The sequence below is a fragment of the Mycobacterium sp. 94-17 genome, from assembly GCF_035617725.1.
Taxonomy (GTDB): domain Bacteria; phylum Actinomycetota; class Actinomycetes; order Mycobacteriales; family Mycobacteriaceae; genus Mycobacterium.
In genome coordinates this window covers 56,072-113,742 of record NZ_JAPIYN010000016.1, presented here as the reverse complement: position 1 = coordinate 113,742, position 57,671 = coordinate 56,072, and the positions used below count along the sequence as shown (strand labels likewise).

40 protein-coding genes and 1 pseudogene (2 of these 41 running past the window's edge) are annotated in these 57,671 nt (G+C 70.5%); 13 read left to right on the top strand and 28 right to left on the bottom strand.

The genetic code is table 11. From position 1 onward, the window contains the following. The 5 genes from OQ789_RS18605 to OQ789_RS18585 form a co-directional block, all read right to left on the bottom strand. Nucleotides 1–360, bottom strand: partial view of an HAD-IIA family hydrolase gene (locus tag OQ789_RS18605; protein ID WP_324687543.1) — the 5' portion only. It extends 693 nt beyond the left edge of the window; the window shows 360 of its 1,053 coding nt (coding positions 1–360); it begins with the start codon at nt 358–360; its stop codon lies beyond the left edge, outside the window. Beyond that, nucleotides 360–1,160: a tetratricopeptide repeat protein gene (locus OQ789_RS18600; protein ID WP_324687542.1), complete on the bottom strand. Its 801-nt coding sequence runs from the start codon at nt 1,158–1,160 to the stop codon at nt 360–362. Before OQ789_RS18600 ends, OQ789_RS18605 begins: the two co-directional genes overlap by 1 nt. A gap of 22 nt (nt 1,161–1,182) precedes the next feature. Beyond that, entirely contained in the window at nt 1,183–1,506 is a 324-nt protein-coding gene (locus OQ789_RS18595) for a DUF732 domain-containing protein (RefSeq protein ID WP_324687577.1), read from the bottom strand. 137 nt (nt 1,507–1,643) lie between these two features. After that, entirely contained in the window at nt 1,644–2,915 is a 1,272-nt protein-coding gene (gene tyrS, locus OQ789_RS18590) for a tyrosine--tRNA ligase (protein WP_324687540.1), read from the bottom strand. Between the two features lie 33 nt (nt 2,916–2,948). After that, nucleotides 2,949–3,572: a DNA-3-methyladenine glycosylase gene (locus tag OQ789_RS18585; protein ID WP_324687575.1), complete on the bottom strand. Its 624-nt coding sequence runs from the start codon at nt 3,570–3,572 to the stop codon at nt 2,949–2,951. A gap of 127 nt (nt 3,573–3,699) precedes the next feature. Here OQ789_RS18585 and OQ789_RS18580 point away from each other — a divergent pair, with 127 nt between their 5' ends. The 4 genes from OQ789_RS18580 to OQ789_RS18565 all read left to right on the top strand — a co-directional run bounded on the left by OQ789_RS18580 (nt 3,700) and on the right by OQ789_RS18565 (nt 7,395). Continuing rightward, on the top strand, nt 3,700–4,977 hold the full coding sequence (locus OQ789_RS18580; RefSeq protein WP_324687539.1) for an ammonium transporter: 1,278 nt from the start codon (nt 3,700–3,702) through the stop codon (nt 4,975–4,977). A 222-nt stretch (nt 4,978–5,199) separates the two neighbouring features. Next, nucleotides 5,200–5,964: an ABC transporter ATP-binding protein gene (locus tag OQ789_RS18575; protein WP_324687538.1), complete on the top strand. Its 765-nt coding sequence runs from the start codon at nt 5,200–5,202 to the stop codon at nt 5,962–5,964. Next, on the top strand, nt 5,898–6,716 hold the full coding sequence (locus tag OQ789_RS18570; protein WP_324687537.1) for an ABC transporter permease: 819 nt from the start codon (nt 5,898–5,900) through the stop codon (nt 6,714–6,716). The genes OQ789_RS18575 and OQ789_RS18570 overlap by 67 nt, the downstream gene beginning before the upstream one ends. A 55-nt stretch (nt 6,717–6,771) precedes the next feature. Continuing rightward, complete coding sequence (locus tag OQ789_RS18565; protein ID WP_324687536.1) at nt 6,772–7,395, top strand: TetR family transcriptional regulator; 624 nt, start codon at nt 6,772–6,774, stop codon at nt 7,393–7,395. Here the strand turns inward: OQ789_RS18565 and OQ789_RS18560 are convergent. Together OQ789_RS18560 and OQ789_RS18555 are read right to left on the bottom strand one after the other, a co-directional pair. Then, nucleotides 7,361–7,576, bottom strand: a complete 216-nt coding sequence (locus tag OQ789_RS18560) for a Trm112 family protein (protein ID WP_324687535.1) — start codon at nt 7,574–7,576, stop codon at nt 7,361–7,363. The genes OQ789_RS18565 and OQ789_RS18560 overlap by 35 nt on opposite strands. Then, nucleotides 7,573–10,557: an acyl-CoA synthetase gene (locus tag OQ789_RS18555; protein WP_324687534.1), complete on the bottom strand. Its 2,985-nt coding sequence runs from the start codon at nt 10,555–10,557 to the stop codon at nt 7,573–7,575. Before OQ789_RS18555 ends, OQ789_RS18560 begins: the two co-directional genes overlap by 4 nt. Before the next feature lie 567 nt (nt 10,558–11,124). Here OQ789_RS18555 and OQ789_RS18550 point away from each other — a divergent pair. The 4 genes from OQ789_RS18550 to OQ789_RS18535 all read left to right on the top strand — a co-directional run bounded on the left by OQ789_RS18550 (nt 11,125) and on the right by OQ789_RS18535 (nt 15,568). Further along, a complete protein-coding gene (locus OQ789_RS18550; protein WP_324687533.1) occupies nt 11,125–11,433 on the top strand; it encodes a hypothetical protein in 309 nt (102 codons plus the stop codon). 125 nt (nt 11,434–11,558) lie between these two features. Next, nucleotides 11,559–12,401 carry an SDR family oxidoreductase gene (locus OQ789_RS18545; protein WP_324687532.1) on the top strand — a complete coding sequence of 281 codons (843 nt, stop codon included), beginning with the start codon at nt 11,559–11,561 and terminating at the stop codon, nt 12,399–12,401. A gap of 96 nt (nt 12,402–12,497) precedes the next feature. Further along, nucleotides 12,498–14,279, top strand: coding sequence for an ABC-F family ATP-binding cassette domain-containing protein (locus OQ789_RS18540; protein ID WP_324687531.1), 1,782 nt, complete (start codon nt 12,498–12,500; stop codon nt 14,277–14,279). A 5-nt stretch (nt 14,280–14,284) separates the two neighbouring features. Further along, entirely contained in the window at nt 14,285–15,568 is a 1,284-nt protein-coding gene (locus tag OQ789_RS18535) for a cytochrome P450 (RefSeq protein WP_324687573.1), read from the top strand. Here OQ789_RS18535 and OQ789_RS18530 read toward each other — a convergent pair. From OQ789_RS18530 to OQ789_RS18450, 17 genes and pseudogenes are all read right to left on the bottom strand, one after another. Beyond that, entirely contained in the window at nt 15,551–16,612 is a 1,062-nt protein-coding gene (locus OQ789_RS18530) for a type III polyketide synthase (protein WP_324687529.1), read from the bottom strand. The two genes, OQ789_RS18535 and OQ789_RS18530, sit on opposite strands and share 18 nt — an antisense overlap. A 154-nt stretch (nt 16,613–16,766) precedes the next feature. Then, nucleotides 16,767–19,844: a type I polyketide synthase gene (locus OQ789_RS18525; protein ID WP_324687528.1), complete on the bottom strand. Its 3,078-nt coding sequence runs from the start codon at nt 19,842–19,844 to the stop codon at nt 16,767–16,769. A gap of 2 nt (nt 19,845–19,846) precedes the next feature. Continuing rightward, nucleotides 19,847–26,224, bottom strand: coding sequence for an SDR family NAD(P)-dependent oxidoreductase (locus tag OQ789_RS18520; RefSeq protein WP_324687527.1), 6,378 nt, complete (start codon nt 26,222–26,224; stop codon nt 19,847–19,849). 19 nt (nt 26,225–26,243) lie between these two features. After that, entirely contained in the window at nt 26,244–32,642 is a 6,399-nt protein-coding gene (locus OQ789_RS18515) for a type I polyketide synthase (protein ID WP_324687526.1), read from the bottom strand. Between the two features lie 114 nt (nt 32,643–32,756). Next, nucleotides 32,757–33,818, bottom strand: coding sequence for a type III polyketide synthase (locus OQ789_RS18510; RefSeq protein ID WP_324687524.1), 1,062 nt, complete (start codon nt 33,816–33,818; stop codon nt 32,757–32,759). 111 nt (nt 33,819–33,929) lie between these two features. Further along, on the bottom strand, nt 33,930–35,348 hold the full coding sequence (gene argH / locus OQ789_RS18505; RefSeq protein ID WP_324687523.1) for an argininosuccinate lyase: 1,419 nt from the start codon (nt 35,346–35,348) through the stop codon (nt 33,930–33,932). An 87-nt stretch (nt 35,349–35,435) separates the two neighbouring features. Beyond that, entirely contained in the window at nt 35,436–36,632 is a 1,197-nt protein-coding gene (locus OQ789_RS18500; protein ID WP_324687522.1) for an argininosuccinate synthase, read from the bottom strand. 27 nt (nt 36,633–36,659) lie between these two features. After that, a complete protein-coding gene (locus OQ789_RS18495; protein WP_324687520.1) occupies nt 36,660–37,154 on the bottom strand; it encodes an arginine repressor in 495 nt (164 codons plus the stop codon). Nucleotides 37,155–37,202: 48 nt separating this feature from the next. Continuing rightward, a complete protein-coding gene (gene argF / locus OQ789_RS18490) occupies nt 37,203–38,126 on the bottom strand; it encodes an ornithine carbamoyltransferase (RefSeq protein ID WP_324687519.1) in 924 nt (307 codons plus the stop codon). A 30-nt stretch (nt 38,127–38,156) separates the two neighbouring features. Then, the gene (locus tag OQ789_RS18485; RefSeq protein WP_324687518.1) at nt 38,157–39,362 is read right to left on the bottom strand and encodes an acetylornithine transaminase; all 1,206 of its coding nucleotides are present in this window, start codon (nt 39,360–39,362) and stop codon (nt 38,157–38,159) included. Nucleotides 39,363–39,491: 129 nt separating this feature from the next. Then, a complete protein-coding gene (gene argB / locus OQ789_RS18480) occupies nt 39,492–40,382 on the bottom strand; it encodes an acetylglutamate kinase (RefSeq protein WP_324687517.1) in 891 nt (296 codons plus the stop codon). Continuing rightward, complete coding sequence (gene argJ / locus OQ789_RS18475) at nt 40,379–41,593, bottom strand: bifunctional glutamate N-acetyltransferase/amino-acid acetyltransferase ArgJ (protein WP_324687516.1); 1,215 nt, start codon at nt 41,591–41,593, stop codon at nt 40,379–40,381. Before argJ ends, argB begins: the two co-directional genes overlap by 4 nt. Beyond that, nucleotides 41,590–42,649, bottom strand: a pseudogene (gene argC / locus OQ789_RS18470) (N-acetyl-gamma-glutamyl-phosphate reductase). The gene argJ and the pseudogene argC overlap by 4 nt, the downstream one beginning before the upstream one ends. Nucleotides 42,650–42,679: 30 nt before the next feature. Further along, a complete protein-coding gene (gene pheT, locus OQ789_RS18465) occupies nt 42,680–45,184 on the bottom strand; it encodes a phenylalanine--tRNA ligase subunit beta (RefSeq protein WP_324687514.1) in 2,505 nt (834 codons plus the stop codon). Continuing rightward, nucleotides 45,184–46,227, bottom strand: a complete 1,044-nt coding sequence (gene pheS / locus OQ789_RS18460; protein ID WP_324687513.1) for a phenylalanine--tRNA ligase subunit alpha — start codon at nt 46,225–46,227, stop codon at nt 45,184–45,186. Before pheS ends, pheT begins: the two co-directional genes overlap by 1 nt. A gap of 123 nt (nt 46,228–46,350) precedes the next feature. Then, nucleotides 46,351–47,160 carry a rhomboid-like protein gene (locus OQ789_RS18455; RefSeq protein WP_324687512.1) on the bottom strand — a complete coding sequence of 270 codons (810 nt, stop codon included), beginning with the start codon at nt 47,158–47,160 and terminating at the stop codon, nt 46,351–46,353. A 9-nt stretch (nt 47,161–47,169) separates the two neighbouring features. Further along, complete coding sequence (locus OQ789_RS18450; protein WP_324687511.1) at nt 47,170–48,087, bottom strand: adenylate/guanylate cyclase domain-containing protein; 918 nt, start codon at nt 48,085–48,087, stop codon at nt 47,170–47,172. A 210-nt stretch (nt 48,088–48,297) separates the two neighbouring features. Here OQ789_RS18450 and OQ789_RS18445 point away from each other — a divergent pair, with 210 nt between their 5' ends. Beyond that, entirely contained in the window at nt 48,298–49,377 is a 1,080-nt protein-coding gene (locus OQ789_RS18445) for an oxygenase MpaB family protein (protein ID WP_324687510.1), read from the top strand. Between the two features lie 15 nt (nt 49,378–49,392). On the opposite strand, the gene OQ789_RS18440 is transcribed toward OQ789_RS18445, so the two are convergent. The 4 genes from OQ789_RS18440 to infC form a co-directional block, all read right to left on the bottom strand. Continuing rightward, a complete protein-coding gene (locus OQ789_RS18440) occupies nt 49,393–50,187 on the bottom strand; it encodes an RNA methyltransferase (RefSeq protein WP_324687509.1) in 795 nt (264 codons plus the stop codon). Between the two features lie 24 nt (nt 50,188–50,211). Next, on the bottom strand, nt 50,212–50,607 hold the full coding sequence (rplT, locus tag OQ789_RS18435) for a 50S ribosomal protein L20 (protein ID WP_007776071.1): 396 nt from the start codon (nt 50,605–50,607) through the stop codon (nt 50,212–50,214). Nucleotides 50,608–50,688: 81 nt separating this feature from the next. Continuing rightward, nucleotides 50,689–50,883 carry a 50S ribosomal protein L35 gene (gene rpmI, locus OQ789_RS18430; protein WP_066882282.1) on the bottom strand — a complete coding sequence of 65 codons (195 nt, stop codon included), beginning with the start codon at nt 50,881–50,883 and terminating at the stop codon, nt 50,689–50,691. A 69-nt stretch (nt 50,884–50,952) separates the two neighbouring features. Continuing rightward, nucleotides 50,953–51,561, bottom strand: a complete 609-nt coding sequence (infC, locus tag OQ789_RS18425; RefSeq protein ID WP_324687572.1) for a translation initiation factor IF-3 — start codon at nt 51,559–51,561, stop codon at nt 50,953–50,955. 507 nt (nt 51,562–52,068) lie between these two features. On the opposite strand from infC, the gene lysX reads away from it, so the two are divergent. The 4 genes from lysX to OQ789_RS18405 form a co-directional block, all read left to right on the top strand. Further along, nucleotides 52,069–55,371 carry a bifunctional lysylphosphatidylglycerol synthetase/lysine--tRNA ligase LysX gene (lysX, locus tag OQ789_RS18420; protein WP_324687506.1) on the top strand — a complete coding sequence of 1,101 codons (3,303 nt, stop codon included), beginning with the start codon at nt 52,069–52,071 and terminating at the stop codon, nt 55,369–55,371. 76 nt (nt 55,372–55,447) lie between these two features. Then, entirely contained in the window at nt 55,448–56,932 is a 1,485-nt protein-coding gene (locus OQ789_RS18415) for an alpha/beta hydrolase (protein WP_324687505.1), read from the top strand. A 5-nt stretch (nt 56,933–56,937) separates the two neighbouring features. Continuing rightward, nucleotides 56,938–57,357 (top strand): DUF6653 family protein, encoded by a 420-nt coding sequence (locus tag OQ789_RS18410; protein ID WP_324687503.1) that lies wholly within the window; start codon nt 56,938–56,940, stop codon nt 57,355–57,357. 135 nt (nt 57,358–57,492) lie between these two features. Further along, nucleotides 57,493–57,671 carry the 5' portion of a hypothetical protein gene (locus OQ789_RS18405; RefSeq protein ID WP_324687502.1) on the top strand. Its footprint extends 70 nt past the window's final position, so only the first 179 of its 249 coding nucleotides appear in the window; it begins with the start codon at nt 57,493–57,495; the stop codon falls past the right edge of the window.

Below are 57,671 nucleotides of genomic sequence, written 5' to 3'. Positions count from 1 at the left end.
GAAGCTGCGCACCGGGCGCAGTCCGGCGGCGCTGACCTCGTCGGCCAGGGCGTCGGTGCCCACGATCAGCACCGCCGACCCCGGCGCCAACTCATCGGCCAGCAGCCGGGCCGCGCTCTGCGCGCTGGTGGCGACGTCGCCGGCGGTGGCGGTGAAGCCCAGATCGGTGAGGTGTGCGGCAACCTCGTCGGCGCTGCGCGAGGCGTTGTTGGTGACGAAGACCGTCCGCCCCCGCACCTCACCCAGCGCCTGCACCGCGCCCTCGGTGGGTCGACGGCCGCGAAACGCCGTGCCATCCAGATCGATCAGCAGGCAGTCATATTGCTGCGCAAGGGTTTTCGCGTCATCCGAAGCCGTCATCAGCCGAGTTCACTGACCCGGTCTTCGGCGTCGGTGACACCGTCGACGTCGGCGGCCGCGGAGTGCAGGAACCACTGCAGCGCCTCGTCACCGCGGCCGAGCGCCAACAGCGTGTCCGCGTAGGCGTAGAACAATCGTGCCGCGGTGGTGCCGGTGCGGCCGGGATCCAGTTGGGGCGTGGACAACACGGTGAGCGCCTGTTCGAGCTGGCCTAGATCCGCGCGGGCACCGGCCGCGACGATGCGCAACTCGTCGGCGTCGTCACCGGACAGCTCGGCGGCCTCCGGCCCGCGCGCGAGTTCGATCGCCCGCTCCGGACGGCCAAGTCCCCGTTCGCAATCGGCGATCAGGGCCAGCAGCGACGACTTGCTGCCCATCCTGCGCGCCGCGCGCAACTCCGCGAGTGCCTGCGACCAGTCACCGCAGTGGTACGCGGCGATGCCGACCGCCTCGCGAATGGTGGCGATCCGGCTGGACCGGGCCCGCGCCGCCCGGGCATGGCCCAGGGCGGCCTCGGGGTCTTCGTCGAGCAGTTCGCCCGCGGCCACCAGGTGGCGCGCCACCGCGTCGGCGGTGGCGCGGTCCAGCGTGCTCAGTTCCCGGCGCACCTCGGGAGCCAGCTGCTTGGCCTCCACCCCGGCCGGTATCGGCGGCCCGTCCCGCGGCGCCCGACCGGCCTGGGCATCGCGGCGCGGCGCGCTCTGCGGCTGGGCCGGCCGGGCCCGGCCGGGACCCGACCAGCCGCCGGCTGCCGGGCGCCCCCGTCGCTCGCCGCGCTGTCGTTGCCTGTCGTCGACCACGCAGCCGAGAATACGGGCAGCCCTAGCTTTGCAGCCGGTTGCCCAGCAGCGGCGCGACCACCGCCGGACAGAACGTGGCGATCGCGACGATGGTGAACCTGCCCGCCATCTCGTACGACATCCCGTTGCCCTCGGCCATCCTGGAGGCCACCTCGTCGAACGACCCGCCCGGCTCGAACAGCATCGGGCACACGGACTGGCCCATCGCCATGGTGGTCGTCGGCTGGGTGTAGGTGATCCCGGCGTTGGTCAGCGCCGCCAGGAAGGCGTTGCCGAGCATGTCGGCGCGGATCGGCGCCGACAGGGCCGCGGCCAGCGCCACCACGCCGGCGATCACCCCCAGCATCCGCAGGACGGTCAACCGCACGCGCGTCGCGAGAATCACCGTGACAACAGTGGTCGGGCAGGGTCACGTCAACGACACGGGGCGGTAAAGATCTGTGTACGCGCGCGTTTCGCGGCGGCCGGCCCGCCCCGGACCGGCTAAAGCCTTTCGACGCCGGCGACGGTGCGTTTGCCGCGGCGCAGCACCAGCCATCTGCCGTGCAGGAAGTCCGACGGTTGCGGCGCCCAGTCCTCGCCCTCGATGCGGACGTTGTTGACCGAGACCCCGCCCTCGCCGAGGGTGCGCCGGGCGGCCTTCCTGCTCTCGGACAGGCCGCTGGCGACCAGCAGGTCGACGATCCCGTCGGGGCCGCCGGGTTTGAGCTCGGCGACCGTGGTCTCGCGCAGCGCCGCCGCCAGCGTCGCCTCGTCGAGGCGATCCAGTTCGCCCTGCCCGAACAGCGCCCGGCTGGCGTGTTCGACGGCCTTGGTGGCCGCATCGCCGTGCACCAGCACGGTCAGTTCGCGCGCCAGCCGCCGCTGGCCAGCGCGCTGCTGGGGGCGCTCGGCCGTGGCCCGTTCCAGCTCGCCGAGCTCGTCGGCGGTCAAGAAGGTGAACCAGCGCAGGTACCGGATCACGTCGGCGTCCGCGGTGTTGAAGAAGTACTGGTACCAGGCGTAGGGCGTGGTCAGATCGGGGTCCAGCCACAGGCTGCCGCCGCCGGTGGACTTGCCGAACTTGGTGCCGTCGGCGGCGGTCACCAGCGGCACAGTCAGCGCGTGCACCGAGGCGCCCAGCTGCTGGCGCACCAGCCGCACGCCGGCGATGATGTTTCCCCACTGATCGGATCCGCCGATCTGCAGGGTGCAGCCGAACCGCCGGTGCAGCTCGACGTAGTCGTTGGCCTGCAACAGCATGTAGCTGAACTCGGTGTAGGAGATGCCGTCGCTTTCCAGCCGCCGCCGCACGGTGTCGCGGTCCAGCATGACGTTGACCGAGAAGTGCTTGCCCACGTCGCGCAGGAACTCGATCGCCGACATGGGGCGGGTCCAGTCCAGGTTGTTGACGACGACGGCGCCGGTCGGTGAGTCGTCGAAGTCGACGAAGCGTCGCAGCTGCCCGCCGATCCGCTCGGTCCACTGCGCGACGGTGTCCGCCTCGTTGAGGGTGCGCTCGCCGACGTCACGCGGGTCGCCGATCATTCCGGTGGCCCCGCCGGCGAGCACGATCGGGCGGTGGCCGGCGCGCTGGAACCGGCGCAACGCCAGCAGGGGCACCAGATGCCCGGCGTGCAGGCTGGGCGCGGTGGGGTCGAAGCCGGCGTACACCGTCATCGGCGCGCGCCGGGCCTCGGCGGTCAGCGCATCGAGGTCGGTGGACTGCGCGATCAGCCCGCGCCAGCCCAACTCGTCGATGATCATGTCGCCCATGATCCAGGATCCTCCCACCCGAGATCGGTTCGGTCAGTCGCTGGCGCCCGGCGCCGCCGCGCGGGGACTGCGGCGGTACGCCGAAACCTCCGGGCGGCCGGGCAGCCACAACCGCCACGGCCGGTCGGCGGCCTGGCTGACGCCGACCCGCGGTCCGGACGCCGCGGTGAGCGCTCCGTGCAGTTCGAGGGTCACCGGGCCGTCGCGCGCGAAGAGGTCGATGCCGTTGTCGTCCATGGTGATTCCCATAGCGGCGCACAGGTTGCCCGGACCGCGCGCCAGGGCGGCGGTGTGCACTAACTCGCCGCGGCGGGCGCGCGCGACATCGGCGCCGTCCTCGACGGCGACCGCGCGCAGCAGGACGGCGGCGGCGGTGCCGTCGGGTCCGCAGGAGACGTTGGCGCAGACGTGGATGCCGTGGCTGCGGTAGGTGTAGAGCCGCCCGGGGGGGCCGAACATCACTTCGTTGCGCTCACGCAGGCCCTTGTACGAGTGCGCCGCGGCGTCGGGCCAGGGACCGTCCGGCACTCCCCCGTAGGCCTCGACCTCGACGACTATCCCGCGCACACCCCGGGCGGTGAGTGTGGCGCCCAGTAGCCGGCGCGCGGCCTCGACCGGGTCGACCAACAGCCGGGCCGCGGCCGTGCCGTCGCGCAGTCGTCCTCGGGACTCGGCCACATCAAATCCTGATCCTCGTTTTTGAACCCAACGAACGTACCGGCAGGCCGGACGTGGCAGTATCCCGGTGTCCTGTGACCCCGGGCCGCGACGAGGAGCCCAGCTCATGCATGCGATCGATCCCGCCGCCACCGCGTGGCTGCTCGCCAGCACCGCGCTGGTCTTGCTGATGACCCCCGGCCTGGCGATCTTTTACGGCGGCATGGTCCGCACTACCGGAGTGCTCAACATGATGATGATGAGCTTCATCTCCATACCGCTGGTGACGGTGGCGTGGCTCTTGGTCGGCTACACCATCGCGTTCTCCGAGGACGGCATCGGGGGCCTCGCCGGCAACCTCAGGCATTTCGGGATGCTCGGCATCACCCCCGACACCGCCCACGGCACGGTCCCCGAACTGCTGTTTGCCACGTTCCAGTTGACGTTCGCGATCATCACGGCCGCGCTGGTCAGCGGCGCGATCGCCGACCGCGCCAAGTTCGCCGCGTGGATGGTATTCGTGCCGCTGTGGACCATTGTGGTGTATTCGATTGTCGCGCACTGGGTTTGGGGGTCTGGCGGTTGGCTGTCGAAGCTGGGCGTCCTCGATTACGCGGGTGGGCTGGTCGTCGAGATCGTGTCCGGGTCTTCGGCCCTGGCACTGGCGCTGGTGCTCGGTCCGCGCATCGGTTTCAAGAAGGATGCGATGCGCCCGCACAACCTGCCGTTGCTGTTCGTCGGCGTCGGGCTGCTGTGGTTCGGCTGGTTCGGCTTCAACGCCGGTTCGGCCTTGGCCGCCAACGGAACCGCCGCGGCAATCTTCCTCAACACGCTCGTCGCCGGATGCCTGGGCATGCTCGGCTGGCTCGCGGTCGAACAGATCCGCGACGGCAGGCCCACCACGTTCGGTGCGGCGTCGGGTGTGGTGGCCGGCCTGGTCGCGATCACCCCGTCCTGCGGGACCGTCAACACGCTCGGCGCGACGGTCGTCGGGCTGGCGGCGGGCGTCGTGTGCGCGTTCGCGGTGGGTGCGAAATTGCGCTTCAACTATGACGATTCGCTTGACGTGGTGGGCGTACACTTCGTCGGCGGTGTGGTGGGGGTGTCGTTGATCGGCTTGTTCGCGACGGCGGTCATGACGGCGGGCCCGCGGGGCCTGTTCTATGGGGGCGGCTTCGGCCAGCTGGGCAAGCAGGCGCTCGCGATCGTGGTCGTCGGGCTCTATGCGTTCGTCACGACGTTCGTGCTGGCGCAGGTCATCGATCGGTTGATCGGGTTCCGGGTCAGCGCCGAAGACGAGACCACCGGTGTCGATCTCACCCAGCACGCCGAAACCGCGTATGCCGAAGGCGTGCACGGACATCTGCCGCAGCGCCGCCCGGCCACCGGCGAGCGCTTCAACTAGGCCCTTCGGCCCGCGTCGGCGTTCCGCAGCGCGCCCGAGCCGCGTTCCCGCAGCGCGCCCGAGCCGCACGAGGACCGCCGCCCCGGCCACACTGTGATTCTCGTGCGCGCTAGCACCGGTGCTAGCGCCCCCGTAACGCACCTAATGGTCGGCCGGCCGCGTCAGGTGCTCCGTAGTGGACAGCCCTTGACACGCCCACACAGGCGGACGATTATTCATCGCATGATGAGTTCATCGAGTGATGAATTAATTGCGGATCCTCACGAGCCGGCGGTGCGCATCGATCGCCTGCGCGTGATCCGCGGCAAACGCCCGGCCCTGCATGACTTCTCCGTACAGATCGCCGCGGGCAGCATCACCGGCCTGCTCGGTCCGTCCGGCTGCGGCAAGACCACGCTCATCCGCTGCATCGTCGGCACCCAGATCCTCTCCGGGGGCACCGTCACCGTGCTCGGCAAGGAGGCCGGCAGCGCCGAACTGCGCCACCGCGTCGGTTACCTGCCGCAGGACCCGACCATCTACTACGACCTGCGGGTCGTGGACAACGTGCGCTATTTCGCGGCGCTGTACGGCGTCGACGGCCAGGCCGCCGACGCCGCCATCGAGCGCGTCGGGCTGACCGATCACCGGACCGCCTTGTGCGCCAACCTCTCCGGCGGTCAGCGCACCCGGGTATCGCTGGCCTGCGCGCTGGTCTGCCGGCCCGACCTGCTGGTGCTCGACGAGCCCACCGTCGGCCTGGACCCGGTGCTGCGCGCGGACCTCTGGGAGCAGTTCACCGAACTGGCCCGCACGGGCACCACACTGCTGGTCTCCAGCCATGTGATGGACGAGGCCGACCACTGCGGCGACCTGCTGCTGATGCGCGACGGCCGGCTGGTCGCCCACACAACACCGACCCGACTGCGAGAGGACACCGGATGCACGTCACTGGAGGACGCGTTTCTGTCCATCATCAAGCGCGGCACCATGCGCGAAGCGGGCTGAGTCTGCACGGCTACACCGCGACCACCGCGCGAATCCTGCGCCAGCTGGTCGGCGACCACCGCAGCGTCGCGATGATCCTGGTGGTGCCGGTCCTGGTGATCAGCCTGATGTACTTCATGTTTCAGAACGCCCCGCACCGCCCCGGCGCGCCGACACCGTTCAACGGCGCGTGCCTGATTCTGCTGGGCCTGTTCCCGCTGTTCGTGATGTTCATCATCACGGCGATCACCATGCAGCGCGAACGCGCTTCCGGGACACTCGAGCGCATCCTGACCACGCCGCTGCGCCGCCTGGATCTGCTGATTGCGTACGGCACCGCCTTCTCCATCGCCGCTGCGGCGCAAGCGATTCTGGCCTGCATCGTGGCATTCTGGCTGCTGGGTTTCGACACGGCCGGCAGCCCCGCGTGGGTGTTCGTGATCGCGATCGTCAACGCCGTGCTGGGTGTGGGCCTGGGTCTGCTGTGTAGTGCGTTCGCCCGCACCGAGTTTCAGGCCGTGCAGTTCATCCCGCTGGTGATGGTGCCGCAGCTGCTGCTGGCCGGCATCATCGTGCCGCGCGCGCTGATGCCGCACTGGCTGCAGTGGATCAGCAACGTGCTGCCGGCCAGCTACGCGCTGGAGGCGCTGCAACAGGTGGGCGCGCATTCGGAACTGACGTCTATCGCGGTGCGCGACATCGTAGTGGTGCTGGGCTTCGCGTTGGCGGCGCTGTGCCTGGCGGCGGCGACACTGCGCCGGCAGACGTCCTAGTGGCGATCGCAAGCGCGGCGCAGCCGGGCGCAGCGGGCCGCCACGGAGGGTTCTAGTGGCGATCGCAAGCGCGGGCCGGCGGCGGAGGGGGCGGCCGGCCGGGAACTCGGACACCCGCGACCGCATCCTGGACAACGCGCGGCAGCTGTTTGCGCGCAACGGGATTCGGAATACTTCGATTCGCGCGGTGGCCGCGGCGGCCGGGGTGGATTCGGCGCTGGTGCATCACTACTTCGGCACCAAGGAGAAGCTGTTCGCCGCGGCCGTGCACATCCCGGTCGACCCGATGGCTGTCATCGGCCCGTTGCGCGAGGTGCCGGTCGACGAACTCGGCTACCGGATACCGTCAATGTTGTTGCCGCTGTGGGATTCCGAGATCGGCACGGCGTTCATCGCCTCACTGCGGTCGATTTTGGCCGGCGAAGAGGTCAACCTGTTCCGGACGTTCATCGAGGACGTCATCGCCGTGGAAGTCGCTGCGCGCGTGGACAACCCACCGGGCAGCGGTATCGTCCGGATCCAGTTCGTCGCGTCGCAGCTGGTGGGCGTGGTGATGGCGCGCTACATCCTGCAGTTGGAGCCGTTCGCGTCGCTGCCGCCCGAACGGATCGCGCAGACCATCGCGCCGAACCTGCAGCGCTACCTCACCGGGGATCTGCCGGACGGGCTTGCTCCATGAGCCGGGCGTGCTCCTCGTCGCCGACGTCGCGGGCCTCGTCGATGAGCAGCACCGGGATGCCGTCCTCGATGCGGTAGGCGCGGCGCAGCCGCGGGTTGTAGAGCAGTTCGGACCCGACCAGGACCAGCGGGCCCCGGTCCTGCGGGCACACCAGGATGGCCAGCAGCGCATCCTCGATCATGACCGCGCTCCGGCCAGCTCGGAACGGATCCCACTGGTCAGGCGGCGGTACTGGTTGGCGTCGACGTCGAAGTACCAGACGTGGCGCCCGGCCTTGGGAATGCCCGCCGCCCGCAGGGCGCTGACGGTGGGCCGGAACGTCGCGCTCAGGTTCATCTCCGGCACCACGCACACGATGTCGGGTCCCAGGCCGATCGGCAGCTTGGCGAAGGCCTCGGTCAGGTCGGCCGCGGTGATGGAGGCCCCGGGCAGCAGCGTCACCGCGGACGCCGCCACCTCGTGGTCGCCCACCGGCACGTTGTAGGTCACCGCGAGGTCGACACCGTTGATGCAGCCCAGCGCATCGGTGACCGGCTCGGCGAACACCAGGCCGCGCGCGGTACGCACCACCGAGCCGCGCCGGCCCGCCAGCCAGAAGTCGCCGTCGTCGTCGCGGTAGAACAGGTACTCGGTCGAGATCCAGGTGTCGCCGGGGGCGAAGACGCCGCGCTTGACCGAGGCGCTCGGATCGATCGGGCCGTTGGAGGCGGCGAGCAGCAGCCCGACCTGGTTGGGTGCGGCGATCTGCACGAAGCCGCGTTCGTTCTCCAGGATCAGGTCGTGCTCGACGTCGTAGGCGGCCAGCTCGATGCGCCCGGCACCCGGGAGGGGGCGGCCCTTGCTGCCGAGCTTGGCGCCGGAGACGTTGGCCAGCACCGCCTGCCCGTCCGTGGTGGCGAAGAACTCGACGACGTGGGCGGGCGCGAACGCCTCGACCACGCGCCCCCACAGCCCGGTCGGCATCCCGGAGCCGATGAACAGCCGCACCGGGTGGTTGCCCGCCAGCACGAACGCGGGATCGTTGACGATCTCGTGCAGCAAGGCCCAGGTGTAGGACACCACGGTGACGCCGTACTGACGCACCTCCTGGACGAATCGATCCCGGTCCAGGCCGCGGGACAGGGCGATGCGCGCGCCGCCGACCACCGCGCCGCCCAGGCTGACCAGCAGCGCCGACTCGTGGTGCAAGGGGGTCAGGCAGTAGACGGTGTCGCGCCGGTCCAGCGCGGCGGTCGACGCGGTACCGAACGCCGACACCGCCCAGCGGTAGTTGGTGATCTGCTTGGCCACCAGCTCGCCGCCCGCCGCGCTGAACGCGATGAACGCCAGATCCCTGGCCAGCCCCGGGTTGGGGCGGTACCACCCGGGCAGCTCGACGGCGTCCGGGTCGATCTGTTCCATGTCGATGACGTCGGAATCCTCGGGCAGGTGCAGATCGCGCGACTCCCCGCCGCCGAGTACGAGGACCTGTTGCAGCCCCTGGCGGTCCGATTCCAGTACCGCGTCCAGGTTGGGCGGGTCGGTGAGCAGTTCGGTCACTCCCCCGAGCCGCACCGATGCCGCCAGGTCGGCGTCGGGCCGCATCACCACGGCGATGGCGCCGAGGCGGGACAGAGCGGCGATGGCCACGAGCGCACTGGGCCGGGTCTCCATCAACACGCCGACCCGGTCGCCCTGCCGCACGCCGACGTCGATCAGGCCGCGCACGACGTTGTTGACCCGCCGGTTCACCGCCTCGTAGGTGTGCACACGGCCGTCGAAGAGCAGGAATTCGCCCTGTGGGGCGTCGTGGGCCTGTTCTTCGATGATGCGGCCCAGCGAAATCCGGGTGTGGTCGTTGATCTGACCCAGGCGGACCAGGCGTGGCAGGGTGCGGGCCGTCTCGACGGCCAAGGTGCGCACCGACTTGTTGGCGGCGACGACGGTGTTGGCCGCGCCCCGGACGATGCCCAGCGCCGCCTCGGAGGCTTCCCCGAGGCCGTGCGCGATCCGGGAGCTCAGCGCGACGCCGCTGTCGGTGTGCTCCTCGGGCTGATCGGCCATCAGGTCGATGCTGCCCGGTTTGTCGCCTCCGGTGGACAGCCATTTCACCCATTCGGCGACGGTCGGCCAGCTCTCCCTGGCCGCCTTGGATCCCACCACAAGGCCGAAATGCCCTGTGCGGATGCGGTATTCGAACACCTCGGCGTTGGGCGCCGCCCTGCGGATGCCGCGCACGGCCGCGGGCTGGCCGATGTCGTCGACCTCGCCGACGAACGCCAGTATCGGACAGGTGATATCGGTGAGCGTCACCAGTTGGCCGTTGACGGAGAAGCCACCGGTCATCATGCGGTTGTGGGCGATGAACTGCTTGAGCAGCTCGGATATCGCGGGGCCCGACCAGGCGATCCAGCCTTCGCGCTCGAGGAATCGGCGCTGCTGCTCACGCGGCAACAGGGCCTCGCGGTCGTGCAGCTGACGCAGGAAGTCGACGCGCGCCTTGGCGGTTTTGAGCGGGTCCATCATCTGAAAACCGGTACGCGCCATCCAGCTTGGAATGTTCAGCCGGGTGAAGACGTGGTCGGCCATGAAGTCGGCGACGGCGGGAGCGAGGTTCGGCGGTAGGCCCATGGGCAGCGCGGCGAGGGTGTCCACCGGCGAGCCGAACGCCACGATGCTGGCCAGGTTCTTCGAGCGGCGGTACGCCGCGACCTGGTAGCACCACATGCCGCCCTGCGAGTAGCCCACCAGGTGCACGTCTTGGCCGGTCGTGTCCCTGACCGTGTCGATCGCCTCGCTGAGCGCGACGATGTGGTCGGCGAGGTTGCGGCGCATGCCGCCCTCGACCTTGTCGGGGGAACCGAAGTCGATGACCCACGGGTCCAGCCCGTCGGCGTGCAGGATTCCCACGGCGCCCTCGTCGCGCGTGACATCCCACATGTCCGCCGACATCATCATCGGGTGCACCATCAGCACCGGCGGCCCGACGGGCGATTGGCCGCGCCGGCTGTCGGGCGGGAAGTACCGACGCAACTTGTACATCGGCACGCTCTCGACGGTCTGGGACGGCGACGGCACACTGCCGGTTTCCAAGCCCCCCAGCCGCAAGACCTCCAGCCCGTTCTGCGCGGTGGCGATCAGCCGCTCGACCGGCCGTGTGACCACCGAAAAATTGAGATCCACTGCTGCTCCCTGAGTCTTGACAGCTTGGACATCATGGCATATCAGGCCAGCTAGAAGGGCGGTGGTTCCGGAAATGGGCGTCCGCCGCCGCACCCCGTTCCACGTCGATGCCCGGCCCCGGAGCACCAACGGCGTTGGGCCGCAAGCCAGGGTCCGTCCGTCGGCCGCGCGACGCTCGACGCTATGCGGTCATGCCGTGGCTTTTACACCGGCCGCAATACTCGTCGTTTGGCCGCCGAGTTTCGTGGATGGCATCGCACGCGGGGCACTGCTGAATGAATTTGTGACTGGGATTCCAGTCGGGATTCATCGATTTTTGTTTCTGGACGAATTTGTTCGCCGAGTTCGGCGGTCCGCTGGACAACATGCTGGTCGATTTCCGTAGTCGGTGATGTTGGCGGTTATCGCCTCCGGTTGATCGATAACCATTCCCCCGCTGCGGCGGGTCAAACCTCGACACGCCATCGGCGAGTGCGATCGACATGGAGTAGCCGTCTACTCTAGCCGCCGAGTTTGCTGCGCCAGAGACTTCGTGGGTCCCCTCTAGTGGAAGGCCAGGTGCCCACCATGACAATCGTTGCAACCACCATCGTCCATCCGAATCCCGGTGTGGCCTGGGACGACGTGCGAAAGCAGCTGAAGCGGGCGCATGAACTCGCCCGGAAGCACGGCGCCGAGAACGTCACGGCGCTCGTCACCATGATCGGGGGTCAGGGAACCAACGCCGTCGGTTTGCTGACGACCGCACAGGACTGGGCCGCCTATGGCCAGGTCCAGCAGAGCCTCAGCGACGACGCGGACTACCAGGCGCTCCTGATTGATGCAGGCCAGATCGCCACCTGGGAGAACTACGTCAGCCAGACCATCGACATGTAAGCCGGTTGACCGACGCGTCGGGCCACCCCCACCTCCAAGGGGTGGCCCGCTCGCGTCGTGGCCCTCGCACGGCGAGCCGGCCGCACATGGTGTTCGGACCCTGCGCGGCCGCCTATCCTTCGCTCATGGTGTCGAGCTTGTCGGGCAAAGTCGCATTCATCACCGGCGGTGCTTCGGGCATCGGCGCCGCGCTGGCCACCAAGTTGGTCGAGGGCGGCGCGGAGGTCTGGCTCGCCGACCGCCAGCTCGGCGCGGCGCAGGAGCTGGCGCAACGCTTGAGCAGCGACGACACCAAGGCCCACGCCATCGAGCTCGACGTCCGCAGCTATCCGGCGTTCGAGGAGGCGGTCGCCGAGGCGGTGCGGCGATCCGGGCGGATCGACTACCTGTTCAACAACGCCGGAATCGGCGTCGGCGGGGAGGTCGACTCCTACACCCTCGACGACTGGAACGACGTCCTGGCCGTGAACCTGCACGGGGTGGTGCACGGCATCCAGGCGGTGTATCCGATCATGATCCGCCAGCGCGCGGGCCACATCGTGAACACGGCGTCGATGGCCGGCCTGCTCGCCGGTTCGGGCATGGCGAGCTACACCGCCTCCAAGCATGCCGTCGTCGCGCTGTCGAGGGCGCTGCGGCTGGAGGCCGAGCGCCACAACGTCAAGGTGTCGGTGCTGTGTCCGGGCGCGATCCGGACCCCGATCCTGACCGGCGGCGCATACGGCCGGATGACCAACACCGGCGCCAGCGACGCCGATCTTCTCAGGTTCTGGGAGCCGATGCGGCCGATGGCTGCGGACAAGTTCGCCGTCCGGGTGCTGCGCGCCGTGTCACGCGGGGACGCGATCATCATCGTGCCGGCGTGGTGGAAGGCCCTATGGTACGTGGACCGCCTCTCGACAACCGTCTCGACGCGGGGGGCGCGCCTCACCCTCAAGCGGTTGCGTGAGATGGCTTCCCACACTTAGTCATTCACCGCAGCGACGTTGTCTCTGACGACGGTACTGCGCAGCGCGGGCGGCGCTGGTGTCTGTTGCCGTCGAACACGCGCTAGGGTCGGCCCGGTGGCGCACCTACTTGGAGCCGAGGCCGTACACCTCGAATATCCGACCCAGGTGGTCTTCGAGTCGATCACGGTCGGGGTCAACGACGGCGCGCGCATCGGCATCGTCGGGCGCAACGGCGACGGCAAATCCAGCCTGCTGGGGCTGCTGACCGGTCTGCAACGGCCCGACTCGGGACGGGTCACCCGGCGCAGCGGGCTGCGGGTCGGCGCGCTGAGCCAGACCGACAACCTGGACCCGAACCGCAGCGTGGGCCACACGCTGGTCGGCGACGCGGCTGAACACCAATGGGCCGGCGACGCGCGAGTCCGCGATGTGGTAGCCGGTCTGGTATCCGACATCGGTTGGGAAGCAACGGTTTCCACGCTGTCCGGCGGACAGCGCCGTCGGGTGCAGCTGGCCAGGCTGCTGGTCGGCGAGTGGGACGTGGTCGCACTCGACGAGCCCACCAACCACCTCGACATCGAGGGCATCACCTGGCTGGCCGGCCATCTGACCCAACGCTGGGCGCGCAACACCGGCGGGCTGCTGCTGGTGACCCACGACCGGTGGTTCCTCGACGAGGTCGCCACCACGACGTGGGAGGTGCACGACGGGATCGTCGAACCGTTCGACGGCGGCTACGCGGCCTACGTGCTGCAGCGGGTCGAGCGCGACCGGATGGCCGCCGCCTCCGAGGCCAAGCGGCAGAACCTGATGCGTAAGGAGTTGGCGTGGCTGCGCCGCGGGGCGCCGGCGCGGACCTCCAAGCCCAAGTTCCGGATCGAGGCGGCCAACCAGCTGATCGCCGACGTGCCGCCGCTGCGCAACGCGGTCGAGCTGGCCAAGCTGGCCACCGCCCGGCTGGGCAAGGACGTCATCGACCTGCTCGACGTGTCGGTCTCGTTCGGGGGCCGCCCCGTGCTGCGCGACGTCGAGTGGCGGATCGCCCCGGGGGAACGCACCGGCATCGTCGGGGCCAACGGCGCGGGGAAGTCGACCCTGCTCGGGTTGATCGCCGGCACCATCGCGCCGGACGCGGGTCGGGTCAAGTGCGGCAAGACCGTTCGGCTGGCGGTGCTCGACCAGCAGGGCGATGCGCTGGCCGCGCTCAGCGGTGATCGCATCGCCGATGTGCTGGGCAGGCTGCGCAGCGAGTACCAGGTTGACGGCCGCGACATCACGCCGACCCAGCTGCTGGAGCGACTCGGTTTCGCGCGCGGGCAGCTCTCCGCGCGCGTCGACGATCTTTCCGGCGGCCAGCGGCGGCGGCTGCAGCTGATGCTCACGTTGCTCTCCGAGCCCAACGTGTTGCTGCTCGACGAGCCGACCAACGACGTCGACACCGACATGCTCACCGCCACAGAGGATCTGCTGGATTCCTGGGCGGGCACGCTGATCGTTGTCTCGCACGATCGCTACCTGCTCGAACGGGTCACCGATCAGCAGTACGCGATTCTGGACGGTCGGTTGCGGCACCTGCCCGGCGGTGTCGACGAGTATCTGCGGCTGGCGGCCCTCCGGGCCGATGGGGCGAGGACCCTGCCCACTGGGCCTCCTTCCGCCGAGCGCCAAGCGACGTCCGGCGCACAACGCCGCGCAGCGGAAAAGGAGCTGGCGTCCATCGATCGTCAGCTGGCACGCTTCGCCGACCGGATCAAGAACAAGCACATCGAACTCGCGGAACATGACCAATCGGACCATGTCGGCGTCGCCCGGCTCACCCAGGAGCTGCGCGCGCTCGAAGACGGGGTCGCCGCGACGGAGGGCCGCTGGCTGGAACTCTCGGAGCAACTCGAATGAAGCCGGTGCGCTACCCGCCGGGTGAAGCGTTACTCGCGTTGTATCGGCGGCGGGGTCCGGTGATCAATTCCGGGGTGGGCCATTACGGCTACATCTACCTGCTCGGGGCCGAGGCGAACAAGTTCGTGTTCGCCAATGCCGACGCATTTAGCTGGCGGGAGACGTTCGGAAACCTTGCACTCGTCGACGGGCCCACCGCTCTGATCGTCAGCGACGGCGATGACCATCGGCGCCGCCGCAGCGTCGTGGCGCCCGGGCTGCGTCACCGACAGATCCAGGATTACGTGACCACCATGGTGTCCAGCGTCGACGCCGTGATTGACGGCTGGCGGTCCGGCCAGCGGTTAGACATCTACCAACAGTGCCGTGCCGCGGTGCGGCGCAGCACCGTGGAGAGCTTGTTCGGCCGGCGCCTGGCCGTCCACTCCGACTTTCTCGGAGAGCAACTGCAGCCGTTGCTCGACCTGACGCACCAGCTGCCACAGGTGATGCAGCTGCAGCAGCGGATCAACGCACCGGGTTGGCGACGGGCGATGATCGCCCGCGAACGTATCGACAACCTCATCGACGCCCAGATCGCCCACGCGCGAGCTGCACCCGGCCCCGACGACAATATGTTGACCATGCTGATCAATGGCCGCGACGAAGAAGGCTATGCATTGAGCGACAACGAGATTCGTGATGCCGTCGTTTCGCTTATCACCGCCGGCTACGAGACCACCAGCGGCGCCCTGGCCTGGGCGATTTACGCGCTGCTGTCGCAGCCGGAAGCGTGGGACACTGCCGCCGACGAAGTGAATCGCGTACTTGCCGGCAAGCCACCGACCGCAGCCGACCTGAGCGCCTTGACCTACCTCAACGGTGTCGTGCACGAAACCCTTCGCCTGTACCCGCCGGGGGTGATCTCCGCGCGCAGGGTAAAGCGTGACCTCTGGTTCGACGGGCGCCGCATCCAATCGGGGCGGTTGTTGATCTTCAGCCCCTACGTCACTCACCGGCTTCCCGAAATATGGCCTCGGCCAACGCAGTTTCGCCCGCAGCGCTGGGATCCCGATTCTGCTGAGTACCGCAAACCCGCGCCTCACGAGTTCATTCCGTTCAGTGCCGGGTTGCACCGCTGCGTGGGAGCCGTGCTGGCCACCACTGAGATGACGGCCATGCTTGCGCGGCTGCTCGCCAGAACCCGACTGCGGTTAGCCGCTCAACGCGTACGCGCGGCGAACCTGGCCGCGCTGCGGCCCAAGCCCGGACTGACCGTCGAGGTCACCGACTCAGTGCCAGCGCAGTAACACCAGTTCGGAGCCGAACCCGGGACCCGTCGCGAGTATCAGGCCGGGGCTGCCGCCGCTCGGCGGTTTGGCGATGGTGTCGCGCAGGATGTGCAGCACTGACGCCGACGAGAGGTTGCCGATTTCCCCAAGCGAGCGCCAGGTCAATTCCTGTGCCTCCGAGGGCAATTCGAGGCACTTGGCGATCGTGTTGATCACCTTGGGTCCGCCGGGGTGGGTCACCCACGCGCCGATGTCGTCCTTGGTCAGCCCGTGTCCGGCGAGGAAGCCTTCCACATCGTCGGCCAGGTAGCGGTCGATGACCTCGGGCAGTTCCGGGGACATCGCCGGCTGCATGCCGTCCGAGCCGATGTGCCAGCCCATGATGTGCAACGACTCGGGGTACAGCCGGCTGTGTGAATCCACGATGTCGGGCCCGGCGGGTTTCAGCTGCTTGGCGCGACGGTCGCCGACGGTGACCACCGCGGCGGCGCCGTCGCCGAACATGGCCGTGCCGACCAGTCCCGACACCGTCGGCCTCACCGTCGGGAAGGTCAGCGAGCACAGTTCCACCGACACCAGGACGGCGACGCCGTCGGGCGCACCGCGCAGGTAGTCGTGCAGCCGGCCGACGCCGGCGGCCCCGGCCGCGCAACCCAGCCCGAACAGCGGAACGCGGCGCACGTCGGGGCGCAGCCCGAGGCGCCCGACGATGCGGGCATCCAGCGACGGCACCGCGATGCCGGTGACCGTCGTGGTGGCGATCATGTCGATGTCGCGCGGTTGCAGCCCGGCCTCGTCGAGGGCGCCCCGCACCGCGTCGCAGCCCAGCTCCACGGCTTTGTCGATGAAGATCTCGTTGGTCGCGCCGAAGTCGGTCAGCTCGTGGTATCGCTCGAGGGGCAGCACGAAGTGGCGGCCGTTGACCTTCGCGGCGGCGTGCAGACGCCGGACCACACCTTCGTGTTCCTGCAACGCGGGGAGTTGTACCAGCTGGTCGGTGATTTCGCGCTGGCTGTACCGATGTGGGGGCAACGCGCCGAATACACCCGCAATGACGCTCATGTTCTATCCTCTTGATTGCCAAAGAGCATAAGCGCTCCCCGTGCTGCGGAAAGTTTATGCGCTTCTGTGTGGTGGTGCAAAAGTGTTGCGTATTCAACACATGTCTTATTGGGTCCACGCCGCGGTCGCGTAATCGGTTCCACCAGTACCGAATTCAGCATCCGGCCTCGTCCTCGTCCGTCGACCCGAGCGCCATCGCGATCAAGGCTTCGGGGCTCAACGAGTCGATGTCGTCACCACCGACATGCGGCTCGGTGACTGGCTTTTCGGGTGTTCCGGCGAGCAGGAGAAGCTGCTCCAGCAATCCCGTTCTGCGCAGCTCGCGCACCGGGATCGTGCGCAGCGCCGACCAGATCTTGTCCTCCTCCGATTCGCCCGGCTCCTCGTGCAGCAGCAGCGCGCGGAGGTGCTCGGCCAGCGCGTCCGGCGTGGGGTAGTCGAAGATCAGCGTTCGCGACAAGGCCAAGCCGGTATGACTGGTGAGGCGGTTGCGCAGCTCGATTCCGGTCATCGAATCGAAGCCGAGGTCGCCGAAGGCGCGGTCGTGGTCGATGGCGTGGCCGCCCGGATGCCCCGACACCGCCGCCGCATGCGCGCAGACCAGCCCGACCAGCTCCCGATGCTGGTCGCCGGGCGCCAGACCGTGCAGCCGCTGCGCTAGGTCGGGTGTTCGGGCGGCCGTGGCGGGTGGCGCCCCCGTCGCGTCGGCACCCAGCCAAAACCGTTGCCGGGCAAAGCCGTACGTCGGCAACTCGACCCGTCGCGCGCTCAGGCCGGCGAACACGCCCGCCCAGTCCGGATCGAGGCCGCGGGTGACCAACCGGCCGACCGCGCCCAGCAGCGATTCCGTCTCCGGCCGGTCCTCGGCCATGGTGGGCACCGCAACGGCCCGCTCGTCGCGCAGCGACTGATCCACCGCCGCCGTCAGCGCGGCACCCGGGCCCAGTTCCAGGAAGATCCCGGCGCCAGCCGACTCGGCGGCGCGCACGCCGTCGAAGAAGCGCACCGGCGCATCGACATGCGCCGCCCAGTACCGCGGCGACCCGTACCCGGCGCCGGCCGGCCGCCCGGTCACGTTCGACACCAGCCCGATGCGCGGCGTCCCCACCTCGATGCCGGCCACCGCCGCGGCGAACTCCGCGACCATCGGCTGCATCAGCGGCGAATGAAACGCGTGCGACACCGCCAGCCGGTGCACGCGCCGGCCCTCGCGCGCCAGCCGGTCCGCCAGCGCTTCCACCGGCGCCTGCACACCGGAAAGCACCACCGCCGCGGGCCCGTTGACCGCCGCGATGCTCACACCGTCGTCGAGCAGACCGGTCACGTCGGCCTCACCGGCGCCGACGGCAATCATCACCCCGCCGGACGGCAGGGCCGCCATCAACCGTCCCCGAGCCGCCACGACCGCCGCCGCATCGGCGAGCGAGAGCACTCCGGCGACGCACGCCGCGGCGATCTCGCCCACCGAGTGCCCCATCACCAAATCCGGTGTCACACCGAAGGACCGCCACAGCGCCGCCAGCGCGACGCCGAGCACGAACAGCGCCGGCTGGGCAAACTCGGTGCTGCGCAGCAGTTCCGGGTCCGCGCCCCACATCACCTCGCGCAGCGGCAGCCGCAGATGGGCGTCTACCGCTGCGGCGGCCTCGTCGAAGGCCCGGGTGAACATGTCGAACCGGTCATAGAGCGAGCGGCCCATTCCCAGCCACTGCGACCCCTGTCCGGGAAACACGAAGACCGTCTTGCCCAACGACATCGCCCGGCCCACCGCCACATTCGGTGCTGACTCCCCCGCCGCGAGGGCCGCCAGGCCCCGTGCCAGCGCCCGCCGGTCGCCGCCTGTGATCACCGCGCGGTGCTCGAAGACCGCACGGGTGTCGACCAACGACCAGGCCAGGTCGACCGCGCTCGTCTCGGCCCCCTCGGCCACGTGGGCCGACAACCGTCGCGCCTGGTTGGCCAGCGCCCGCTCGCAGCGCGCGGACAGCACCCACGGCACCGCCACGTCCGGCCCCGGCGGCGGCAGGTCCGGCCCGGCGGGGGCCTGCTCCACGACGAGGTGCGCGTTGGTGCCACCCATTCCGAACGAGGACACCCCGGCGCGCCGCGGCCGGTCCACCGGCTGCCACGGCGTCAGATCGATGTTGACTTGCAGCCCAAGGTGATTGAGGCCGGCCTCGGGACGGTCGTAGTTGAGGCTGGGCGGGATGGCGGCGTGTTCGATCGCGAGGACGGCCTCGAGCAGTCCGGCGATTCCCGCGGCGCTTCCGGCGTGGCCGATATGGGTCTTCACCGACCCCACCCGCACCGGATCGCCTGCGCGCCCGGCGAAGACCTCCCCCAGCGCCCGGACCTCGATCGCGTCGCCGACCTTCGTCCCCGTGCCGTGCGCCTCGACGTAGTCGATGTCGCCACCCGTCAGCCCGGCCTCAGCGAGCGCACGCCGGATCACCTCCGCTTCGCTGCGCGCCGACGGCACGGTCTGGGCGGTCGCGCTGTCCCCGGCGTTGCCGATCGCGCTGCCGCGGATGACCGCGTGGATGCGGTCGCCGTCGCCGAGCGCCGCCGCCAACGGCTTCAGCAGCACCAGTCCGCCGCCCTCACCGCGCACGTAGCCGTCCGCGCGCCCATCGAACGCGTAGGTGTGGCCCGACACCGATACGGCGCCGAATTCCCGTTCCAGCGCAGCCATTTCGTCGGCAAGGTTCAGGTGCACGCCGCCCGCGACCGCGAGCGACGACTGCCCAGTGGCCACACTTTCACAGCCGAAGTGCACCGCCACCAGCGAGGACGACTGGCCGGAGTCGACGGTCAGGCTGGGCCCGTGCCACCCGAACGCATACGAGATGCGGTTGGCGATCATCGTTCGGCTGATGCCCGCGAAGGTGTGGTGGTCCAGGTTGTCGGCAAGGTCGCGCAACGTCAGTGCGGCGTAGTCATCCGTCATCGCCCCGAGGAACACCGAAACCGGTTCTCCCCGCAGCGTTTCGGGCACCAGGTGGGCGTCCTCGAGCAGCTCCCAGGTGAGTTCGAGCGCCAGGCGCTGGCGGGGATCCATCGCGCACGCCTCACGCGGCGACAAGTTGAAGAAGTCGGCGTCGAATTCGGCTGCTTCCCCGGCGAACTGGGTTGCCTCTCCCCCCTCGCGGAGCAGACGCCAGAACGCGGCGGGGCCGGCCGCGGCCGGGAACCTGCATGCCAGCCCGATGATCGCTACGTCTGTCGCCGGCAAGGTCAGGAGCCGACCTCGTCGTCGAGAATCGCAAAGAGCTGACTCTCGGTGGCGGTCGAGATGTCGTCGTCGAACGCGTCCTCGGGGTCTGCCAGCAGCGGCGCGGGCGGTGGCGGAGGCCCCGTCAGGCTTTCGAGCCGCGCGGCAAGCCGCGCCCTCTCCTCCGGGCTCAGGTCGGGGTCGTCGAGCAGCGCCCGCAGTTCTCGCGCCAGGTCGTCGAAGCGGGCCAGGCGATCCGGTCGCGGGCCAGCGGTGGCAGCCGGGGCAGGGGCAGGGGCGCCGGCGGCCAGCTGGGTGTCGAGGTGTTCGGCGAGCGCGGCCGGCGTGGGCTGGTCGAAGATCAGCGTGGGCGAAAGAGTAAGGCCGGTGGCGATTTTGAGCCGGTTGCGCAGTTCGACGGCGGTCAGCGAATCGAATCCGAGATCGCCGAAAGCATCGTCGGCGTTGATGTCCGCGGTGCTGTGGCCTAATACCGTGGCCGCGTTGGTGCAGACCAGTTCGACCAATTCGGCGTGCCGCTGCCCGGCGGACATGCCCTGCAGCCGCGCCCGCAGGCCCGTCAGCGACATCATGTCCGTGTGCTCGAGGATCCGGCGGGCCGGGCGGGTGGCCAACTGGCTCAACAGCGGCGGCAGCGTAGCGCTGTTGTGCGCCAGCGCCGCCGTGTCCAGCCGCGTGCCCACCACCATGGGGTGTTCGGCGAGAAACGCGGCGTCGAGCAGCCGCACCGCCTGCGGGGTGGACAGCGCGCTCAGCCCGGCGCGGCTCATCCTGGCCTTGTCGCGTTCGCCGAGGTGTTGCGTCATCGTCGAGGTTTCTTCCCACATCCCCCACGCCACCGACAGTGCCGGCAGGCCGTGGGCACGGCGGTGCGCCGCCAGCGCGTCGAGGAAGCTGTTGGCGGCCGCGTAGTTCCCCTGGCCCGGCGCGCCGACGATGCCCGCCATCGACGAAAACATCACGAACGCCGACAGATCGAGCCCCTTGGTCAGCTCGTGCAGATGCCAGGCACCGTCGACCTTGGGACGTAACACCGTGTCAATGCGCGCCGGCGTCAATGAGGCGACCACCGCGTCGTCGAGCACGCCCGCCGCGTGGAACACCGAGCGCAGCGGATACCGCGCCGGCACCTGCGCCAGTGCGGCCGCGACGGCGTCCCGGTCGCCGACATCGCAGGCCACCACGGCCACCGATGCCCCAGCGCGGCGCAATTCGGCGGCCAGCTCGGACATGCCCTCGGCGCGTTCGCCGCTGCGGCTGACCAGCATCACGTGGGGCACCCGGTGCCGCTCGACCAGATGCCGCGCCACCGCCGCACCCGCCATGCCGGTGCCGCCGGTGATCAGCGAGGTGCCGCCGGCCAGCCCGGCGGGGCCGTCCGGCATGGCCAGCACGACCTTGCCGATGTGGCGGGCCTGGCTGACAAACCGGTAGGCGTCGGCGGCGCTGCGCGCGTCGAACACCGTGACCGGCAACGGCTCCAGCACCCCGGCGGCGAACATCCGCAACAATTCCGCCAGCATCTCGGCGATACGGTCGGGGCCCGCCTCCATCAGGTCGAACGCGCGATACGTCACCCCGGGGTGGGCCTGCGCGACCGCCTCCGGGTCGCGCAGGTCGGTCTTGCCCATTTCGATGAAGCGTCCGCCGGGCCCCAGCAGGCGGAGCGACGCATCGTTGAAATCCCCGGCCAGCGAGTTGAGCACCACGTCCACGCCGCCGGCGGTGGCGGCGAATTTCCGCTCGAATTCCAGCGTGCGGGAATCCGCGATGTGCGCATCATCGAATCCCATGGCGCGCAAGGTGTCCCACTTGCCGCGGCTGGCGGTGGCGAATACCTCCGCGCCCCAATGCCGGGCCAGTTGTACCGCGGCCATGCCCACCCCGCCGGTGGCGGCGTGCACCAGCACCCGCTGCCCGGCGCGCAGGCCGGCCAGCACCGACAGCCCGTAGTAGGCCGTCAGGAAAACCACGGGCACGGCCGCCGCCCGAGTCAGCGGCCAGCCCGACGGCACGCGCGTCACCAGCCGGCGGTCGACCACCGCCTCGGAGCCGGCCAGCCCGAAGATCCCCATCACCGCGTCGCCGACGGCCACATCCGTGACGCCGGAGCCGATTTCGGTGATGATTCCCGCTCCCTCGGCACCCAGCTGCGCGGCGCCCGGATACATGCCCAGTGCCACCAGCACGTCGCGGAAATTCACCCCCGCCGCGGCGACGGTGACCCGCACCTGGCCGGCCTGCACTGGCGCAGGCGCGCTCTCCTGCACCGCCAGGTCCTCGAGCGTTCCGGCGTCGCCCGCGGCCAGCCGCCACACGGCGGGCGGTTCGGGCAGCCGCAGCAGGGGCCTGCGGTCGGCCGGCTTGAGCCGGGCGCCGTAGGCCACACCGTCGCGCACCACCACGTGCGGCTCACCGGCACGGATCGCGGTCACGACGTCGAGCGATCCGTCGGTGTCGACCAGCACCACGCGGCCCGGGTGCTCGGCCTGCGCCGAACGCGTCAGCCCCCACACCGCGGCCCCGGCCGGGTCGGCGACGTCCTCACCCGCCAGAGCGACCGCTCCGCGGGTCAGCACCACCAGGACCCCGTCCGCCGCACCGGACAGCCAGGACTGCAGCACGCCCAGGGCCTGGTGGGTCGCGGCGTGCGTGGAAGCGACAGTGTCCGCGCTGGCCGGCGGTGACTCCCATACGGTGACACTCTCACCAACGTCGTTGCCGGGCAACGACACCGGCGACCACACCACGTCGAGCAGCTCACCGCCACCGGACCGGGCGGCCACCGCGGCGCTCAACTGATCGGCCGAGACGGCGCGCGTCACCAGTTCACGCACCGATAACACGGGCAGCCCGGAGACGTCGGCCAGCTCCACCGACACCGCGCCGGCGCCGACAGGCGCCAACCGGACCCGGACCCGCGAGGCGCCCGCCGCGTGAAGGCTCACCCCCTGCCAGGAGAACGGCAGGACGGTCTCGATCCGCTCGTCGGCAACCCCCAGCGCATGCAGCGCCGCGTCCAGGACCACCGGGTGGATGCCGAAGCCGCCGGTCGCCTGGCCGGCCTGTTGCGGGAGCTCCACCTCGGCGAAAGTCTCGGCCCCCCTGCGCCAGACGGCCCGCAACCCCCGAAACGCCGGCCCGTACCCGTAGCCGCGGCCCGCCAGGCCGTCGTACGCGCCGGTGACATCCACCGGGTCGGCGCCCGGCGGCGGCCACACCGACAGGTCGGTGACCGCCCCGGGCGCACCGTCGCTCAGCACCCCCTCGCCATGCAACACCCAATCCGATTGCGCGGCCCGCGAATACACCGCGACCGCACGGGTCCGGTCCTCGCCGGCCGCCGCCACCACCACCTGAAGGTGCACCACCGCGCCCGCCGGCACCGACGGAACCACCAGTGGCGCCGACAGAGTGAGCTCTTGGATCAGCCCGCAGCCGACCTCGTCGCCGGCCCGCAACGCCAGCTCCACGAAGCCGGCCCCCGGAAACAGCACAGTGCCGGCCACCGCGTGGTCGGCCAGCCAGGGCTGTGCGGCCAGGGAGAGCCGTCCGGTCAACACCACGCCGCCCGAATCCGGCCGCTCCACCACCGCGCCCAGCAGCGCGTGCCCGGCCTCGGCCAGACCCAGGCCGGCGATGTTCGCCGCACCCACCGAATCACTCGGCAGCCAAAACCGGCGTCGCACAAAGGCATACGTGGGCAACTCGAGCCGTTGGGGTTGGCAGCCGTCGAACGCCGCCGCCCACCGCACGTCGGCCCCGGCCGTGAACAGCTGCCCCGCCGCCCGCAGCAGCGAGTCCACCTCGGGCCGGCCCTTGGGCATCGTCACCACCGAGGTCGCCCGGTCGGACGTCACGGACTGCTCCACGGCCGACGTCAGCGCCGCGCCCGGACCCACCTCCAGGAACACCTCGGCGCCCAGGGATTCGGCCAGTCGCACCCCGTCGACGAATCGCACCGGCTTGCGCACGTGGTCGACCCAGTACCCGACAGCCCCGTAATCGGGGCCGGCCAGCTGCCCGGTCAGGTTGGACGCCAACGCGATTCGCGGCTCGCGCGCCGACACCTCTGCCGCCACCGCCGCGAAGTCCGCCATCATGGGCTCCATCAACGGCGAGTGGAACGCGTGCGAGACCGCCAGCCGGTGCACCCTCGCCCCGCCGGCGCCCAGCCGGTCCGCGACGGCCCCCACCGCGCCGTGCTCACCGGAGAGCACCAGCGATCGCGGGCCGTTGACCGCGGCGACGCTCACCGCCCCGTCCAGGAAGGGAGCCACTTCGGTTTCGGTCGCGGTCACCGCGACCATCACCCCGCCGGCCGGAAGCCCGGCCATCAGTCGGCCGCGCGCGGCCACCAGCCGCGCCGCATCGGACAGCTCGACCGCCCCGGCCACACAGGCCGCGGCGATCTCACCCACCGAGTGGCCGATCACCAGATCCGGTGTCACACCCAAGGATTGCCACAGCGCGGCCAGCGCGATCTCCAGCACGAACAGCGCCGGCTGGGCGAACTCCGTGCTCTGCAACAGCTCCGTGTCGCTACCCCACATCACGTCGCGCAACGGCAGCCGGGCATGCGCGTCCACCGCGGCGACGGCCTCGTCGAAAGCCCGCGCGAACGCGGGGAAACGGTCGTAGAGCTGCGCACCCATCCCGAGTGACTGCGAGCCCTGGCCGGGGAAGACGAACACCCGCTTGCCCGCCGACCGGGTGCGGCCGACCAGCACGGCCGGGTCCGGTCGCCCGGCGGCGAGCCCCTTTAGCCCTCCCGTCAACGCCGCCCGGTCGCCGCCGATCAGCACCGCGCGGTGCTCGAAGGCCGCCCGGGTGGTCGCCAGCGACCACCCCACGTCCACCGCCCGCGCGTCCGGGCCGGAGCCCAGCCGTTCCAGCAGCCGTTGCGCCTGACCGGCCAGCGCCTCGGGCGATCGGGCCGAAAGCACCCACGGGACAACCGAATCGGGGGACGCCGGGGTGGGCTCGGCGTCACGCTCGGCCGGCGCGGGTGCCTGTTCGACGATCACGTGCGCGTTGGTGCCGCTGATCCCGAACGACGACACGCCCGCTCGCCGTATCCCGCCGTGGTCCGGCCAGGCCTGCGACTCGGTCAACAGCGAGACCGCACCGGCCGACCAATCCACATGCGGCGACGGGACGTCCACGTGCAGCGTCTTGGGCAGCACGCCGTGCCGAATCGCCTGCACCATCTTGATCACCCCGGCCACACCCGCCGCGGCCGAGGTGTGCCCGATGTTGGACTTGATCGATCCCAGCCACAGCGGCCGCTCCGCGGGACGATCCTGCCCGTACGTCGCCAGCAGGGCCTGGGCCTCGATGGGGTCCCCGAGCACCGTCCCGGTCCCATGGCCCTCAACGACATCCACGTCGGCGGCGGTCAGTCCGGCGTTGGCCAGCGCCGCCCGGATCACCCGCTGCTGCGACGGCCCGTTGGGTGCGGTCAGCCCGTTCGAGGCGCCGTCCTGATTGACCGCCGTGCCGCGCAGCACGGCCAGCACGGGATGGCCCAGGCGCCGGGCGTCGGCCAACCGCTCCAGCACCAGGACCCCGGCGCCCTCCGACCACGAAGTCCCGTCCGCCGCGCCGGCATACACCTTGCAGCGGCCGTCGGGGGCCAGCGCACGCTGGCGGCTGAACTCGACGAAGGCCGCCGGCGTGGCCATCACCGTGACCCCGCCGGCCAACGCCAGGTCGCACTCGCCGGAACGCAATGCCTGCGCGGCCAGATGCATGCAGACCAACGACGACGAACACGCGGTGTCCACCGAGACCGCGGGCCCTTCCAGGCCCAGCACATAGGACACCCGGCCCGACGTCACGCTCAAGGTCGACCCGGTCAGCCCGTAGCCCTCCAGCTCGCCCTTCACCTCGCCGCCATAGCCGGCGTGGATGACCCCGGCGAACACCCCGGTCGCCGAGCCCCGCAGCGCGAGGGGGTCGATGCCGGCCCGCTCCAACGCTTCCCAGCAGATCTCCAGCATCATCCGTTGCTGGGGATCCATGGCCAGCGCCTCGCTGGGCCCGATCCCGAAGAACCCGGCGTCGAAGTCCCCGGCGTCCTGCAGGAAGCTGCCCTGCCGGGTGTACATCTTCCCCTTGGTGTCCGGGTCGGGGTCGTACAGCCCCTCGACGTCCCAGCCGCGGTCGGCCGGGAAGTCCGACACCGTGTCGCGGCCCTCGATCACCAGTTGCCACAGATCTTCCGGCGATTCGACGCCGCCGGCGTAGCGGCAGGCCATGCCCACGACGGCGACCGGTTCGGAAAGCCGGCCCTCCAGTTCCGCGACGCGCCGCCGGGTCCGCCTGAGATCCGCCGTGAGGCGTTTCAGGTAGTCGACGTGTTGCGTGGTGCCCGGCATCGTTGCTCCTTGTGCGGTGTCAGCGGCCGAGTTCTTCATCGAGGATCGCAAAGAGTTGGCTTTCGGTGGCGGCGTCGAGGTCGTCGTCGAGGTGTTCGGCATCGGAAGGGTCGCTGGGCCCCAGCGACCCGAGCAGGTTGTGCAGGCGCGCCCGCAGCATCGCCTTGTCCTCGCCGTCCCAGTCGGGCGCGGCGAGCAGCGCCTGCAGTTCGCGGGTGATGTCGTTGACGCGGCCCAGCAGCTTCGGCCGGCCGCCATCGCTGCCGGTGGCGTTGCCGGTGCCCGCCAGCGTCGTGTCCAGATGCGCGGCCAGCGCGGTGGGCGTCGGATAATCGAATATCAGCGTCGGCGAAAGGGTAAGGCCGGTAGCGTTTTTCAGCCGGTTGCGCAGTTCGACGGCGGTCAGTGAGTCGAATCCGAGCTCTTGGAATGCGCTGGCGGCGTTGATGTCGGCCGGGTTGGGCACGCCCAGCACCATCGCCGCCCTGCCGCACACCAGGTCGACCAGCTGGCGCCGTCGGGCCTCGGCGCTCAACCCGTGCAGGCGCGACGCCAGGCCGCTGGTCGACGCGGTGGCCTCCGTGTCGTCGACGATGCGACGGGTGGGGCCGGCGACGAGTTCACGCAGCAGTCCGGGCAGCGCGGCGATGTTGTCGGACAGCGCGGCCCGGTCCACTCGGGCCGCGACCAGCACCGGGGTGTCGACCAGCATCGCGGCGTCGAACGCCGCCAGGGCCTGTGCGGTCGACAGCGGCGCCAGCCCGATCCGGCTCATCCGGGCCTTGTCGCGATCCCCGAGGTGCGCCGTCATCGCCGACGCCTGCTCCCACAGGCCCCAGGCCAGCGACAGGCCGGGGAGTCCGTGGGCGCGCCGGTGGGTGGCCAGCCCGTCGAGGAAACTGTTGGCCGCCGCGTAGTTGGCCTGCCCCGGGGTTCCGACGATCCCGGCCATCGACGAAAACACCACGAACGCCGAGAGATCCAGGTGCCGGGTCAGCTCGTGCAGGTTCCAGGCCCCGTCGACCTTGGCGCGCAGCACCGCGTCCACCCGCTCCGGGGTGAGCGACGACACCAGGCCGTCGTCGAGGATGCCCGCGGCGTGCACGACTCCGCGCAGCGGGTACTGCGCGGGTATCTGCGCCAACATCGCCGCCGCCGCGTCGCGGTCGGCGACGTCGCAGGCCACCACCGACACCTGTGCGCCGGCCTCCCGCAGCCCGGCCACCAGCTCGGCCACCCCGGCGGCCCCGGGCCCGGTCCGGCTGACCAGCACCACGTTGGCCACCCGGTAGCGGCCGACGAGGTGGCGCGCCAGCGCCGAACCGGCCATACCGGTGCCGCCGGTGATCACCACGCTGCCGCCCGCCAGTCCCCCGCCGCAGCCGCTGAGCACCTCGCCGGGTCCCGACCCGACGGTCAGCGCGACCTTGCCGATGTGGCGTGCCTGGCTGACGTAGCGGTACGCCGCCGACGCGCAGCGCACGTCAAAGGTCTTCAGCGGCAACGGTTTCAACGTGCCGTCCGTCAACAGCCCGACGATCTCGGACAGCATCGCCGCGGTGCGGTCGGGACCCGCCTCCATCAGGTCGAACGCCTGGTAGCGGGCGCCCCGGTATTGCTCGGCGATCACCTGCGGGTCGCGCACGTCGGTCTTGCCCATCTCGATGAATCGCCCGCCGGGGGCCAGCAGCCGCAACGACGCGTCGGTGAACTCGCCGGCCAGCGAGTTGAGCACGACGTCGAACCCGGCCCCGCCGGTGGCGTCCGCGAACTTCGCCTCGAACTCCGTGCTGCGCGAATCGCCGATGCGGTCGTCGCCGAATCCCATCGCGCGCAACGTGTCCCACTTGCCGCGGCTGGCAGTGACGAACACCTCGGCCCCCCAGTGCCGTGCCAGCTGCACCGCGGCCATACCCACCCCACCGGTGGCCGTGTGCACCAAGACCCGCTCGCCGCCGCGCAGCCCGCCCAGCACCGACAGCCCGTACAGGGCCGTCAGGAACACCACCGGCACGCCCGCGGCCGCGACCAGCGACAGCCCCGGCGGCACCCGTGTCACCACCCGCTGGTCCACCACCGCCTCAGCACCGACGACCCCGAGCAGGCCCATCACCGCGTCACCGACGGCCAGGCCGCGCACGTCGGGCCCGACTTCGACGACCACGCCGGAGCCCTCGGCTCCCAGCCGGCCGCCGCCCGGGTACATGCCCAGGGCCACCAGCACGTCGCGGAAGTTGACGCCTACCGCGGCCACCGCCACCCGCACCTGCCCGCCGGTTAATTCGGTTGCTGAGCAGGGGCTTACGACCAGGTCCTGCAGCGTGCCCTCGCCGCCGGTGTCCAGCCGCCAGCCCGTCGGGGGCAACGCGAGCGTTGGGTCCATGCGCGCGGGGCGCAGCCGCGCCGCGTATGCCACACCCCGGCGGACCACCACTTGCGGCTCGCCGCAACCGACCACCGCGCCGGCGTCGACGGAGCCGTCGGAGTCGATCAGCACCAGCCGGCCCGGGTGCTCAGCTTGCGCCGAGCGCACCAGGCCCCACACCGCGGCGCCGGCCAGGTCCGAAACGTCCTCCCCGGCAAGGGCGACCGCGCCGCGGGTCTGCACGGCCAGCACCCCGGCGCCGTCGTCACCCAACCAGACCTGCAGCCTCGCCAGGGTTTCGGTGGTCGCGGCGTGCGCCACCCGCACGACGTCGCCGACGTGGTCGCCGGGCTCCCACAGCGTGGCCCCGGAACCTTCCTCGGCAGTGCCGAGTGCGATCGGTGACCACGCCACGTCGAGCAATCCGTCGCCGCGCCGCCCGGGAGCCGCCGCCGTCAACTGCCCGGCCGAGACCGGGCGCACGGCCAGCGCCCGCACCGAAAGCAACGGAAGTCCCGCCCCATCGGCCAATTCCACCGAGACCGACCCGGCTCCGGCGGGTGCGATCCGAACCCGCGCCCGCGACGCGCCCGAGGCGTGCAGTGACACGCCCTGCCACGAGAACGGCAGCACGGTCTGGTCTTGCTCGGCGGCGACCCCCATCGCGTGCAGCGCGGAATCGAGCAGCACGGGATGCACCCCGAAGCCGCCGTCCGGGGTGCCGGCATCGTCGGGCACGGCGACGTCGGCGAAGATCTCGTCCCCGCGCCGCCACATGGCCCGCAGACCCTGGAAAGCGGCGCCGTATTCGTAGCCCCGCCGCGCCAGTCGGGTGTAGGCGCCGTCGATGTCCACCGAAGCCGCCCCCGCGGGCGGCCAGATCGACAGGTCCGCGGCCGGTGCCACCGCGCCCGGCCGCAGCATGCCCTCGGCGTGCAACACCCAGTCCGAATCCGGTCGAGCGCCTGCGGAATACACCGACAGCCGACGCAGACCCGACGCGTCGGGCGCGCCGACCACCAGCTGCACGCGGGCGCCCTCGGGCGTGGGCAGCAGCAACGGGGCCGACAGCGTCAGCTCGTCGAGCACCCCGCAGCCCACCTCGTCGCCCGCGCGGATGGCCAACTCGACGAACCCCGCCCCGGGGAACAACACCGTCTCGCCCACCGCATGATCGGCCAGCCACGGGTGGGCGGCCGCGGACACCCGGCCCGTCAGCACCACCCCGCCGGAATCCGGCCGCGGCACCACCGCGCCGAGCAGTCCGTGCTCGGCGGCAGCCAGGCCCACCGTGCCGGCGTCGTGCGACCCCGTCGACCCCGCCGGAAGCCAAAAGCGTTGCCGGACAAACCCGTACGTCGGCAGGTCGACGCGCTGGCCGCCCAGGCCGGCCAGCGTGGCGCGCCAGTCCACCGCCACGCCCGCGACATGGGCCTGCGCGGCCGAGAGCCAGAACCGGTCCGGGCCGCCGTCGTCGCGGCCCAGCGAAGGGATGACAACCGCCCGCTCGCTGTCGGGCATCGTCTCTTCGATGGCGGCCATCAGTACCGGATGCGGGCTGGATTCGATGAACACCTGATAGCCCGCGTCGCACGCGCTGCGCACCGCGCGCTCGAATTGCACGGTCTGCCGGATGCTTTGAAACCAGTAGTCGGCGTCCAGGCCCGCGGTGTCCATCGGCTCACCGGTGACCGTGGAGAAGAAGGTGACGGCGGACGAGCGCGGGACGAGGCCGCCCAGCGCGTCGGCGAGCGGGGCGCGAATCGCGTCGACCTGCGCGGAGTGCGATGCGTAGTCGACGTCGATGCGGCGGGCGCGGATGTCGTCGGCCTCGCAGCGCCGAATCAGTTCGGTCAGCGCGCCCACCTCGCCGGAAACCACCACCGCCGCAACGCCGTTGACGGTGGCGATGTTCAGCCGTTCCCCCCAGCCGGCGATCAGCTGCTCCGCCCGCACCCGGCTGCACGCCAGGGACACCATGCCGCCGCGGCCCGACAGTCCCACCAGCAGCCGGCTGCGCAGCGCGACCACCCGGGCGGCGTCTTCCAGCGACAGCGCACCGGCCACGTAGGCCGCCGCGATCTCCCCCTGCGAATGGCCGATCACCGCGTCGGGCGCCACGCCCACCGAGCGCCACAGCTCGGCGAGCGACACCATCACCGCCCACAGCGCCGGCTGCACCACGTCCACCCGGTCCAATCCGGGTGCGCCCGGCGCGCCTCGGATCACGTCGAGCAGCGACCAGTCGACGTATTCGTCCAGTGCCTTCTCGCAGCGCCGCAGCTGCTCGGCGAACACCGTTGAGCTGTCCAGCAATTGGGCGCCCATGCCGGCCCACTGCGAGCCCTGCCCGGGAAACACGAACACCGACTTGCCCACCGGTTGCGCGCGGCCCACCACCAGGCCCGCACCCTGCTCACCGGCCGCCAATGCCGCCAGCCCGCGCAGCAACTGCGCGCCATCGGCGCCCACGACGACCGCACGGTGCTCGAAGCGCGGCCGCGTCGCGACCAGCGACCAGCCCACATCGAGCACCCGCACCCCGGGATCGGCCTTCACCCGGGCCAGCAGCCGCGCGGCCTGGTTCGCCAGCGCCTCACCCGAGCGGGCCGACAGCACCCACGGCACCACCACGTCGTCGCCCGGGCGCGCGGCGTCGTCTGGCTCGGGTGCGTACTGCTCCACGATGACGTGCGCATTGGTGCCGCTGATGCCGAACGACGAGACCCCCGCGCGGCGCGGACGGCCCACCGCAGGCCAGGGCTGCTGTTCGGTCAGCAGCGACACCGCCCCGGCCGTCCAATCCACATGCGGCGTCGGCTCATCCACGTGCAGGGTCTTGGGCATCACCCCGTGGCGGATCGCCTGGATCACCTTGATCACTCCGCCGGTACCCGCGGCGGCGGAGGTATGCCCCATGTTCGATTTGATCGAACCCAGCCACAGTGGCTCATCCGCACGCCGGTTCTGCCCGTAGGTCGCCAGGACCGCTTGTGCCTCAATGGGATCCCCGAGCGTGGTGCCCGTGCCGTGGCCCTCGACCAGATCGACGTCGGCCGCCTCCAGCCGCGCGTTGGCCAGCGCCGCCCGGATCACCCGCTGCTGCGATGGCCCGTTGGGCGTCGCCAGGCCGTTGGACGCGCCGTCCTGGTTCACCGCGGACCCGCGCACCACGGCGAGCACCCGGTGCCCGTGTCGTCGGGCATCGACCAGCCGCTCGAGCACCAGCACACCGACGCCTTCGGAAAACCCGGTGCCGTCGGCGGCACCCGCGTACGCCTTGCAGCGGCCGTCCGCGGCCAGCGCGCGCTGCCGGCTGAACTCGACGAACATCGCCGGGGTGGCCATCACGGTCACGCCGCCGGCCAGCGCGAGATCGCACTCGCCGGAACGCAACGACTGCGCCGCCAGGTGCAGCGCCACCAACGACGACGAGCACGCGGTGTCCACGGAAACCGCGGGGCCCTCGAACCCGAGCGAATAGGCCACCCGGCCCGAGGCCACACTGAGCGTCGAGCCGCGCAGCCCGTAGCGTTCCAGGTGCCCCGGCACCCGCCCCTGGCCCCCGTAGGAACCGTGGAAGATCCCGGCGAACACGCCGGTCGCGGAGCCGCGCAAGGTGGCGGGGTCAATCCCGGCCCGCTCCAACGCCTCCCACGACACCTCGAGCAGCAGCCGCTGCTGCGGGTCCATCGCCAGCGCCTCGCTGGGGGCGATCCCGAAGAACGCGGCGTCGAAATCGGCCACGTCCGAGAGGAACCCGCCGCACCGCGCGTACGACTTGCCCACGGCGTCGGGATCCGCGTCGAACAGACCGTTCAAGTCCCAGCCGCGGTCCGCGGGGAACTCCGAGACCACGTCGCGGCCCTCGGCCACCATCTGCCACAACGCCTCTGGGCTGTTCACCCCGCCCGGGTATCGGCAGCCCATGCCGACCACCGCCACCGGCTCGGTCGTCGCGGCCAGGTACTGGCGGTTCTCGCGCTTGAGCCGCTCGTTTTCTTTCAGCGATTGGCGAAGAGCCTTGATCAGCTCTTCGGTGTTGCCGTTCATCGAAGGCGGCCTCTCGTGTCACTCATAGCGATACTCCCGCGACGGGCCGCAGCCCCGTCTCACGCCCGAAAAGCGATGCCTCACACGGTCGGAACGGAAGTGCAGGGGCGAAGATCAGTGCCAACGCAACAACACCAATTCGGAACAGAATCCTGGACCCATCGCGAGCATCAGGCCTGGGCTTGCACTCGGCGGCGGCTTGGCCATGGTGTCGCGCAGCACATGCAGCACGGACGCCGACGAGAGGTTGCCGATCTCGCCGAGTGAACGCCAGGTCAGTTCGAGCGCCTCGGGCGGCAGGCGCAGCGCGGCGGTGATGGCCTCGATGACCTTGGGGCCGCCGGGGTGGCTGACGAAAGCGCCGATGTCGGCCGTGGTGAGGCCGTGGTCTCCCAGAAACCCGGTGACATCCGCTTCGATGTATTGCTCGACGACGGCCGCGACGTCCTTGGACAGCACCAGCTCGAATCCGGTGGCGCCCACATCGAAACCCATGGTGCGCAACGAGTCGGGATAGAGGTGGCTGCGCGAGTCGAGGACGGTGGGCCCGCCGGCAAACAGGCGTTCGGCGCGCCGCTCGCCGACGGCCACCACCGCGGCGGCCCCGTCGGCGAACAGGGCACTGCCGACCAGGCCGGCCAGCGACGGGGTGTAGCCGGGGTAGGTCAGCGAGCACAGCTCGACGGAGATCAGCGCGGCCACCGCGTCGGGTGCGCCGCGCAGGTAGTCGTTGACGCGGGCCAGGCCGGCGGCGCCGGCGACGCAGCCGAGGCCGAACAGCGGCACCCGTCGTACGTCGTCGCGCAGGCCGAGCTGCGCGGCGATCCGCGCGTCCACCGAGGGCACGGCCAGACCGGTGACGGTGGTGGTGATGAGCGCGTCGACGTCCCGGGGCCGCAGCCCCGCCTCGTCCAGGGCGCCGGACAGCGCTTCGCAGCCCAGCTTGACGGCGTGCTCGGTGAAGATCCGGTTGGCCATGCCGAAGTCGGTCAGCGCGGGATACTGCTCCAGCGGCAGGACCAGGTGACGGCCGCCCACCTTGGCGCTGGCGTGCAGCTGGCGGACGATGTCCTCGTAACCCTCGAACTCCGGGATGCTGACGAAGAAGTCGGTGAGCTCACGCTGGGAGTACCGGTGCGGCGGTAACGCACCGTAGACGCCGGCGACGACACTCATGGCTTCCCCACCTCGTGGTAACGCGGGGCCGTCCCGAAACGTTCATCCGGATCGCTGTCAGCCCGAACTCCAGTGTGCGTGTCACGACCCATCCGGAAAACCAACCTCATTTCAATCCTCGCCGCGCAGCCGGAACCTCAGTCTATCGGCGCTGGCCACCACGGTTTCGATCTGCTCGGCCACTCGAACCGGCGCGGTGCCGCCCCGCGCGTCACGCGAGGATACCGAACCTTCGATGGTCAAAACGTCACGGACCTGCGGCGTCAGTTCGGGGCTGATCGCGGCCAACTCGTCGTCGGTCAGCTCGTCGAGCCCGACGGACCGCTGCTCGGCAGCGCGCACCGCCGCCCCGGCGGCCTCGTGCGCCGACCGGAACGGCACGCCCCGGCGCACCAGCCATTCGGCAATGTCGGTGGCCAGCGTGTAGCCGGCCGGGGCCAGCGCCGCCATCCGCTCGGTGTCGAAGGCCAGGCTGCCCACCAGCCCCGCCATCGCCGGCAGCACCAGCTCCAGCTGGGCGACCGAATCGAACACCGGTTCCTTGTCCTCCTGCAGGTCACGGTTGTAGGCCAGCGGCTGGGCCTTCAGCGTGGCCAGCAGGCCGGTCAGGTTTCCGATGAGCCGGCCGGACTTGCCCCGCGCCAGCTCGGCGATGTCGGGGTTCTTCTTCTGCGGCATGATCGAGCTGCCGGTCGACCAAGAGTCGTGCAGGGTGACGTAGCCGAACTCCGTCGAGCTCCACAGGATGACATCCTCGGCCAGCCGGGACAGATCGACGCCGATCATGGCGAACACGAAGGCGGCCTCGGCGGCGAAATCCCGGGCGGCCGTCGCGTCGATGGAGTTGTCGGCCGCGGCGGCGAACCCGAGCTGCGCGGCGATCGCGTCGGGGTCCAGTCCCAGTGAGGAGCCGGCCAGCGCGCCGGAGCCGTACGGGGACACCGCGGTGCGCCGGTCGAAGTCGACGATCCGGTCCACGTCACGCAGCAGCGGGTGGGCGTGGGCCAGCAGGTGGTGGGCCAGCAGCACCGGCTGCGCGGACTGCAAATGAGTCTTGCCCGGCATGATGGCGTGGGGGTGGGCGGCCGCCTGGGCGGCCAGCGCACCGACCACGTCCAGCGCGGCGGCGGCGACGCGGCGCACCGCGTCCCGCAGCCACATCCGGAACAGGGTGGCCACCTGGTCGTTGCGCGACCGGCCGGCCCGCAGCCGCCCGCCCAGGTCCGGCCCGACCCGGTCGATGAGGCCGCGCTCCAGCGCGCCGTGCACGTCCTCGTCGGTGACCAGCGGGGTGAAGCTGCCGTCGGCGACATCGGAGGCCAGCTGGTCCAGACCGGCCAGCAGCCCGTCGCGCTGCTCCTCGTCGAGCAGGCCGGCCCGGAAGAGGATCACGGTGTGGGCCCGCGACGCGACGATGTCGTAGGGCGCCAGCACCCAGTCGAAATGGGTGGACTTGCTCAGCGCGGCCAGCGCATCCGAGGGGCCGTCGGCGAACCGCCCGCCCCATAACGATCCCTCGCGAGTGCTCACGCGTCGCTCACCTCGCCTCGGGTGTGCGCCTCACGACGCTTCGGCGGCGTGTCGCGTCGAGAAATGCACAGTCGCGTCCGAACTGAGTCACCGACTGTCCCGGCGGGACGCGATCTTCGAGGACAACCCGTGCACGTAGACGAAACCCTTGGCGGCCGACTGGTCGAAGCTGTCGCCCTCGTCGTAGGTTGCCAGGTTGAAGTCGTAGAGGGACTCCGCGCTGCGCCGGCCGTTGACCGCGATGTGGCCACCGTGCAACACCATTCGCACCTCACCCGTCACGTGCTCCTGGGTCTTGGTGACGAAGCTCTCCAGCGCATCCTTGAGCGGCGAATACCACAGCCCGTCGTAAACCAGCTCGGCCCAGCGCTGGTCGGTGTGCCGTTTGAAGCGGCCCAATTCGCGCTCCAGCGTGACGTGTTCGAGCTCGGTGTGCGCGGTGATGAGCACCGTGGCGCCGGGCGCCTCGTAGATCTCGCGGCTCTTGATGCCCACCAGCCGATCCTCGACCACGTCGAGGCGGCCGACACCCTGGGCTCCGGCGCGGGCGTTGAGCTCCTCGATGGCCTCCAGCACCGAGACGCGCTTGCCGTCGATCGTCACCGGCACGCCGCGCTCGAAGCCGACGATCACCTCGTCGGGCGTGCTCCAGTTCAGCGTCGGGTCCTCGGTGTAGGCGTACACGTCCTTGGTGGGTGCGTTCCAAAGGTGTTCCAGGAAACCGGTTTCCACCGCGCGCCCCCAGACGTTCTGGTCGATGGAGAACGGCGAGCGCTTGGTCACGTTGATGGGGATGGCGTTCTCTTCGGCGAACGCGATGGCCTTCTCCCGCGTCCACGCGTAGTCGCGAACCGGCGCCAGCACCTCGAGATCGGGTGCCAGCGAACCGAATCCGACCTCGAACCGGACCTGGTCGTTGCCCTTGCCGGTGCAGCCGTGCGCGACGATGCCGCCGCCGTGCTCGCGGGCCGCCGACACCAGGTGCCTGACGATCAGCGGCCTGCTGATCGCCGACACCAGCGGGTAGCGGTCCATATAGAGGGCGTTGGACAGGATCGTGGGCAGGCAGTAGCCCTCGGCGAACTCGTCGCGGGCGTCGACCACCACGGCTTCCACCGCACCGCAGTCAAGGGCCCGCTGGCGAACGACCTCCATGTCTTCGCCACCCTGGCCGAGGTCGATCGCCACCGCTACGACCTCACGGCCGGTCTCCTTGCCGATCCAGCTGATGGCCACCGAGGTGTCCAGACCGCCGGAATACGCCAGGATGACGCGTTCTGACATGAACCAATCTCCTTATTTTGAAACGCTTTACGTGAGTTTTTCTAGTGTTGTCGCCAGCTCGGCGCCGGTCATCGGCTCGCGGGCGGCCACGAAGACGGTGTCATCGCCCGCGATGGTCCCGACGACGTACGGGAGCGCCGCGCGGTCGATCGCGCTGGCCAGATAGTCGGCGGCGCCGGGCGGGGTGCGCAGCACCGCGAGGTTGGCGCTGGCGTCGGCCGAGACCAGCAGTTCACCCAGCAGCCGCGACAGCCGTGCGGTGCCGCCGGACACGCCGCGCACCGGGCTGCCGTCCTCAGGGACCATGTAGACGCCAACGCCGCCGTCGGCGCCGCGCAGCTTCACCGCGCCCAGCTCTTCGAGGTCACGCGACAAGGTGGCCTGGGTGACCTCGATGCCCTCGTCGGCCAGCAGCGCGGCCAATTCGCTTTGGCTGCGCACCTCCGCCGACGACAGGATCGCCACGATGCGGGCCTGGCGGCCCGCCCGGGTGGTTTCGGGTGCGGCTTTCGACCTAGTCAACGGCGCCACTTTTCAGCATCGCTTCGCTCTGCATCGTCGTCGGCGCAGTCACGAGCGCTCCAGCAGCCACGCCAGCAGCGCCTTTTGGGCGTGCAACCGGTTTTCGGCCTCGTCCCAGACCACGCTGGCCGGGCCGTCCATCACCTCATCGGTGATCTCGTCGCCGCGATGAGCCGGAAGGCAGTGCAGCACAATGGCTTCCGGATCGGCGAGGGACAGCAGCCGGGCGTTCACCTGGTAAGGCCGAAACGGTGTGTGACGGTCCAGCCCGTCGCCCTCCTGCCCCATCGACGTCCAGGTATCGGTGACCAGCACGTCGGCTCCGTCCGCGGCCGCATCGGCGTCGGCCGTGACGGTGACCGAGGCTCCGGTGTCCTCGGCGCGCCGCCGGGCCGCGGCCACGAACACCGGGTCCGGCTCGAAGCCGGCCGGGGCGGCGACGGTGACGTGGATGCCGGCCGTGACCCCACCGAGCATCAGCGAGTGGGCCATGTTGTTGGCACCGTCGCCGAAATAGGCCATTCGCAAACCGGTCAGCGAGCCCTTGCGCTCGGTGATGGTCTGCAGGTCGGCCAGCACCTGGCAGGGATGGAATTCATCGGAGAGCGCATTGATCACGGGCACCGTCGCGGTCGCGGCCATCGCCTCGAGGCGCGCCTGACCGAACGTCCGCCACACGATGGCCTCCACGTAGCGCGACAGCACCCGCGCGGTGTCCTGCAGGGTCTCGTCGCGCCCCAGCTGGGTGCTGCGGGCGTCAACGACGACGGCGTGCCCGCCGAGCTGCGCGATGCCCACCTCGAACGAGAAGCGGGTGCGGGTGGAGTTCTTGTCGAAGAGCACCGCGACCCCGCGCGGACCCTCCAGCGGGCGGGCGCGCAGCGGGTCCTTCTTCAGCTCGGCCGCCAGCGCCAGCACCTCGGCCTGGTCGGTGGGCGACAGGTCGTCGTCGCGAAGGAAGTGCCTAGGCATGGCGGCAACCCCCATCGCCGGCGCCGCGGATCATGCTGCGGCTCCGGCGGATTCGTCGAGGATGCCCGGCAGCGCGGCGACAAAGCCGTCGATCTGGGCTTCGGTGACGATCAGCGGCGGCGCCAGCCGGATGACGCCGGGCGCGGCCGCGTTCACCAGGAACCCGGCCCGGCGTGCCGCCGCCTCGGCGTCCTTGGCGCGCGGCGCGGTGAGCACCACACCGCAGAGCAGCCCGCGGCCGCGCACGTGATCGACCAGCGGGTGCCCCAGCGCCTCGATGCCGTGGCGCAACGACTTGCCCAGCACCTCGGCGCGCCGCACCAGGTCCTCCTCGGCCAGCACGCGCAGCACCGCCAGCGCCGCCGCGGCGCACACCGGGTTGCCGCCGAAGGTGCTGCCGTGCAGACCGGGGGTCATCAGGTCGGCGGCCCGGCCGGTGGCCAGGCAGGCGCCGATGGGCAGGCCGCCGCCGAGCCCCTTGGCCAGCGTCACCACGTCCGGGGTGATGCCGTCGTGCTGGTGGGCGAAAAACGTTCCGGTACGGCCCATTCCGGTCTGCACCTCGTCGAGCACCAGCAGCGCGCCGTGCCGCGCGGTGATGTCGCGCGCGGCGGCGAGGTATCCCTCGGGTGGGACGACCACGCCGCTCTCCCCCATGATCGGCTCGAGGAAGACGGCGGCGGTGGCGTCGTCGACAGCGCCGGCCAATGCATCGGTGTCGCCGTAGGGCACGTGGGTGACGTCGCCGGGCAGCGGCGCGAACGGCGCCTGCTTGCTCGGCTGACCGGTGAGCGCCAGCGAACCCATGGTCCGGCCGTGAAAGGCCTCTTGTGCGGCAATGAGTTTGGTGCGCCCGGTGAGCCGCGACAGCTTGAAGGCCACCTCGTTGGCCTCGGTTCCCGAGTTGCAGAAGAACACCCGCGCCGGCGTGCCGGATTCGTTGCCGGCGCCCAGCAGGCCGACGAGTTGTTCAGCCAGCGCGAGGCCGGGTTCGGTGGCATACAGGTTGGACGTGTGGCCCAGCGTCGACAGCTGCCGGGTGACGGCCTCGATGATCGCGGGGTGGCGGTGGCCCAGCACGTTGACCGCGATGCCGCCGAGCATGTCCAGGTAGGTGTTGCCGTCCACGTCGTTGACCACGGCGCCCTCGCCGCCGGCGAGTGCCATCGCCGGGGTGCCGTAGTTGTTCATCATCACGGCTTCCCAGCGCGCCCGCATCTGGTCTGTCTCACTCATAAGCGCGGCTCCCCCTCCCGGCACCGGCTGGGCCCGCGAGCGTCACGCCAGCGTGGCTCCCGGCACCGAACGCCACGCTGGCGTGACGCTCGGCGAAAGTTACGCCGCCCGGCATCGTCGCCGCCTCTATCACGCGCTCACCACCTTGGTGCCCGTCCCCGCATGGGTGAACAGCTCGACCAGGACGCAGTGTTCGACCCTTCCGTCGATGACGTGAGCGCTCGGCACGCCCGCGGTCACCGCCCGCAGACAGGCCTCGACTTTGGGAATCATGCCCGCCTCCAGAGTGGGTAGCAGTTGTGACAATGTGCCGGTGTCGATTTCACTCACCAGCGAACCGCGGTCCGGCCAGCTGGTGTACAGGCCCTCGACGTCGGTGAGCATCAACAGCTTCTCGGCGCGCAGCGCTTCGGCCAGCGCCGCCGCCGCGGTGTCGGCGTTGATGTTGTGCACCACGCCCTCGGCATCGGGGGCCAGCGTCGACACCACCGGAATGCGCCGTGCGGCAATCAGATCCAGCACCGCGGCGGTGTTGACGCGTTCGACGTCCCCGACCAGGCCGATGTCGGTGGCCACGCCGTCCACGGTGACGCTGCGCCGAACGGCGGTGAACAGCTGGGCGTCCTCGCCGGTGATGCCGACGGCATAGGGCCCGTGCGCGTTGATCAGGTTGACCAGTTCGCGGCCGACCTGGCCGAACAACACCATGCGCGCCACGTCGAGCACTTCCGGTGTGGTGACCCGGAATCCGCCCTTGAAGTCACCCTTGTCGATGCCGAGCCGGCGCAGCATCGCGGTGATCTGCGGACCACCACCGTGCACCACGACGGGGTGGATACCGCAGTTGCGCAGGAAGGCCATGTCGGCGGCGAAGGCCTGCCGCAGCGTGTCGTCGGTCATGGCGTTGCCGCCGTACTTGACGACGACGATCTTGCCGTGCAGTTGCTTGAGCCAGGGCAGGGCCTCGGCGAGCACCTGCGCCTTGACCGTGGTGGGCAGCGCCTCCGTCGGGGAGCTCATGAGCTGTAGGCCGAATTCTCTTCGACGTAACCATGCGACAGGTCGGTGGTGCGGATGGTGGCCCGGCCGTCGCCGAGGCGCAGGTCGACGCTGATGTCGATGTCGGGCCCCGACAGGTCCACCTGGCGCGCGCCCGGCGCGCCGGCCCCGTCGGTGAAGACCGCAAAGCCGTTGAACGACACGGTGATCCGTTCCGGGTCCAGGTCGATGGGCGCGATGCCGACGGCGGCCAGCACCCGGCCCCAGTTGGGGTCCGAGCCGAACACCGCCGTCTTGACCAGAGAGTCGCGCGCGATGGTCCGGGCGGCGAGCAGGGCCTCGTCCTCGGAAGCGGCGCCCCGCACGGTGACGTTGACCCGCTTCGTGACGCCCTCGGCGTCGGCCTGCAGCTGGGCGCACAGATCGTCGCAGACCGCGCGCACGGCGTCGTCCAGTTCGGCCTGGCCGGGCGTGATGCCGCTGGCGCCGGAGGCCAGCAGCAGCACCGTGTCGTTGGTCGAGCAGGCACCGTCGATGTCGAGCCGGTCGAAGGTGAGCGCGCTGGCCTGCCGCAGGGCGGAGTCCAGCGCCGCCGCGTCGACGGCCGCATCGGTGGTGAGCACGCAGAGCATCGTCGCCAGCGACGGCGCCAGCATGCCTGCGCCCTTGGCCATTCCGCCGACCGTCCAGTTGCCCGGGTGGTGCAGCGCAACCTGTTTGGGCACGGTGTCGGTGGTCATGATCGCCTGGGCCGCCTCGTCGCCGCCGGATAGCCCGCCCGCCATGTCCTGCACGATGGTGCGCACTCCGGCGAGCACCTTGTCCATCGGCAACCGGTCGCCGATCAGCCCGGTCGAGCACACCGCGACCTCGATGGCGCCGGCCTCGGTTCCCCAGTCCGACAGCGCGGCCGCGACCGCCTCGGCGGTGGCGTGGGTGTCCTGAAAGCCGCCCGGCCCGGTGCAGGCGTTGGCGCCGCCGGAGTTGAGGATGACCGCGCGCAGCGCGCCGCCGCGCAGCACCTGCTGGCTCCACAGCACGGGGGCGGCTTTGACCTTGTTGCGGGTGAACACCCCGGCCGCCGCGTAGTCGGGGCCCTCGTTGAACACCAGGGCCAGATCGCGATTGCCTGAGGCCTTGATCCCGGCGGCAATGCCGGCCGCCCGGAAGCCTGCCGGCGCGGTGACGCCCTGTTCGCGCAGCAACCGCACTGCGGTGGCAGGGCGCGTCATGGCGCCACTCCGATCACCGAAAGGCCTTCCGTCTCAGGCCAACCCAGCGCCAGGTTCATCGACTGCACGGCGGCGCCGGCCGTTCCCTTGACCAGGTTGTCGATCGCGGCGATCGCCACGAATGTCTGAGCCGCCTCGTCCACCGCCACGGCGATGTGCGCCGCGTTGCCGCCGATCACGGCCCCGGTGCGGGGCAGCTGGCCCTCAGGCATCAGATAGATGAAAGGCTCTGCGTGGTAAGCCTTTTCGTAGGCCTCCCGCAGCTGCGGCAGCGATGCCCGGGTGCGTGCGGTACACGTCGCCAGGATGCCGCGCGACGTCGGGATCAGCACCGGGGTGAACGACACGGTGACGTCGCGGGCGGTGACGGCCGCCAGGCCCTGGGCGATCTCGGGGGTGTGCCGGTGCGCCCCGGCGATGTTGTAGGCCCGCGCCGAGCCGATGACCTCCGAGCCCAGCAGGTCGGTCTTGGCGGCGCGGCCGGCCCCGGAGGTACCGCTGACGGCGACCACGGTGACGGCAGGCTCGATGAGGTCCTCGGCCACCGCCGGCAGCAGCGCCAGCAGCGCCGCGGTCGGGTAACAGCCCGGGACCGCGATGCAGCGGGCGCCGCGCAGCCGCTCGCGGGCGCCGGGCAGCTCCGGCAGCCCGTACGGCCAGCTGCCGGCGTGTGGCGATCCGTAGAACCGCTCCCACGTGGCGGCGTCGGTGAGCCGGAAGTCGGCGCCGCAGTCGATGATCAGGGTGCCGGGGCCGAGCTGTTCGGCCAGCGCCGCCGAATGACCGTGCGGCAGGGCCAAAAACACCACGTCGTGGCCGGCGAGTACGCCCGGATCGGTCGGCTCGACCACGCGCTGGGCCAGCGGTGTCAGGTGCGGGTGGTGCTCACCGAGCGTGCTGCCTGCGCTGGCGGCCGCGGTCACCGCGCCGATGGTGAGGCGCCCGTGCGCGTAGGCCGGGTGCCCGAGCAGCAGGCGCAGGATTTCACCGCCGGCGTAGCCGCTGGCACCGGCAACCGCCACCTTCATTCCGTCGGCCATTCCGCCGATTCTGCATGGTTATGCAGTGGTTTGCAAATCCATTCTACTAGGCGCGGAGCTCCGCGCCGACCGTCTCGGCGGCGCGGCGGACGGCGGCGTCGCGGGCGGCGGTGGCGTCGTCCTCGGTGAGCGTGCGATCGGGCGCGCGGAACCGCAGCGCGAAGGTCAGTGACTTGCGGTCCTCGCCGATCTGCGGGCCGGTGAACACATCGAACAGTTGCAGGTCTTCGAGTAATTCCCCCGCGCCCTCGCGGACAGCGTCGGCCACCGCCTGAGTTGGTACGTGCGCGGCTACCACCAGGCTGACGTCCTGGAACACGGCCGGAAACGGCGACACCCGGGGCGCGGGCAGCGTCAGCGGGATGGGCATCGCGTCCAGGTCGAGTTCCAGGGCGCAGGCGCCCTTGGGCAGCCCGGAGCGCTCGATCACCGCCGGATGCAGCTGGCCCGCGTACCCCACCGGGGTGTCCCCGACGAGCACCTGAGCGCATCGCCCCGGATGCCACGGCAGGTACTGCGCCGCGCGTAACCGCACGTCGACTCCGGCGGCGAGGGCGATGACGCGCACCGCCTCGAACGCGTCGGCGGCCTCGACGCGGCGGCCGGGACCCCAGGGTCCGCGGCGCTCATGCAGGCCGGTGAGCACCGCCGCGACGTGCTGCGGCTGGTGCGGCAGCGACGCGTCGAGCTCGGCGATCTCGGCGTCGGTGGGCCGGCGGTCGACGGGAATGAGGTCGATCCCGCGGGTCTGCGCCGTCGGCTGCACCACCTGCGCCACGGCATACAGCGCGATGTCGACCAGGCCGCGAGAAACGTTGCGCACCAAGGCTTCCAGCAGTGCGGGCAGCAGGGTGGTGGCCAGCTGCGGGCGGTCGGCTTCCAACGGGTTGAGCACGTGGGTGGTGGTGCGCCGCGGGTCGTCGGGAGCCAGTCCCCACAGGTCGAACACGCCCGCGGGCAGAAACGGGGTCGGCGGGATCTCGACGTAGCCGGACTGCGCCAGGGACTTGCCGACGGCGCGGCGGCGCCGCTGCACCGGGGACAGACCGCGGCCGGCCGGTGCCGCGGGCAGCACCGACGGGATGACTTCCAGCCCCTCGAGGCGTAGCACCTCCTCGACCAGGTCGGCGGGCTGCAGGAGGTCGGGCCGCCAGCTGGGTGGGGTCACCGTCAGCGCCCCGCCTGACCCGACCACGTCGGCCCCGATCTGGGTGAGCCGCCGGGCGGTGGTGCCCCGGCGATAGCGCACGCCGGCGACACGGTCCGGCAAGTCGGCGGGGATGTCGATCGGCGCTCCGGCCCAGTCGTCGCGCGGCGGGTCGCCGCGCCAATCGGTCAGGCCGTCGGAGACCACCCCGCCGGCGATGGCGGTGAGCAGCGTGGCGCACCGGTCGAGCGCTGCCACCGAGATGGCCGGGTCGACGCCCCGCTCGTAGCGCCGGGCGGCCTCGCTGGGCAGGTGCAGCCGGCGCTGGGTGCGGGAGACGGCGGCCGGATCCCAGACCGCGGCCTCCAGCAGCACGTCGGTCGAGTCGGCGCGCACCTCGGTGCTCGACGCGCCCATCACGCCACCGATCGCGGTGGTCGCCGTGTCGTCGACGATGAGGACGTCGGCCGGCTCGAGCTTGCGCTCGATGTCGTCGAGCGTCACCACGGTCTCGCCGGGCCGGGCGAACCGCACGGCGAAGCTTCCGGTGATCCGCTTGCGATCGTGGGCGTGCATCGGGTGACCGAGCTCGAGCATCACGTAATTGGTCACGTCGACCGCCGGCGAGGTCGGACGGATGCCGGACAGCAGCAGCCGGCGCTGCAGCCACCACGGCGACACGGCCGCCGGGTCGATGCCGGTGACCGGCCGAAGTGCGAATCGCCGCACACCGGTGCCGGGCTGCACGGTCAGCGGCCAGGCCTCGCCGTTGACGGGCAGCGGCGTGACCGCCCGGGCGCCGGCCGGGTCGACGTAGTCCAGGTTGTAGGCGCAGGCCACCTCGCGGGCCACGCCGCGCAGCGACATGCAGTAGCCGCGGTCGGGCGTGATGGCCAGGTGAAAGATCACGTCGTCGAGTCCCAGCACCGCCGCGCCGCCGGCGCCGGGCTCGGCGGTGCCCGGCGGCAGCACCAGTATCCCGGAATGGTCGGCGCCCAAACCGAGTTCGGACACCGAGCAGATCATCCCGTCGGAGTTTCGGCCGTAGGTTTTTCGGGCGGCGATGGTGAAGTCGCCGGGCAGCGTCGCGCCGGGCAGCGCAGCGACGATCAGATCGCCGACAGCGAAGTTAGTTGCGCCGCAAACGATTTCGCGATCTTTGCCTTCGCCGACGTCGACGTGGCAGAACCGGATCGGCTTCTTGAAGCCGGTGAGCTCCTCGATGGCGGTGACCCGGCCGACGGCCAGTGGGCCGTCGACCGGCCCGAGGGTGACGACCCCTTCGACCTCGTGGCCGATGCGCACCAGCGTCTGTTCGAGCTCGGCGGGGGCGACGTCGAAGTCCGGCGCGCCGGCCACCCCGACGCTCAAGATCTCACGTAGCCAGCTGTACGGAACGCGCATCAGGCGCCCACCCCGAACGGCAGCGAGAAGCGGACATCGCCCTCGACCATGTCGCGCATGTCCGGAATCCCGTTGCGGAACTGCAGCGTTCGTTCCAGCCCCATGCCGAACGCGAAGCCGGAGTAGACATTCGGGTCAATACCCGCGGCGCGCAGGACATTTGGATGCACCATCCCGCAGCCGCCCCACTCCACCCAGCCGGCGCCGCCCTTCTTTCCGACGAACCAGACGTCGACCTCGGCGGACGGCTCGGTGAACGGGAAGAAGTGCGGCCGGATCCGGGTGCGCGCCTCGGGCCCGAACTCGGCGCGCGCGAACGCGTCCAGCGTTCCCCGCAGATGCGCCATGGTCAGGCCGCGGTCCACCGCCAAGCCCTCGACCTGGTGGAAGACGGGCGTGTGGGTGGCGTCGAGCTCGTCGGTGCGAAACGTGCGGCCGATAGAGACGACATAGACCGGCAGCTCGCGGGCGAGCAGGGTGCGCACCTGCACCGGCGAGGTGTGGGTGCGCAGCAGTTGCCGGGAGCCGTCGGGCGCGATGTAGAAGGTGTCCTGCTCGCTGCGGGCGGGGTGGTCGGCCGGGAAGTTGAGCGCGTCGAAGTTGAACTGCTCGGTCTCGACCTCGGGACCCTCGGCCAGTTCCCAGCCCATGGCGATGAAGGTGTCGGCGATGTGCTCGGCCAGGATCGTGATCGGGTGCCGGGCGCCGGCCGGCCGCCGCGTCGACGGCAGCGTGACGTCGATGACTTCGGCGACCAGCACCGCGGCGTCGCGTTCGGCCCGCAGGGCCGCGAGTCGCTCGTCGTAACCGTGCTGGGCCGCGGTCCGGGCGGCGTTGACCCGCTTGCCGGCGTCGGCGCGCTCGTCCTTGGGGACGCCGCCCAGCGCCTGGCGCGCCAGCGCCAGCGGCGAGCGGTCACCGAGCTGCTCGGTCTTCACGCGCGCGAGTGTGTCGAGATCGCCGGCGCGGGCAAACGCGTCCCGGGCCGCACTGACCGCTCGGGCCAGGGCGTCCGGCGACAGGTCGACGGGTTGATCACCCACGCGGCGACACTCTCCTTGCTGACGGGGGGCTGGCCGCGGGTTGCCCGGCGGCAAGTGCTGATCATAGTGATTCGGCGCGTGTCTCCCGGCGGGTGCGTCACGCTTGGGCGGACGCAGAGGCGCTCAGCAGGCCGTGGCCGGCACCGGATCGTCCAAAACGTCGGCGGGCGTGGACTCGGGGCCGCGCGCAACGGCCCACTTCGCCAGCGCGTAGGCGACGACGGCCCCCGCGAGACCGAACACCGGTGTCGCCGCCATGGCGCCCCAGTGGTGGGCGAGGATCAAGAAGCCGAAGCTCGAGGACGCCGCCAGCATCAGGTAGCGCGTCGGCGTCCAGTGGATCGGCTGCCGGAACCGGGCCGACACCAGCACGCCGAGTATCACCGCGACGGTGTGGCCGGCGTCGGTGAAGTCGCCGCCGATGATCGCCGAGGCGATCCCTGCCGAGACCCACCATCCGACCCAGGCGGCCCGCCAGCGCGGCGGGATCACCGCGGTGATCGCGCCGAGCGCCGCGAGCGCGCCGTAGCTCATGCCGACGTCGCTGGCCCTGGTGATCGACACCGGCAGCCAGCCGAACTCGACCGAGGCCGCCAGCGCGGCGGCCACCAGCAGCGTCGCGCCGATGTGGCCGACGATGAAGGCCACCATCAGCCGGATGGTGCGCAGTTGCAGCTCAGCCAGCGCCAACAGGCAGGTCAGGAAGGGCAGCCAGAAGTAGAGCGGGCCGGCGTCCACCACCAGCGCGCTGCCCAGCAACGTGCCCAGCCGGCCGTGGGCCAGGTTGTGCACGTTGGTGCTGGCGCGCGCAACGATGACGTCATGCGCGTGCGGGCCGAGGGCCAGGATTGCGCAACTGATGGCAAGCAGCAGCGCCGCATACCCCACCGTGAATCGGACCCGGGCGAGCCGGGCCGCGATGGCCCCTAACATCGGCGCCCATTATGGCTGTTGTTCTGCATCGGCTGCGTCATCAGAGCCTGACAACTCCTTGAGAGTCTTGAGGCGATAAATCGCCAAATCGTCGGGAATCCCGGCGGGCTTCGGCCCGAAAACCGGCTTCCTCGTGCGTTTGGCCTCGACGCCCAACGCGTCCAACTCGCTTTGCGGTATGAGATCCAACGTGGAACTCGACACCATGATTCCACCCTTGGTGGCTCTTTCCATAACCCGTGCGGCGATGTTCACATCGACGCCGAGCCAGTCCGACGCCAGCCGCTGCGGCCGCCCGGTATGGATCCCCACCCGCATCCGGGGCGTGTGACCTGCCACTTCGACCGACTTCAGCGCCTCCTTGGCGGCCAGCACGGCCCGCACGGCGACCGTCGGATCGCCGAATACCGCCATCAGGCCGTCGCCCATGCGTTTGACGATGTGTCCCCCCGCGTCGAGCAGCGGCGGCTCGAGGGCCCGCGCCACCTGCCGCAGCAGCGCCAGGGCCGCGTCGTCGCCGGCGCGCAGGGCCCACGTCGAAAACCCGACCAGGTCGGTGAAGACCAGCGTCACCTCCGGATTGGCCGGGCGACGCGACACCCCCTCGGTGAGCGCCTGCCAGAGCTGCAGCACCCCCAGGCTGACCTCGCGGGACACCGCGTCGCGATCCCCCATCAGCCGGTCGGCGGCGCGGGCCGCGGCGCGCGGGCCGCCGTCGCCCGCAGTGGACAGCGGATCGCCGAAGTCGGGGTCGCCGGGCAGCAGTCGGCGCGCACGACGGATGAAGGCGACCGCCCCGGGGCTGCGGTTGCGGCTTTGCAGCCATTGAGTCGCGCTGTGCACCGACAGTCCCGAGCCCTGCGGAGCGGAATCCACCTGGGTCACGGCGGGCTCACCGGGGTCCGGGTCGCGACGCGCGAGTTCCACCTGGCCAGGTTATTTGCTTTTCTTCCAAGCAGGCAACGACGGCACGGGCCGGTTGTGCCGCATGTGTCGCATCTCGCATCAAACCGCCTGATCACGGTGGCGCCACACCGGGGTGGAAGCTCGATAACACCTATCGGGACACCGCCGCGAAATCGTGGACAACGCTCGTTGTCAAAGTTATCGTGAGCGAGATCGGAGCAGGAGGCCGCAATGACTGGCACTGTGAACCCTTCCGGTTCGGAATCCACCGATCCGCTCGGCCCGGATTCGTTGACCTGGAAGTATTTCGGCGACTTGCGCACCGGAATGATGGGCGTCTGGATCGGCGCGATCCAGAACATGTACCCCGAACTCGGTGCGGCCGTCGAGGAACATTCGATCCTGCTGCGCGAGCCGCTGCAGCGGGTCGCCCGGTCGGTCTACCCGATCATGGGCGTGGTCTACGACGGCGACCGGGCATCGCAGACGGGCCGGCAGATCACCAGCTACCACCACACCATCAAGGGGACCGATGCCGGAGGGCGGCGCTACCACGCGCTCGACCCGGACACCTTCTACTGGGCGCACGCCACGTTCTTCATGCTGATCGTCAAGGTCGCCGAATACTTCTGCGGCGGCCTGACCGAGGCCGAAAAGCGGCAGCTGTTCGCCGAGCACGTGCAGTGGTACCGGATGTACGGCGTGAGCATGCGACCGGTGCCCGAGTCGTGGGAGGAGTTTCAGGAGTACTGGGAGCGCACCGGCCGCGAAAGGCTGGAAATCAACCAGGCGACGCGCGACATCCTGCAGATGCGCATCCCCAAGCCGAAGTTCGTGTTGATGCCGACCCCGATCTGGGACCAGATGTTCAAGCCGCTGGTCGCCGGCCAGCGCTGGATCGCGGCCGGACTCTTCGAACCCGCGGTGCGCGAGAAGGCCGGGATGCACTGGACGCCGGGCGACGAGGTGTTGCTGCGCCTGTTCGGCAAGCTCGTCGAGCTGGCGTTCCTGGCGGTGCCCGACGAGATCCGGCTGCACCCGCGCGCGCTGGCCGCCTACCGCCGGGCCGAGGGACGGCTACCAGGAGACGCTCCGCTGGTCGAGGCGCCGGCGTTCATGGCACCGCCGCGCGACCGCCGTGGGCTGCCGATGCACTACTTCCCGCCGCCGCCCAAGTCGCCGCTGGACCCCGCGCTGCAGCCCGCCCGGGCCCTGATGGAACGCGCCGGAACGCTGGTGCATACGACGCTGTCGCTGGCCGGCCTGCGCGCCGGGCGGGGCCGGCCGAGGCGGCCGGCGAAGGCCGCCTGACCGGCCGCCTGCCGCCTAACTTTCGGAGGCCAGCGCCCGCGCGCTCTGATACAAACAGATGGCCGCGGCCGACGCCACGTTGAGGCTCTCGGCACCGCCGGCCATGGGGATGCGCACCCGGTGGTCGGCCGCCGCCGCGATTTCGGTTGGCAGACCGTGCGATTCGGGGCCGAACAGCCACGCCGTCGGTGCGCCGAGCAGGCCGGTGGCCTCGTCGAGCCGCGTCTCACCGTCCACGGTGGCGGCGAGCAGCCGCAGGCCCCCGGCGCGCAACGCGTCCACGGCGGCCGGCATGTCGGGCGCGACGGCGACCGGGAGCGAGAAGATGCTGCCGGCCGACGCCCGCAGGCACTTGCCGTTATACGGGTCGACGCTGTGGCCGCCGAGGATCACCCCGGCCGCGCCCATCGCGTCGGCGAGGCGAATGAGGGTTCCCGCGTTGCCCGGTTCGCTGATTTCCACGGCGACCGCGACCAGCCGGGGCGAGCCGGCGAGCACGTCGCGCAGGCCGGTCGCCGGTATTTCGCACACGGCGACCAGCCCGGCCGGGGTGACGGTGTCGGACAGCGCCTTGGCCGCGCGCTCGGTGACCGCGTGCACGGGGCTTCCCGCGGAATCCAGCGTCGCCAGCAACGACGCGTGACGCTGCCGGGCCGCGTCGGTGACGAAGACGTCGCGAACCAGGCCGCGGCGCGCGGCCGCGGCCACCAGGTTGGGCCCCTCGGCGAGGAATCTGCCCGCCCGCCGGCGGCCGACGTGGCGGTGCAACTTGACCGCCGCGGCGACCCTGGCCGAACGTTCGGTCAACACCCGGACGGTCCGCGCCGTCGCGTGCTAGGCCGCTTCTCCCGAGTCCGAGGGAGCGTTGACATCCTCGGGCAGGGCGGCCCGCGCGATGTCGACCAGCGCCGTGAAGGCGGCCGGGTCGGCGATCGCGATGTCGGACAGGTTCTTGCGGTCCACCTCCACACCGGCGGCCTTGAGGCCCTGGATCAGCCGGTTGTAGGTGATGTCGTTGGCGCGCGCCGCCGCGTTGATCCGCGAGATCCACAGTTTGCGGAACTCGCCCTTACGCGCGCGGCGGTCGCGGTAGGCGTAGTTCAGTGAGTGAAGCTGCTGCTCTTTGGCCTTGCGGTAGAGCCGGGACCGCTGGCCGCGATAGCCCTTCGAGGCCTTCAGGATGCTGCGCCTCTTCTTGTGGGCGTTGACCGCCCGCTTCACGCGTGCCATCAGATGTTCCTACTCTCGTTCAAAAATTGGTGGGTCGGGTCGCCGTGCCGGCTCGCGATGCGGGTCTGGCCGGCGGTGTGGTCAGCCGTTCAGCAGGCTGTTGACTCGCTTGGTGTCGTTGGCCGACACGGTGGTTCGGCCGTCGAGGCGGCGGGTGCGCTTGGTCGGCTTGTGCTCCAGCAGGTGCCGACGGTTGGCCTGCTGGCGAACGATCTTGCCGGTTCCGGTGCGCCGGAACCGCTTCGACGCCCCGCTGTGGGTCTTGGCTTTGGGCATGTTTCCTCTGTTCTATTGAGTGCTCGAGACTCGGCGCAGTCGTCCGAGTTCCCGGGAGTCTCGCGTGGGTCAGTTCGATGAAGGATCGGCTTCGGCGACCGCATCGTCGGCCGAGGCCGTGCCGGCCCCGGGTCCTTCCGGATGCCGCGCCTTGGCGCGGGTCTTCGCGCCGCGGTGCGGTGCCAGCACCATCGTCATGTTGCGGCCGTCCTGCTTGGCGGACGTTTCGACGAAGCCGTACTCGGCCACGTCTGCGCCCAGCCGCTGCAGCAACCGATAGCCCAACTCGGGCCGCGACTGCTCACGTCCGCGGAACATGATGGTGACCTTCACCTTCGATCCCGCTTCCAGGAAGCGGATGACGTGACCCTTCTTGGTCTCGTAGTCGTGATCGTCGATCTTGGGTCGCAGCTTTTGTTCTTTGACGACGGTCTGCTGCTGGTTCCGGCGGGATTCGCGCGCCTTTTGCGCCGCCTCGTATTTGAACTTGCCGTAGTCCATGATCTTGCAGACCGGCGGCCTGGCATTGGGGGCAACTTCGACGAGGTCGAGATCGGCGTCCGCAGCGACGCGCAATGCGTCTTCGATGCGCACTATGCCTACCTGCTCTCCCCCTGGCCCGATCAATCGGACTTCAGGTACGCGAATGCGCTCGTTGACGCGGGTCTCAGTGCTGATGGGGCCTCCCTTGTTGGGCTTCTGTCGTGACGACCGCCTGGGCCGGTCCGGGAATCAGCGGCGGAAACACCACACCACCAGCAAAAAAGCCCTGCACAAGCAGGGCCCAATGCCGACCGATCACGGCTGGAAGCTACTCGAGCCGCCCGCGCCGCGCGCGGAACAGGCATCCGCGATGCCTGTGACCGGACCGCCGAACCTTTGCAAGATCCGCACTGGGATTTCATCGGCTCGCGGTGGGAGTGGGACTCCACTTAACTGTTCCTGGCATTCGCCGGGATGGTCGCAGGCGCAAGTTTAGCAGCCTTGAGGTGGGTTTTAGCACTTCGGCCGCATACCCCCGCCGCGACGGGCCCCCGGCCGGCCCGGCGGCGGCCAGAAGAAAGCGCCCGAAAACCCGTGCCCGCCACACTCAGCGCTTAGACAAGCTTTTCACGGATTGAGGGCATATCCTCGCGGTCTGTGACTGTCGCTTTTCCTCGTTCAGGTCCTCGTTCGGGGCCGCGTGTGCAGCCCGGTGGCCGGCCGAACTCGCGATATCGCTGGGTGCCCGCTGCGGCCGGGTGGACCGTGGGCGTCATCGCCACGGTGTCACTACTTGCCAGCGTGTCCCCGGGGATCAGGTACCTGATCAAAGTCCCGCGCGAGTTCATCAACGACTACCTGTTCAACTTCCCGGACACCAGCATCGCGTGGTCGTTCATCCTGGCGTTGCTGGCCGCGGCGCTGACCGCGCGCAAGCGCATCGCCTGGCTGGTGTTGCTGGGCAACATGATCCTGGCCGCGGCGCTGAACGCCGCCGACATCGCCGCGGGCGACAACACCGCCGCCGAGACCTTCGGCGAGAACCTCGGGCTGACGCTGCACATCGCGGCGATCGTCCTGCTGGTGCTGGCCTACCGGGAGTTCTGGGCCAAGGTCCGCCGGGGCGCGCTGGTCAAGGCGGCCGCGGTGCTGGTCGCAGGCGACGTGGTGGGGATCCTGGTGTCCTGGGGCCTGGTCGAGTTGTTCCCGGGAACCCTGGCCCGCCCGGACCGCCTGCCGTACGTGGCCAACCGGGTGGTCGGGTTCGCGATCGCGGATCCGGACCTGTTCACGGGCCGGCCGCACGTGTTCCTCAACGCGATCTTCGGGCTGTTCGGTGCGCTGGCGCTGATCCTGGCGACGATCGTGCTCTTCCAATCCCAGCGGGCCGAGAACGCGCTGACCGGTGAGGACGAGTCGGCGATCCGCGGGCTGCTCGAGCTGTACGGCAAGAACGACTCCCTGGGCTACTTCGCCACCCGCCGCGACAAGTCGGTGGTCTTCGCCCACAGCGGGCGCGCCGCCATCACCTACCGGGTCGAGATCGGTGTCTGCCTGGCCAGCGGCGACCCGATCGGCGACCCCAGAGCCTGGCCGCAGGCCATCGACGCCTGGCTGGGCCTGTGCCAGACCTACGGCTGGGCGCCCGGCGTGATGGGCGCCAGCACGCAGGGCGCGCGGGCGTATCGCGAGGGCGGCCTCAACGCGCTCGAGCTCGGCGACGAAGCCATCCTGCGGACCGCCGACTTCAAGCTGTCCGGCCCCGATATGCGCGGGGTCCGTCAGGCCGTGACTAGGGCCCGCAGGGCGGGGTTGACGGTGCGGATCCGGCGACACCGCGACATCTCCGCCGACGAGATGGCCGACACCATCGCCCGCGCCGACGCCTGGCGGGACACCCAGACCGAACGCGGCTTTTCCATGGCGCTGGGCCGGCTCGGCGACTCCGCCGACGGGGACTGCCTGCTGGTCGAAGCGCTGGACCGCGACGGCAGCGTGGTGGCGATGCTGTCGCTGGTTCCGTGGGGCACCACCGGCGTCTCCCTGGACCTGATGCGCCGGTCGCCGCAGTCCCCCAACGGCACCATCGAGCTGATGGTCAGCGACCTGGCGCTCACCGCCGAAACCATCGGCGTCACCCGCATTTCATTGAACTTCGCCATGTTCCGCTCGGCGTTCGAACAGGGCGCCCAGCTCGGTGCGGGCCCCGTCGCCCGGCTGTGGCGGGGGCTGTTGTTGTTCTTCTCGCGGTGGTGGCAGCTGGAGACGCTGTACCGGTCCAACATGAAATACCAACCGGATTGGGTGCCGCGCTACGCCTGCTACGAGGACGCCCGCCTGATCCCGCGGGTCGGCGTCGCCTCGGCCCTTGCCGAGGGTTTCCTGGTGTTTCCGTTCGGCCGGCGCAAGACGCACACCGGGCACCACCCCGCCGTCCCGGCGCGACTCGCGGAATCCGGACTCCTCCATCACGACGGCAGCGCCCCGGACGTCAGCGCGCTGCGGGAGCGCCGGGACTCCGCCGACGAGGAGGAGCTGAGATCTCGTCTGCCCGAACAGGTTCGGGTGCGGCTGGCCAAGCTGAAGACATTGAAGCGCGAGGGCGTCGACGCGTATCCGGTCGGAGCCCCGCCCAGCCACACCGTCGCCAACGCACTCGACGCGGACGACGCGGACGACATCACCGTCGCGGGCAGGATCTTGCGGATCCGCGACTTCGGCGGGGTGCTGTTCGCCCAGCTGCGTGACTGGTCGGGCGAAATGCAAGTGCTGCTGGACAATTCGCAGCTGCGGCGGGGACGGACCGCCGACTTCACCGCGGCCATCGACCTGGGCGACCTGGTCGAGGTGTCCGGGCACATGGGCTTCTCGAAGAAGGGCAGCCGCTCGCTGATCGTCGCCGACTGGCGGATGATCGCTAAGTGCCTGCGGCCGCTGCCGAACAAGTGGAAGGGGCTGACCGACCCCGAGGCGCGGGTGCGGACGCGCTACGTCGACCTCGCCGTCAATCCCGAGTCGCGTGAGTTGATCAAGGCGCGCAGCGAGGTGTTGCGCTCGGTCCGGCAGACGCTGTTCGACAAAGACTTCATCGAGGTCGAAACCCCGATCCTGCAGCAGATCCACGGCGGGGCCACCGCACGGCCGTTCGTCACGCACATCAATACCTACGACCTGGACCTGTTCCTGCGCATCGCGCCGGAGCTCTACCTGAAGCGGCTGTGTGTCGGCGGCGTGGAGCGCGTCTTCGAACTGGGCCGGGCCTTCCGCAACGAGGGCGTCGACTACAGCCACAACCCCGAATTCACCCTGCTGGAGGCCTACCAGGCCCACGCCGACTACAAGGTGTGGATCGACGGATGCCGCGAGCTCATCCAGAACGCCGCCCGGGCCGCGCACGGCGAGCAGATCGTGCTGCGGCCCGCCGAAGGCGATGGCCGCCTCGAACCCGTCGACATCTCCGGCGTCTGGGCGGTCAAGACCGTCCACGGCGCCGTGTCCGAAGCGCTCGGCGAGCACGTCGACGCCGCCACGCCGCTGTCCACCCTGCGCAGGCTGTCCGATGCCGCGCACATCCCCTATCGGGCGCACTGGGATGCCGGCGCGGTGGTCCTGGAACTGTACGAGCACCTGGTCGAGGACCGGACCGAGGAGCCGACGTTCTACATCGACTTCCCGACGTCGGTGTCGCCGCTGACGCGGCCGCACCGCAGCGAACCCGGCGTCGCCGAGCGGTGGGACCTGGTGGCGTGGGGCGTCGAGCTGGCCACCGCCTACAGCGAGCTCACCGATCCGGTCGAGCAGCGGCGCCGCCTGCAGGAGCAGTCGCTGCTGGCCGCCGGCGGAGATCCCGAGGCGATGGAGCTCGACGAAGACTTCTTGCAGGCAATGGAATACGCGATGCCGCCCACCGGCGGGCTGGGCATGGGCATCGATCGGCTCGTCATGCTCCTAACGGGCCGCAGCATCCGCGAGACGCTGCCGTTCCCGCTGGCCAAGCCGCATTAGCGCCATCCCCGACGTCCAGAAAGCGTGCAGTGAACATTCGGCGATTATGTTCCAGGCCGGTTACCGATAGCTCACAATGAGTCACGTGACAGCACCGATGGACAGCGCACCCGCGCAGTTCCTGGCGAGCAGCCACACCTCGCTCATGCACGGCTGGCTGCCGACGACCATCCAGGTGCTCGCCGCGGTCGTGCTGACGGCGGCGGTCGGCTGGCGCTCGCGCCGCTGGCGCACGGTGTGGTTACCGGCGGCCGCGCTGGCCGGCGGGGTGACTGCCTACCTGACGCACTGGTACATCGTCGACCGCGGGCTCTCCGACGACCCGGCCCCGGCGGCGCTGTGGCTCTGGATCACGCTGACCGGCATGGCGGCCGTGGTGCTGATCCTGGGCTGGCGCACCGCGCGACGCTGGCGGCGCGGCGCCGCGGTGCTGGCTGTCCCCCTGTGCCTACTCAGCACGTCGCTGATGCTCAACCTCTGGGTGGGCTACTTCCCCACCGTGCAATCGGCATGGAGCCAGGTGACGTCGGGACCGCTGCCCGACCAGGCCGACCAGGCCACCGTGACCGCCATGGCCGCCAAGGGAACCCGACCACCGCACGGCACCGTGGTGCCCGTGGCGATCCCCTCGGACGGATCGCACTTCAAACATCGCGGCGAGCTGGTGTATCTGCCGCCCGAATGGTTCGCGACCACCCCGCCCCCGCCGCTGCCGACCGTGATGATGATCGGCGGGCAGTTCAACACGCCGGCGGACTGGACGCGGGCGGGCAACGCGATCACCACGATCGACGAGTTCGCCGCCGTGCACCACGGCACGGCGCCGGTACTGGTGTTCGTGGACTCCGGTGGCGCGTTCAACAACGACACCGAATGCGTCAACGGGGTCCGCGGCAACGCGGCCGACCACCTGACCAAAGACGTTGTGCCCTTCATGGTTTCGACCTTCGGCGTCAGCCCGCACCGGGCCAACTGGGGCGTCGCCGGCTGGTCCATGGGCGGCACCTGCGCCCTGGACCTGACCGTCATGCACCCCGACCTGTTCAGCGCGTTCGTCGACGTCGCCGGCGATTTCTTCCCGAACGCCGGCACAAAGACCCAAACCATCGCCCGGCTGTTCGGTGGCAACGCCGACGCCTGGGCGGCGTTCGACCCGACCACGGTGATCACCCGGCACGGGCCCTACCGCGACGTGGCCGGCTGGTTCGCGATCTCGTCCGACGGCCCGCCGGCGCCACGGCGCGAGCTGCAGCTGAGCGACAGCGGCGCCATCCGCCTGGCCGGACGCGACGCCGCCGCCAACCCTGGCAATCAGACCGCCGCGGCCTATTCCCTGTGTGCGCTCGGCCGCGCGAACGGAATCGACTGCGCGGTGGTGCCGCAGCCCGGCAAGCACGACTGGCCATTCGCGGACCGCGCGTTCGCGGCCTCGCTGCCCTGGCTCGCCGGCGAGCTGGGCACTCCGGGAGTCCCCCGGGCGCCGCTGCCCGCCGCGTCCGCGCCCGCCGCCGGGGCCCCGGTGGTGGTGCCCGCCCAGCACTCGAACACCGCCAAGCGATAACACCCGTGCCGTCCGTCGCGCGCGTGCGGCATGCGGTCTTCGTGCGGCACTGCCATCCGTGGAGCGCGTGGACCCGATGGGCGAGCACACCGCTGGTCCTGGTCCCGATCTGGACGCACCGGAAGGCCCACGCGGTGTGGATTGCGCTGTGGCTGAGCGTGAATCCCTTCGTTTTCGGTAAGCCCGCACACCACCGCGCCTGGTCGACGCGCGCGATGCTGGGCGAAGAGCTGTGGGTCAGCCGTCGCCCGCGCGATGCGGCGGTGGTGGTCAGCACGGCGTCGTCGGCGGCCGCGTTGGGGGCGATCGTCGCCGCGCATCGCCGCCGGCCCGGGCCGGCGCTGGTCGCCATCGTGGCGCAGATGGCGCTGACGCTGGTGTACTGGCAACAGATGGTGCGGTATCTGCAGCGCCAGTCCCGCTAGCCGGACCGACCTACCCTGCACGGCAACATCTTTGAGCGCCAGCCGGCGCGCACTTTCGGTCCCGCTCGGTCGATCCGGCCCGTCGGCGGGAAACGCCGCTCGTACAAGATCAGCCCGCCGCAGTACGGTGGCGGCATGCCCGACGAAGAACCCACCTCCGGCCCAACCCGGCCCGGCCCGGAGTACGACGACGCCGGTGTGCCGACCTTTGAGTCGGTGCGCGACCGGATCGAAGCCCGCTACGCCACCGCCCAAGGTGCCACCGAACTGGACGCGGATTCACCCGAGGGCCGGTCGGTCGACGAACAGTACGA

What these genes read in the sequence shown, in the direction of transcription:
- OQ789_RS18580 (WP_324687539.1), top strand. Translation starts at nt 3,700, where the DNA reads ATGCATGCGATCGATCCCGCCGCCACCGCGTGGCTGCTCGCCAGCACC.
- tyrS (WP_324687540.1), bottom strand. Translation starts at nt 2,915, where the DNA reads ATGGGCGACATGATCATCGACGAGTTGGGCTGGCGCGGGCTGATCGCG.
- rpmI (WP_066882282.1), bottom strand. Translation starts at nt 50,883, where the DNA reads ATGCCCAAAGCCAAGACCCACAGCGGGGCGTCGAAGCGGTTCCGGCGC.
- OQ789_RS18455 (WP_324687512.1), bottom strand. Translation starts at nt 47,160, where the DNA reads ATGTTAGGGGCCATCGCGGCCCGGCTCGCCCGGGTCCGATTCACGGTG.
- OQ789_RS18570 (WP_324687537.1), top strand. Translation starts at nt 5,898, where the DNA reads ATGCACGTCACTGGAGGACGCGTTTCTGTCCATCATCAAGCGCGGCAC.
- OQ789_RS18510 (WP_324687524.1), bottom strand. Translation starts at nt 33,818, where the DNA reads ATGAGTGTCGTCGCCGGCGTCTACGGTGCGTTACCGCCGCACCGGTAC.
- OQ789_RS18415 (WP_324687505.1), top strand. Translation starts at nt 55,448, where the DNA reads ATGAGTCACGTGACAGCACCGATGGACAGCGCACCCGCGCAGTTCCTG.
- OQ789_RS18530 (WP_324687529.1), bottom strand. Translation starts at nt 16,612, where the DNA reads ATGAGCGTCATTGCGGGTGTATTCGGCGCGTTGCCCCCACATCGGTAC.
- argJ (WP_324687516.1), bottom strand. Translation starts at nt 41,593, where the DNA reads ATGACGCGCCCTGCCACCGCAGTGCGGTTGCTGCGCGAACAGGGCGTC.
- OQ789_RS18545 (WP_324687532.1), top strand. Translation starts at nt 11,559, where the DNA reads ATGGTGTCGAGCTTGTCGGGCAAAGTCGCATTCATCACCGGCGGTGCT.
- OQ789_RS18550 (WP_324687533.1), top strand. Translation starts at nt 11,125, where the DNA reads ATGACAATCGTTGCAACCACCATCGTCCATCCGAATCCCGGTGTGGCC.
- OQ789_RS18515 (WP_324687526.1), bottom strand. Translation starts at nt 32,642, where the DNA reads ATGAACGGCAACACCGAAGAGCTGATCAAGGCTCTTCGCCAATCGCTG.
- OQ789_RS18520 (WP_324687527.1), bottom strand. Translation starts at nt 26,224, where the DNA reads ATGCCGGGCACCACGCAACACGTCGACTACCTGAAACGCCTCACGGCG.
- rplT (WP_007776071.1), bottom strand. Translation starts at nt 50,607, where the DNA reads ATGGCACGCGTGAAGCGGGCGGTCAACGCCCACAAGAAGAGGCGCAGC.
- OQ789_RS18500 (WP_324687522.1), bottom strand. Translation starts at nt 36,632, where the DNA reads ATGTCAGAACGCGTCATCCTGGCGTATTCCGGCGGTCTGGACACCTCG.
- argB (WP_324687517.1), bottom strand. Translation starts at nt 40,382, where the DNA reads ATGAGCTCCCCGACGGAGGCGCTGCCCACCACGGTCAAGGCGCAGGTG.
- OQ789_RS18445 (WP_324687510.1), top strand. Translation starts at nt 48,298, where the DNA reads ATGACTGGCACTGTGAACCCTTCCGGTTCGGAATCCACCGATCCGCTC.
- OQ789_RS18575 (WP_324687538.1), top strand. Translation starts at nt 5,200, where the DNA reads ATGATGAGTTCATCGAGTGATGAATTAATTGCGGATCCTCACGAGCCG.
- OQ789_RS18560 (WP_324687535.1), bottom strand. Translation starts at nt 7,576, where the DNA reads ATGATCGAGGATGCGCTGCTGGCCATCCTGGTGTGCCCGCAGGACCGG.
- OQ789_RS18485 (WP_324687518.1), bottom strand. Translation starts at nt 39,362, where the DNA reads ATGAGTGAGACAGACCAGATGCGGGCGCGCTGGGAAGCCGTGATGATG.
- pheT (WP_324687514.1), bottom strand. Translation starts at nt 45,184, where the DNA reads ATGCGCGTTCCGTACAGCTGGCTACGTGAGATCTTGAGCGTCGGGGTG.
- OQ789_RS18595 (WP_324687577.1), bottom strand. Translation starts at nt 1,506, where the DNA reads ATGCTGGGGGTGATCGCCGGCGTGGTGGCGCTGGCCGCGGCCCTGTCG.
- argF (WP_324687519.1), bottom strand. Translation starts at nt 38,126, where the DNA reads ATGCCTAGGCACTTCCTTCGCGACGACGACCTGTCGCCCACCGACCAG.